Source organism: Leptospira ellinghausenii, from assembly GCF_003114815.1.
GTDB classification, from domain to species: Bacteria; Spirochaetota; Leptospiria; order Leptospirales; family Leptospiraceae; genus Leptospira_A; species Leptospira_A ellinghausenii.
The window spans coordinates 229,984-274,342 of record NZ_BFAZ01000005.1 but is presented as its reverse complement, the minus strand read 5'-3'; the positions used below and the strand labels follow the sequence as shown (position 1 = coordinate 274,342).

Annotated in this window: 39 protein-coding genes and 1 rRNA gene (1 of these 40 cut by a window edge); 22 read left to right on the top strand and 18 right to left on the bottom strand. The window is 36.9% G+C overall.

Annotated elements, in window-relative coordinates:
* The 3 genes from DI076_RS05315 to DI076_RS05305 all read left to right on the top strand — a co-directional run.
* Positions 1-75, top strand: a 23S ribosomal RNA gene (locus tag DI076_RS05315); the annotation flags it as partial.
* Between the two features lie 418 nt (positions 76-493).
* On the top strand, positions 494-676 hold the full coding sequence (locus DI076_RS20430; protein ID WP_108958928.1) for a DUF1554 domain-containing protein: 183 nt from the start codon (positions 494-496) through the stop codon (positions 674-676).
* A 213-nt stretch (positions 677-889) separates the two neighbouring features.
* A complete protein-coding gene (locus tag DI076_RS05305; protein ID WP_245918286.1) occupies positions 890-2,473 on the top strand; it encodes a 7TM diverse intracellular signaling domain-containing protein in 1,584 nt (527 codons plus the stop codon).
* 6 nt (positions 2,474-2,479) lie between these two features.
* Here the strand turns inward: DI076_RS05305 and DI076_RS05300 are convergent, their stop codons facing one another.
* The 4 genes from DI076_RS05300 to DI076_RS05285 all read right to left on the bottom strand — a co-directional run bounded on the left by DI076_RS05300 (position 2,480) and on the right by DI076_RS05285 (position 8,246).
* Positions 2,480-3,577: a LamG domain-containing protein gene (locus tag DI076_RS05300; protein WP_108958927.1), complete on the bottom strand. Its 1,098-nt coding sequence runs from the start codon at positions 3,575-3,577 to the stop codon at positions 2,480-2,482.
* Between the two features lie 395 nt (positions 3,578-3,972).
* Positions 3,973-4,326 carry a hypothetical protein gene (locus DI076_RS05295; protein WP_245918285.1) on the bottom strand — a complete coding sequence of 118 codons (354 nt, stop codon included), beginning with the start codon at positions 4,324-4,326 and terminating at the stop codon, positions 3,973-3,975.
* A gap of 45 nt (positions 4,327-4,371) precedes the next feature.
* Positions 4,372-6,891, bottom strand: a complete 2,520-nt coding sequence (locus DI076_RS05290; RefSeq protein ID WP_108958926.1) for an adenylate/guanylate cyclase domain-containing protein — start codon at positions 6,889-6,891, stop codon at positions 4,372-4,374.
* Positions 6,892-7,094: 203 nt separating this feature from the next.
* Positions 7,095-8,246, bottom strand: a complete 1,152-nt coding sequence (locus tag DI076_RS05285; protein ID WP_245918284.1) for a DJ-1/PfpI family protein — start codon at positions 8,244-8,246, stop codon at positions 7,095-7,097.
* Positions 8,247-8,296: 50 nt separating this feature from the next.
* Here DI076_RS05285 and DI076_RS05280 point away from each other — a divergent pair, with 50 nt between their 5' ends.
* Together DI076_RS05280 and DI076_RS05275 are read left to right on the top strand one after the other, a co-directional pair.
* Positions 8,297-9,508 (top strand): helix-turn-helix domain-containing protein, encoded by a 1,212-nt coding sequence (locus DI076_RS05280; protein ID WP_135358380.1) that lies wholly within the window; start codon positions 8,297-8,299, stop codon positions 9,506-9,508.
* A 75-nt stretch (positions 9,509-9,583) separates the two neighbouring features.
* Entirely contained in the window at positions 9,584-10,408 is an 825-nt protein-coding gene (locus DI076_RS05275; protein WP_108958923.1) for a hypothetical protein, read from the top strand.
* A gap of 58 nt (positions 10,409-10,466) precedes the next feature.
* Here DI076_RS05275 and DI076_RS05270 read toward each other — a convergent pair whose 3' ends face one another.
* Together DI076_RS05270 and DI076_RS05265 are read right to left on the bottom strand one after the other, a co-directional pair.
* Positions 10,467-11,342: a CPBP family intramembrane glutamic endopeptidase gene (locus DI076_RS05270; protein ID WP_167396508.1), complete on the bottom strand. Its 876-nt coding sequence runs from the start codon at positions 11,340-11,342 to the stop codon at positions 10,467-10,469.
* Positions 11,343-11,651: 309 nt separating this feature from the next.
* Positions 11,652-12,269: an NADPH-dependent F420 reductase gene (locus DI076_RS05265; RefSeq protein WP_108958921.1), complete on the bottom strand. Its 618-nt coding sequence runs from the start codon at positions 12,267-12,269 to the stop codon at positions 11,652-11,654.
* A gap of 137 nt (positions 12,270-12,406) precedes the next feature.
* Here DI076_RS05265 and DI076_RS05260 point away from each other — a divergent pair, with 137 nt between their 5' ends.
* Positions 12,407-12,796, top strand: coding sequence for a winged helix-turn-helix transcriptional regulator (locus DI076_RS05260; protein ID WP_108958920.1), 390 nt, complete (start codon positions 12,407-12,409; stop codon positions 12,794-12,796).
* Positions 12,797-12,847: 51 nt separating this feature from the next.
* Here the strand turns inward: DI076_RS05260 and DI076_RS05255 are convergent, their stop codons facing one another.
* Positions 12,848-13,675, bottom strand: coding sequence for a type 1 glutamine amidotransferase domain-containing protein (locus tag DI076_RS05255; RefSeq protein ID WP_108958919.1), 828 nt, complete (start codon positions 13,673-13,675; stop codon positions 12,848-12,850).
* Between the two features lie 267 nt (positions 13,676-13,942).
* Between DI076_RS05255 and DI076_RS05250 the strand changes: the two genes are divergently transcribed.
* On the top strand, positions 13,943-15,379 hold the full coding sequence (locus DI076_RS05250; RefSeq protein ID WP_108958952.1) for a RecQ family ATP-dependent DNA helicase: 1,437 nt from the start codon (positions 13,943-13,945) through the stop codon (positions 15,377-15,379).
* A 5-nt stretch (positions 15,380-15,384) separates the two neighbouring features.
* On the opposite strand, the gene DI076_RS05245 is transcribed toward DI076_RS05250, so the two are convergent.
* Positions 15,385-15,687, bottom strand: coding sequence for a hypothetical protein (locus DI076_RS05245; RefSeq protein ID WP_108958918.1), 303 nt, complete (start codon positions 15,685-15,687; stop codon positions 15,385-15,387).
* Between the two features lie 141 nt (positions 15,688-15,828).
* On the opposite strand from DI076_RS05245, the gene DI076_RS05240 reads away from it, so the two are divergent.
* Positions 15,829-16,329: a hypothetical protein gene (locus DI076_RS05240; RefSeq protein WP_174705023.1), complete on the top strand. Its 501-nt coding sequence runs from the start codon at positions 15,829-15,831 to the stop codon at positions 16,327-16,329.
* Between the two features lie 206 nt (positions 16,330-16,535).
* Positions 16,536-16,841, top strand: coding sequence for an LIC_10421 family protein (locus DI076_RS05235; RefSeq protein ID WP_108958917.1), 306 nt, complete (start codon positions 16,536-16,538; stop codon positions 16,839-16,841).
* 40 nt (positions 16,842-16,881) lie between these two features.
* Here DI076_RS05235 and DI076_RS05230 read toward each other — a convergent pair whose 3' ends face one another.
* The 4 genes from DI076_RS05230 to DI076_RS05215 form a co-directional block, all read right to left on the bottom strand.
* Positions 16,882-19,536 carry a phosphoenolpyruvate carboxylase gene (locus tag DI076_RS05230; protein ID WP_108958916.1) on the bottom strand — a complete coding sequence of 885 codons (2,655 nt, stop codon included), beginning with the start codon at positions 19,534-19,536 and terminating at the stop codon, positions 16,882-16,884.
* 54 nt (positions 19,537-19,590) lie between these two features.
* Positions 19,591-19,962 carry a high-potential iron-sulfur protein gene (locus DI076_RS05225; RefSeq protein ID WP_108958915.1) on the bottom strand — a complete coding sequence of 124 codons (372 nt, stop codon included), beginning with the start codon at positions 19,960-19,962 and terminating at the stop codon, positions 19,591-19,593.
* Between the two features lie 3 nt (positions 19,963-19,965).
* Entirely contained in the window at positions 19,966-22,191 is a 2,226-nt protein-coding gene (gene katG / locus DI076_RS05220; RefSeq protein ID WP_108958914.1) for a catalase/peroxidase HPI, read from the bottom strand.
* Between the two features lie 169 nt (positions 22,192-22,360).
* The gene (locus DI076_RS05215; protein ID WP_108958913.1) at positions 22,361-23,860 is read right to left on the bottom strand and encodes a cryptochrome/photolyase family protein; all 1,500 of its coding nucleotides are present in this window, start codon (positions 23,858-23,860) and stop codon (positions 22,361-22,363) included.
* 97 nt (positions 23,861-23,957) lie between these two features.
* Between DI076_RS05215 and DI076_RS05210 the strand changes: the two genes are divergently transcribed.
* The 3 genes from DI076_RS05210 to DI076_RS05200 all read left to right on the top strand — a co-directional run bounded on the left by DI076_RS05210 (position 23,958) and on the right by DI076_RS05200 (position 26,620).
* The gene (locus DI076_RS05210; RefSeq protein WP_108958912.1) at positions 23,958-25,346 is read left to right on the top strand and encodes an ethanolamine ammonia-lyase subunit EutB; all 1,389 of its coding nucleotides are present in this window, start codon (positions 23,958-23,960) and stop codon (positions 25,344-25,346) included.
* A gap of 2 nt (positions 25,347-25,348) precedes the next feature.
* Complete coding sequence (gene eutC / locus DI076_RS05205) at positions 25,349-26,143, top strand: ethanolamine ammonia-lyase subunit EutC (RefSeq protein ID WP_108958911.1); 795 nt, start codon at positions 25,349-25,351, stop codon at positions 26,141-26,143.
* A gap of 189 nt (positions 26,144-26,332) precedes the next feature.
* Positions 26,333-26,620, top strand: a complete 288-nt coding sequence (locus DI076_RS05200) for a cysteine-rich CWC family protein (RefSeq protein ID WP_245918283.1) — start codon at positions 26,333-26,335, stop codon at positions 26,618-26,620.
* A 16-nt stretch (positions 26,621-26,636) separates the two neighbouring features.
* Here the strand turns inward: DI076_RS05200 and DI076_RS05195 are convergent, their stop codons facing one another.
* The gene (locus tag DI076_RS05195; protein ID WP_108958910.1) at positions 26,637-27,674 is read right to left on the bottom strand and encodes a CE1 family esterase; all 1,038 of its coding nucleotides are present in this window, start codon (positions 27,672-27,674) and stop codon (positions 26,637-26,639) included.
* A 75-nt stretch (positions 27,675-27,749) separates the two neighbouring features.
* Positions 27,750-28,766, bottom strand: coding sequence for an LLM class flavin-dependent oxidoreductase (locus tag DI076_RS05190; RefSeq protein ID WP_245918282.1), 1,017 nt, complete (start codon positions 28,764-28,766; stop codon positions 27,750-27,752).
* Between the two features lie 215 nt (positions 28,767-28,981).
* On the opposite strand from DI076_RS05190, the gene DI076_RS05185 reads away from it, so the two are divergent.
* A complete protein-coding gene (locus DI076_RS05185) occupies positions 28,982-29,755 on the top strand; it encodes a helix-turn-helix domain-containing protein (protein ID WP_108958908.1) in 774 nt (257 codons plus the stop codon).
* Positions 29,756-29,809: 54 nt separating this feature from the next.
* Complete coding sequence (locus DI076_RS05180; RefSeq protein WP_108958949.1) at positions 29,810-30,637, top strand: Rossmann-fold NAD(P)-binding domain-containing protein; 828 nt, start codon at positions 29,810-29,812, stop codon at positions 30,635-30,637.
* 50 nt (positions 30,638-30,687) lie between these two features.
* Here the strand turns inward: DI076_RS05180 and DI076_RS05175 are convergent, their stop codons facing one another.
* Entirely contained in the window at positions 30,688-32,790 is a 2,103-nt protein-coding gene (locus DI076_RS05175) for a cellulase family glycosylhydrolase (RefSeq protein ID WP_108958907.1), read from the bottom strand.
* A gap of 304 nt (positions 32,791-33,094) precedes the next feature.
* Between DI076_RS05175 and DI076_RS05170 the strand changes: the two genes are divergently transcribed.
* Both DI076_RS05170 and DI076_RS05165 read left to right on the top strand, forming a co-directional pair.
* Positions 33,095-35,257, top strand: coding sequence for a neutral/alkaline ceramidase (locus DI076_RS05170; RefSeq protein WP_108958906.1), 2,163 nt, complete (start codon positions 33,095-33,097; stop codon positions 35,255-35,257).
* Positions 35,258-35,355: 98 nt separating this feature from the next.
* A complete protein-coding gene (locus DI076_RS05165) occupies positions 35,356-36,018 on the top strand; it encodes a TetR/AcrR family transcriptional regulator (protein ID WP_108958905.1) in 663 nt (220 codons plus the stop codon).
* On the opposite strand, the gene DI076_RS05160 is transcribed toward DI076_RS05165, so the two are convergent.
* On the bottom strand, positions 36,019-36,672 hold the full coding sequence (locus DI076_RS05160; RefSeq protein ID WP_108958948.1) for a TetR/AcrR family transcriptional regulator: 654 nt from the start codon (positions 36,670-36,672) through the stop codon (positions 36,019-36,021).
* Between the two features lie 126 nt (positions 36,673-36,798).
* On the opposite strand from DI076_RS05160, the gene DI076_RS05155 reads away from it, so the two are divergent.
* Positions 36,799-38,793 (top strand): oxidoreductase, encoded by a 1,995-nt coding sequence (locus tag DI076_RS05155; protein ID WP_108958904.1) that lies wholly within the window; start codon positions 36,799-36,801, stop codon positions 38,791-38,793.
* 10 nt (positions 38,794-38,803) lie between these two features.
* Positions 38,804-40,552 carry an acyl-CoA dehydrogenase family protein gene (locus DI076_RS05150; protein ID WP_108958903.1) on the top strand — a complete coding sequence of 583 codons (1,749 nt, stop codon included), beginning with the start codon at positions 38,804-38,806 and terminating at the stop codon, positions 40,550-40,552.
* Between the two features lie 19 nt (positions 40,553-40,571).
* Here DI076_RS05150 and DI076_RS20275 read toward each other — a convergent pair whose 3' ends face one another.
* On the bottom strand, positions 40,572-40,745 hold the full coding sequence (locus tag DI076_RS20275; RefSeq protein WP_245918281.1) for a hypothetical protein: 174 nt from the start codon (positions 40,743-40,745) through the stop codon (positions 40,572-40,574).
* Positions 40,746-41,080: 335 nt separating this feature from the next.
* On the opposite strand from DI076_RS20275, the gene DI076_RS05140 reads away from it, so the two are divergent.
* The 3 genes from DI076_RS05140 to DI076_RS05130 all read left to right on the top strand — a co-directional run bounded on the left by DI076_RS05140 (position 41,081) and on the right by DI076_RS05130 (position 42,874).
* Complete coding sequence (locus DI076_RS05140) at positions 41,081-41,410, top strand: EF-hand domain-containing protein (RefSeq protein WP_108958902.1); 330 nt, start codon at positions 41,081-41,083, stop codon at positions 41,408-41,410.
* A 245-nt stretch (positions 41,411-41,655) separates the two neighbouring features.
* Complete coding sequence (gene trhA, locus DI076_RS05135; protein ID WP_108958901.1) at positions 41,656-42,507, top strand: PAQR family membrane homeostasis protein TrhA; 852 nt, start codon at positions 41,656-41,658, stop codon at positions 42,505-42,507.
* Positions 42,508-42,586: 79 nt separating this feature from the next.
* Entirely contained in the window at positions 42,587-42,874 is a 288-nt protein-coding gene (locus DI076_RS05130) for a hypothetical protein (RefSeq protein ID WP_108958900.1), read from the top strand.
* A 52-nt stretch (positions 42,875-42,926) separates the two neighbouring features.
* Here the strand turns inward: DI076_RS05130 and DI076_RS05125 are convergent, their stop codons facing one another.
* On the bottom strand, positions 42,927-43,937 hold the full coding sequence (locus tag DI076_RS05125) for an NAD(P)-dependent alcohol dehydrogenase (protein WP_108958899.1): 1,011 nt from the start codon (positions 43,935-43,937) through the stop codon (positions 42,927-42,929).
* A 111-nt stretch (positions 43,938-44,048) separates the two neighbouring features.
* On the opposite strand from DI076_RS05125, the gene DI076_RS05120 reads away from it, so the two are divergent.
* On the top strand, positions 44,049-44,359 hold the 5' end (the start) of the coding sequence (locus tag DI076_RS05120) for a TetR/AcrR family transcriptional regulator C-terminal domain-containing protein (RefSeq protein WP_108958898.1). 352 nt of this gene lie beyond the right edge of the window; the window shows 311 of its 663 coding nt (coding positions 1-311); its start codon is at positions 44,049-44,051; its stop codon lies off the right edge, out of view.

The following is a 44,359-nucleotide window of genomic DNA, read 5'->3' as shown; positions in this document are numbered from 1 at the left end:
GGTTGATAGGTCACAGGTGTAAGTTCAGTAATGGATTCAGCCAAGTGATACTAATCGCTCGATCGGCTTGACCATATTACAATATACACGTGTTAACGTGTATGTATAGATTGTAGCGTTGTTTGTTAACTTACATGTCGTATATAAATGTTGGGAGAAGCCTTGCGTCGAAAGATGTGAGGCTTTTTTTATGTTTGGAAGTGTGTTTTGAAAAAGTCAGAAAACGTATGTATTTCCTACATAGGTAAGTCCTTCGACTTTTGCTAAGATTTTCATCCTAATCCAAACGGGAATCCCGATCCTAGGAACAGATTGCCCATTATTGGAAGCCAGTTGGCGCGAGAGGCGACTCTATTTTCGACCTGCAACAAAATTCAATCGGTTACCTATCAATGGACAAATCATTCTAAATTGAGATCCAAGTGATTGTGCCAACCAGTCTCTTGAGCATTAGTCTAAAGCCCCGAATGCCGACTTTCTTTCAGCCAATAAAATTGATTGGGTATTAAAACCTAATACAAATTATGTGAGATCTGATGGTGTGAGAAAGCTTATGACCACCAATGTAAATGGCCTCTTTGTATTTGGAACCTTGATAAATGGTTTGTCTGCAGGCTCTTCGGCTGGAATGAGTGGTATGTCTGGTCCCTGGACTGTTTTTGCTTGTCTGACCTAATCCAATTATAGTTTGAATTCTGGCTCTATAACAATCGCTCAATACATCCAATTGGATACTCTTTCTCTTTCTGCTGCTTCTTTAACTTGTGGAAAAACATTTTTGCTACATTGAATTGAACAATAGTGAATCTCCGCTATCTATAAGTGTATTTTTGCCCTTTCCACAAAAAGGCTTGTCAGACTCAAAGAACCAATAGGAACATCGTGTTCGATGAAAAACATTTCCTGCATATTAGTTTTGTTTTTTGTGATGGCAGGAACCTCCTGTGCACCAGAAGGATTAGGGAACCAAAATATAACCAATCATTTTGAATTTTTTCAAGACCCTTCTACAGAAATTTCTTTTGATCAAATTCAAAAATTACAAACTTGGAATCCAATTTCGAAAAACCAGCTCTCTTTTAATTTTACAAATGATGTCATATGGTTACGTGGCAAAACTACCGATAGTGTTTTTTCAAAGGATCGAATTCTTTCTTTAGATTGGAAAGCCCTTGATTCTGCAATTCTGTATTATCCAATAAAATCCAAAGAATTTCAAACCTATGAAACAGGAGACACAATCCCTAAGTCAAACTGGACATTATCGGAAGCACTTTACCCTAGTTTTCAAATTCCCAATCAAAAAGTTGGTGATTACTTCTACATCAAAATCAAATCAAAATCCTTGATTTCTTTTCCCATTCGTTCCATGGATGAAAGATCATTTAACAAATACAATATATTAGAGACTGCAATCACCTGGCTCATCTTAGGTGTTTGTGCCGTTATGTTTGTGATCGCTTTGTTTTATTTTTTTGCTTTTGGTCTCAGTGAATTTTTCTTTTATTCAGGTTATGTTGTTTGTACGGTGCTTTGGTACAATGGCCAATATGGAAATGCTTACGATGTATTTTGGTCAGAATCTCCTTGGTGGCAAAACAAAGCCATATTAGTATTTTCCACTCTGGGGATTCCCTTTTCCTTCCAGTTTGTGCGTATGTTTTTAAATACAAAAACATACAACCCACGAATTGATAAAATATTACTGTTCATTGGAATCTTAGCACTCATTTGTGTTCCAGCGATTTTGATATCTTATACAACCAAAATTTTTTCGAGAATAGCCACTTACGTATATCTTTTCTCCATTCCATTAATTCTTGGAACTGCGATAAAAAATTATTTCAAAGGGGAGAAAAGAATCCTATTCTTTCTGATCAGTTGGGGGTCCTACTTTATCGTTAGCTACAATACAATGTTTTATTTTTTAGGTATCTTACCTTATTCCACTCCCCTTCTTTATTCTGCTGTGTTTATTTTTCCTATCGATCTATTTTTTTTGTTGTTTAATCTATTACTAAAATATGAAAAACTGGAAGGGGAACGAAATGAAATTCTACACCGAATTGTAACCTTGAACAATGCACCAACGACTCGTTACGTAAAGTCAAAGTTAAACGCAGTAAACACAGAAGAGTCTCTTTCAAAATTAGAATCATGGATGAGAAAATCCAAACCTTATCTAGATGAAAAGTTGGATTTAGAAATTGCTTCGAGAGCAATAGGTCTCAATGTCCAACAAACTTCTGAATTACTCAATTCCAAACTGGGGATTAGTTTTCGCAGTTATCTAAATTCCTTTCGCATCACCGATGCCAAAAACTTCCTTATTGACAATCCAGAAATGTCTATCCTTTCCATTGCTTATGCAACAGGATTTGGTTCCAAAACTGCATTTAATGTGGAATTTAAAAAAGCCACTGGTCTCAGTCCTTTGCAATTCAAGCAGTCCAGTGTTTCCAAGAATTCATAACAACTGTTAAGGGCCAACTACAGGTAAACCTTGGTAGATTTGATTTACTGCTGTAGCACTGAGAGCCGAACCAAATACACGAAATCCATCAATGGCACCATGGTAATAATATCCGCCTCCCCAACTTCCAAAAGTAATTTTTTGTAAAATCGTGTCTACTAAACCGGAACCAGTCGTAGCTGGTGTACCCAAAAAGGTTCCATTGGTATAAAAGGAAGAATTTGTTCCGTCAAAAACAATACAAATATGTGTCCAGACACTTGCAGGTGGAGCAAAGGTTTGTTTCGCACTAAAGTTTGCTCGAGTAAAATATAACCCAGTCACTCCCGCAGTGTTTTGCAGTCCAAAGCCACAAGCATTACTAAAAAGTGTTCCGTAAGAAAATATCAATTCCTGCACTCCAGATCCGAGAAGTGCATCTGGTTTAAGCCAAATACAAATAGTTCTTGGAGATGTACCACTTGGCAACATACTATCCCCCCCAATTTGGGAAGTAATATCTGTATTATTGAGATGTATTGCCCCATTTGTGTCTCCTTCATATCCAGTGGTTGTGGAAAGAGTAGGTCCAGCTGTTAGAATTAATGGTTGGATGCCTGAATTCTCCAAAGATCCATCCGTAAATTTTAAATGAACGAAGGATCCAATTTCAATAGCGATTCTTAAACTTGTACTCAATTCTCCTGAACTCGTATTCAAAGTCACCGTATAATCAATGTAATTAGCCAAAATTGATGGAGTCCCACTAATTTCACAAGTTTGATTATTGATAGTAAGACCTGCTGGTAGAGTCGGTGATACCGTACATTTAGTAACCTCTTTACAATAATTTGTTTTTATAGAAACTGGGAAGTTTTGTCCCAAAAGGTATTCACTTTTAGGGTAAAAAAAAGAATTTCCACTGGTGCAAGGAAAACAGTCCTTACCTTTTAAGAGGCAAGCAAGAATTTGGGTTTCACTATACTCACGACTATAAACATCCGCTGCATTATTAAAATCGGAAGGTTTACAAGTAAATTGCAGGAATAGTAAGAGTATAAGAATATATCGAAAATGAAAAGTTTGGGAATCTAAATGTGAACAATTTATTGGTCTAATTTTCATCATAGATCAAAAGATAACAGATTGTTGCGGCTTAGTCGTTCCGATATATATTCTAGAACTTATTTATTCAGAGGATTTACCACCCAGGAAAGTCCTTTACCATTTGCTATGATATAACGTCCAAATGCAAAAGGAGATCCCGACCATAGGGACAGATTGCCAATTATAGGAAGCCAGTTGGCTCGAGTGGCGACTATATTTTAAGCAATAAATCAGATACGATGCCATATAATTATACAGTTTTTAAGCATCCTCGGTTGGATGCGGTAGCCAATTCCGACATTGATGAGTACAGGAGCGCAAAATGGGAATCAACTGCATTTAAATTATAAGTTTTTGTAACTCGTAAAACATGACATGAATGTCACAAGAAGAGGAGTCAGGAAGTCATTCTGCTACACAACCCTTATCCCATACTTTCGCAACACATCTACCATTTCCAAAAAGACTTCAGTTGATTGTTGTTTGAGAATTTTCATGAGTAACACTAACGCTCGTTCCTGGCTTGTGACTTCTTTGTAAGCGATAAAAAAGGCAATGAGATCAAGTGGATTCAATTTGTTGGTATTTGATTGCCATTTCGAATTCCATTCCTTGCCAAAGTTTGAACGATTCAAACGGAATTTTTCCTTTATAAATTGGAATAAAAAAGGGATCACTTCTTTTGCACGGAGGGATTTCCAAATTAACTTCAAGGTCAACCATTGGACACGGTTGTAAAATGGAATGGTAGACTTTTGGGAAGGCATAGTGTAAATGGGAATCTAATTTCAGTTGGTGACAATGAAAATAGATTAAGAGATCCTTTCTTTTTCCAGTTTTGATTTTAAAACTATTTTACTACCTTGTTTGATCTTTTGATATATGGACCAAAATAATTCATTGGGAACAAGGCCGTCTTTGGAAAACTTAGGTTTGATCTGTTTCAAAAGATACATATCTCGACGTTCTCCGTTTTTATCGACGATTTTTCCTCTGTGTTCACAATGAAATAGAAATCGTACTTTGTCATAGGTAGATTGTGAAATATTGATTTCCCCAACAATTCCTGAACTTTCCATACGTGAAGCCGTGTTGACACTACTGCCCCAAATGTCATACGCAAACTTAAAACGACCAACAACCCCAGCAATCACAGAACCTGTGTGAATTCCAATTCGTAGTTCCCAATAAGGTAAATTTAATTGGGTTTTGATCTCTTTCATTTGGTCCATAAAAGATCTGATCTCAAGTGCTGCAAGGCATGCGTCTATTGGGTTTGTGTAGTTTGAATCTGGCAATCCACCAGCACACATATAAGAGTCCCCAATGGTTTTGAGTTTTTCCAATTGGTTTCTTGATATGATTTCATCAAATTGGGTAAAACAAGCATCAAGTTCCGTGATGAGTTCGTTTGACTCCATGTTTTTTGCAACTTCAGTAAAGCCTCGAAAATCAGTGAAGAGGATGGTTGCTTCGTCAAAAGATTTTGGTTCGCAATAGCCATTAATTTTAATTTCTTCAGCGACGGATTTTGGAAGGATATTTAACAAAAGTTTTTCGGATTCTTCACCTGCAAGTTCTGCTTCTTTTTTAGCTTGTTCTAAGAGGATATAACTTCTATCTAACTCTTCTGCTAGTGGTCTTGCAAAAACATAAACCAGTAAATAGTTGAACAATACCAGTGGAAGAGTAACCAATGTTATATGGAAAAGGCTTTCTCCAAATGCTAGTTTTTCTAAAAACTTTGGCATTTGTAATAAACTGGCAAATAAGATAGAAAAGATTCCTAAATTGGCTAGTTTTTGACTGAACCGAATGGTTCTACCAGGTAATGAGAATGCCCCTAATTTTAATACAGCAAACCCAAGTAAGGTGGTTGGAATGAATAAATAATCAGAAATGGGTGGAATCACAAATCCATGGGATGGAAAAAATGCACTTAATAGAAATACTCCAGAGAGTAAAACGGAACCCAACGCAACTTTGGATTCCTTGGGAAGTATTTTCCAACGTTTACGGATTTCTCTACCGACAATGATAAATGCGAAAAATCCAGCGACACCCAGAAAGTAGGGAACTAAGGAACTTTTATGGATGATTCCATAATCGTAACGGTAGTAACCATTGTGTAAAAAAGGTGTGATGGATAAAAATGAACAAAGAATTGAAAGTAAATCGACAACAAGTAAAGACTTCGGTCTTTCACTTCCGATGGCTTTTAAAACAAAGCGTGATAAGATACTTGGTGCTAGGGAAAAAATTAAAAAACTAACCTGTGATATACGAAGTAAGATTAAATAATTGAGTTCGAGTTTAGTAGGGATGGATTGTAAGTTATAAAAAGCTGTGATGATGAGTGAAAATGCACAGAGTTGATTGATCTTGGCTTGCGGGTTACTCCCTGCTACAATGATTGCCATAAAAATGGCGACAAAAAAGGAAATGGTTGGAGGGAGAGCATGAGGAAACCAATTGTCATTCAAATAGGCACTGTGGCTTAAACCCAATGCCACTGTTCCACTCAGGACAATCAGTGAAAAAGAAACAACACCAAACAAAATGTAAAATAATCCGTTTCGATCAAACAGAAGTTCGTTTACATCGAGGAAATCGGATCGGAAAATTCCGTAAGCAATTAAGATCAGAGGGATAAAGATAAAAAAGGAACCAGGATAAACATTATACCCAAGTAAAACTGGCGCATTTGAGATCGTCATTAGAAACAATAAATTATAACCGATGAATAGCGATTTATGGATTCGTTTTAAAAGGATTTTCCATTGGAAAGTAAAAAATGGTAATACGAGTGCAAAGTATCCGACAAGAGGGATGATGCCAAACGGTTTTATATAATTTGTTGCTTTGGGATACTTGCCAAACTGGTAATCAAACCACTCGTTATGAAAACCGAGTCCCTGGAAAAGTCCCACATAACCAAATATAACACTGATCCAACATAGATAGGTATAATACAAAAATACTTTTTTTCGAGAGAGCGCATAACAAATGTAAAAATTAGAAGGTAAAATGAGAAGGATAAAGAGATAAAGCCAATTGTTTAATGCCAGCAAGAGTTCACGGTCCATGACCCAAGCTCTAAGAGAAAGTACAAGTCCAAGAATGCCATAACCAAAAAAGGAAATGGCTACATTGAGAGAAAGAACTCTGTCTTCACCACTGGTATGAAAAATCCTTCTAAAACTGAAGGCGCTTAAAAAGAACCCAACGACCAGGGATATAATCCCAGGAATTCCATATGGAAGTTGTAACCAAAAATAGGTCCAAGTGTCTCCAATGGATTCGATGTTAGGCAATTGGTAGGTATATTCCATCTATGAATCATCTTTTTGCCTGATGAAGTCTTTCGTAAAGAAATAATTGACAAATAGGGGTTAACTGTGGCAGAACTTACCGAAATCAAAGTTAAGGATAAATCCGTATACAAAAACAACTATTTGAAATCTTCATTCTCTAACTGGTGTAATAGGGTTAGATTGAGACTCATCAGATTGTTTTGTTCCAGTATTCGTAAACCTTATGGGATTGGAAATTCCATTTGAAGGGAAACAAATTCCATTGTTGTCTCTCCATACCTTTTTTGGATGATATCTAAGGTTTCCTTGAGTAAAGGAAACGATTTCCTATCATTTGGAATCGAAACCTTTACATTGATTCCATCATTCTGTGAATTGGTTCGATCTGGATAAATGGAAATACCAGACTTCAATTTAACTTGTTTTGTTTGTACTGCGATCGAACTCACTTTTGTTCGATAGGTACGTGCATATGCATCGGCTACCAACGCTAGTGAAACTTCATCCATTCCTTCATCAATTGGAATTCCGATGATTTCATGATTCCAGAAGGACAAATAGTTCTTTGTTGCAAGGAAATAATGATTCCAGTTGAATTCAAACCTATCACTATTATGATTTGGATCCCAAGATTCAACTCCGTATAATATAGCCGTTTCATTAGCTTTTTTCTTTCCAGCTAACGTATCGATTAATGCCAATGAAATTGGAATGGATGCAGTGACTCCTGAAGTAGTGATGATCCTATCGTCATGTACATACCTTTTGTTTTTAGTCCAATTTGTATTTGGAAAAGTTTTAATTAATTTATCCTTTGCATACCAATGTCCTGTTGCTTCCCTTTTATCCAACAATCCCGAATAAGCGAGTGTCCAAACTCCATCACAGATTCCAATGAATGTGGCACCCATTTCATTTTGTTTTTTTAACCAATTGATAATCGTTGGATTTTGTGAATTATGAAGAGCAGGAACAATTACGATGTCTGCTCCTTCTGGATGTTCTTTGTCAAAAATAGCAAAGGAAGTATCCACCTCTACCGCTAATGCTGGGAATAGTTGGACTTTCCCTCTCTCAGGTGCTAACGCATACAGTTCAGAAATATCTGCTCGTTTCAAAATCCCATAGGGGACTAGGAAATCAGTTAGCTCGGTAAACTCATTGTCACTTATGATGGTAATGACGGGTTTTTTGTGTTGGGATTTGATTGGAATCTGATTTAAATATTTTCTTTTTGACTCAAAGGGATTTGCAAGGAGGTGGGTGTAAAAGATTCCAAACATCAGTATACAAAATAGAGCTCTTATTGTATGAGATTGAAATAGTTTTGTTTTACGATTGTTGTATTGGTTTTTTAAAAGGATTCGGTTCATACAATTTAGTATCGCATTCAATCAAAATCCAGTCGTCCTTTTGGATACAGATGGACACAGAAATGAATGGAATTTTTAAAAAAAATAGACATTCGGAAAATGAAGGAGAAAAAGACTTTATGATATTAATTCCTTTTGCTGGTGCTATTGTATCATTCCTCCTTTTTTTATCCCACTGGCTCGAAACATACCAATTGAGAGGAATACAAAATAAAAAGAATAGAAATTCTTCTCAATTTTCTCTTAACAATTTTGCAAAATTAGAAACAAGTCTTCTTTATGATTATTCATCGGCGTTATTATTTTTAGCTGTGTCCTTGGTGCAGTTTCATATGGTTGCAGAATTTGCTAACAGCTTCTTATTGTTCCCTAAACTATTTGGGATTCACATCCCACTTTTATTACTCATTGGTCCACTCTGTTCCCTTTATTTTGATAAAATGAGTAACGGATCCCTTAATCATTCCGCTTTCGTTCATTTGGTTCCTTCACTTCTGTCATTTGGTTTCCTCTTTGTTCTTGGACCATCTAACGGAAGTGAAACTGTAGAAAGGGGACAATCGATATTTGCAGGACTCAATTCAGAAAATTGGGTATTGATTTCGATGGGACTCGGTGTGGTTTCGATTTTCTTTTATACTTCCCAAATCTTATACAAAATCGTTAAGTGGAGGATTTACTCCAAAGAGGATCTGAAAACCTCATTCCCACCATTTTTAAGATTAATCATTTATACAAATTCTATCACATTTTTGTTTTTAATAGCTCAAATCCTTTTTATGGAAATATTTTTTATCGCATGTAGTGGATTACTTGTGCTCTTGATTTATATTTTATTGCAGAGAACAAATCGTATAGAGATCATTCCAAATTTCGAAAAGGAAACGAGTGTTGCCCGATATAAGGAGAGCCGAACCAAGGGAATTGATATTCAATCTGTTCTAAAACGATTGGAATATTTGATGAAAACTGAACATCTATATACACTCGAAGAATTAACTTTAAAAACTTTGGCAAGTCGACTCGACTTAGACTCTCATCAATTGTCTGAAATTTTAAATTATCACCTAGGGATAGGATTTCGAAATTATGTAAATCAGTTTCGATTGGAAACAGCTGCAAAACTTTTGAAGGAGAATCCAAATATGACAATCATCAGTATTATTTATGCCTCTGGTTTTAATTCTAAATCAGCATTTCATACACTTTTCCAAAAAAAATTTGGAGTCCCTCCGCAGGTTTATCGCAAGAATTTTCTTTGATCCAAATCAAAATTGAATTGCAAAATTGTTCCTGTAGAAACAAATCATTACCGCTAACAAAGAGGAGTTCTCCTTATGGAAAAACGGTTTTTAAAATGGGCGGAAATACTTGATTTTTTAATTTTAATTGGATCGAGTTTAACATTGGTAGCTTGGATTTTTGGTGTTCCATTTTTTTACCGAACAGACGGACCCGTACTTTCTATTTTTACCTCCATTTCTCTTCTAGTCATTGTTAGTTTGCGATTAGCAACTCGGCATTTTCAACTTTGGCCTTTCACTGCAAATTTGGCATTTCTCATGATCGTTGGGGGAGGGAATATCTCTTCTATTCTGATGTTATTGTCTGCTCCTGCCGTACACATCAACCCTAAGTCAACGCTTGTTATGACTTCCATTTCCACTTCTATCGGACTCATTTTTTTTAGTTTTTATGAGATCCTTTTGTATTTAAGAAGAACTCCAAATCGATCTTGGATTTTGGATGATATACTGATCCATCTAGCGCTTGTTCCTGGAGGACTTAGTTTGATTGGTCATTTATTTCAAAATCCAAACTACTTAAGTATGTCGATCGATCCAAGAGTTGGGATTTCTTTATTGGAAATGGCTTTTATGGCCCTTCTTGCCCTCTCCACCGTACTTTCGAATCCAAATTTGTTTTTATGGAAATTTTTAAAATCAGGAACTTCGAACCAACTCATATTTACTGGTTTGTTTGTGAATCAATACATTGCACCGATCATTTATCTAATGTTAACGCATGAAACTTGGGATTCAGTAAATTTTGGACCAGAACTTTTTATCTTTTTTGGCGGTGTGATTGCAACTTTAGGATTTTTGATGTTCCAGGCAAAATTGGAAGAAAACAATTCATTACAAAAAAACGGAATCACCTGAATTAATTATCCCAATTCTGGTAAATTTCCTAGTGTGTATTGAGATTGTGAATATTCCACTAACCAGTTGGCATTTTGTCTTTTTGTAAAATTTGTTCAGAAATATATTTGAGCCCAAATAAAAACAAAAACATAAACATCCATGAAATGAGACCCGTAACGAGTCTCTCTCCACCGAATAACCAGTGATAGTTGTGAGGAATTGGAGAAATAAAGAATGATTGCATTTTGACAACGTACACCCAACCGGCATGAATCCCAATCGGTAAATAAAGAGATTTAGTATAAATCCAAGCATAAGACAATGCATATCCTACTAAAAACAATCCTATGAATTCTGGAATCAAGATGAGTATATCTTGCATTGGCCTGATAAAATGTGTGAATGAAAAAAACAAACTTGTAAAGATAACCGCCTTTTTCTCCCCCCATTCGACAACAAATGATTGAAGAAGATAACCTCTAAAGAATAGTTCTTCAACGAATCCAATACAAAATACAGAAAGTAAAAAATATAAAGAGATCAAATAGTCAAATGCAAAAAATTCTTTGGGTGCCCAATTGGATACACCAAAAATTACCTTAGTGGCTACTACAAAACTAAGTGATGCCATCCCAGCGAAAAATCCTAAAAATAAATCTTTTTTTCTTTTTGATATGTTTTCCAATCCGAGAGATCGAATCGGTTTTTTTTCTATCCTTTTGTGAAACCAAAGTAAAGAAATAAATAAGATTACTGTTGTTGTACGAGACAAGATTTTTGTATAGGAGAAGGGTTTCAATTCTACATGGGGATTGTTTTCAGCGATACTATTCTGAATTCCATATAAGAAGAAACTGATGATGAAACTAACGCTGATTACTAAAGCAAAAAAGTATGTGAATTTTTTTGAAGTTTGCATGGGATTCAAACGTAATGAGAAATAGATTCCCATTTTGTATAGCATTGTTTCGAATGAGAGGAAAAAAATAGGAAATTTTACTCAATTCCCGTTCGTATTCATTGCTAGTGCAACGACTGAATATTGTTCAGTTAGAAGAAACCAAACAAGGGTTTGTTTTTTATTGAGAAATAGAATTGAAGTGTGAGAAGTCAATGTTTCTGAATGAGGATCACATGACACTAGGGATATGTAGGGTTTTGTCCAATGGATAGTAGCGAAAACGCTCCCCAGATAGGTCAAACTTAATTAAAAGTAATCTTTGAAAAGCAAACGAAAGGAACTCCTTGGTGTTGTTGTATTTTAACGTTTGAGTAACTTAAATCCAATCTCTCTGCCTAATTTTTGAAACATCGCAAGGTTGATCCAAAAGAATGCAAATTCTTCCATCAGCGCAAATTTGTCATTCCCACCTACATCATAACAATTGGCAAATCCTAAATCGAATGTAAGTTGTTTTGCGATTTCTTTGCCTGTTTTGGAATCACCAGCCATAAACATATCGAGATTAGTATCACCGTATTTGGGATCTAACAAATTATTGGCACCTGTTGTATTAAAACATTTCACAATATCTTTGGATTGAGTGTTTTTTAGTATGGTCTCTGTGGTAGATGAGTCCAAATTAGAAGTATCTTTTGGGACTGTATTCATCGTGTCGATGATGATTTTTCCAGTTGTATCACCTAATGATTTTACAACATTGATTGTTTCTTTTGCTGGTGTACTAATCACAACCACATCAGATAGTTTGACAGCTTCTTCGATGGGACAAGCAGAAATATTGGAAAGAGAAAGAAGTTCTATCCCTTTAAAATTCTCTGGATTCCGAACTCCTAAAAAGATTTTATGTCCTTTTTTTGACCAACCTGTCGCCAAAGCTCCACCAACATTTCCTGTTCCTATGATTGCAATTTTCATTCACCAAACTCCTTTTTAGTCTATAAACGGAGTTATTTTAAGAATTTGCAATCCGATTTGAATGGATAATAAAAAGTTTTTGACTATATTGTCGGAATAAGTAATTAACTTACCATTCGGTAGGTAGAAGGAAAATTATGCCTGAATTTAAATACAAAGGAAAATTATACTACAATCCTGTAGAATTTGTTTTAGATTGGATAGGTGGTGCTTGGAAGATGCCCATCCTTTGGAGATTAAGAGAAAAGACGTTACGGTATAGTGAAATCAAAAAAACATTGAGCCATATTTCCGATAAAATGTTGGCTCAGTCACTACGTGAACTCGAAGAAAATGGTCTTGTTCATCGTAAAGTATATGCGGTTGTACCGCCCCGTACGGAATACTCTCTAACGGAGCTTGGTAAAAAAACAATCCCAATGATCATTTCCTTACGAGAGCTTGGTATTACGTTTATGAAAACTTCTGGAGCTTATACAGAAGATTTGGAATCATTTCCAAACGCAAAAACATCAAAGAAAAAATAGACGATTGACTACTTCTTTAATCTTTAAAAGAAGTAGTCTTTATGAAATGGATCATTCATTTAGGAGTTCAATGAGGAGTTTTGCTGCTGCTTCTCCTGAATTTTGTTGTTGCCCTGTTATCAAAAAACCATCTCTGATCGCATAAGAAGAGAAAGCTGGTGCGACTTTGAAAGTTGTGTTTTTTATTTTTTTTGCTTCTGTTTGGATCCGATACGGTTGGATTTTTTGACCCACTGCTTTGTCGGCATAGTCCTCTTCTTCATCAGAAAAGCCTGTCCAAGTTTTTCCATCTACCAAGAGTTCACCATTTGATTTTTTTGTTTCTAAAAGAATCGTAGTGGAGTGACAAACGGCAACAGCAGGTTTATCGTTTTCATAAAATCGAACAAATAATTTTTGTAATATTTCATTTCCTTTGTATGTAAACATTGGGCCTTGTCCTCCAACAAGGAAAATCGCTGCATAATCATCTGCATTTATAGCAGAGAGTTTTTTTGTATTGAATAAAGAATCTTTGAATTCTTTTTTTTGTAAGTAACCAAGTGAAATTACATCATGTGAAGAATAACCACTCGGATCTGATGGGTTGGAATAGGAATCCATTTCTACTTTTCCTCCTTCTGTGGAGGCAAGTTCAACAGAGTATCCAGATTCGATAAATACTCTCATTGGGTGTGTGAGTTCCGATGCCCAAAACCCAATGGGCCAACCAGTTTGATTGGAAACACTTGGACTACTGAGTACCATTAGGATTTTTCCTTTTGTTTGTTGTCCATGTGGGTGTACATAGGACTTAATTTCTACGACTCCTGTATGTTTGCCACAAGTAAGTATGGTAAACATGAGGATGACTAAAACGGAGGGCATGATTCGATTCATATAAGTTTCCTTAAAAGTTTCATTCGTTATTTCATTTTTCCAATCGAATCGTCAAACGGAAACTCAAGGATTGTTTAAGGTTTTGAATGTATGGTAGTTAAGGTAAGTATATTACTATTTAGTAATTAGGTTTATAGGTTTTGGTTTTTGTAACTTGTGAATCAGGTTCCCCATCCATTTTGCAAATAAAATTCAAAGGGAAATAAATCGAATGAAAAAATGATCTCAATGGAAAGAACGAAATTAGATTGTGGTGAAAGGGTAATTATGAAAACGGACTTACTGTTTGATACTTTTGGAATTAAGGAATTTCGAGGGAATCAGGAATTGATCATAAAACACGTAATCGGTGGCAAAAATGCCTTGGTCATAATGCCAACGGGAATGGGAAAATCTATTTGTTTCCAATTTCCTGCATTGGTTTTGCAAGGAACTTGTATTGTGATCTCACCTCTCATTGCCTTAATGAAGGACCAAGTGGATTCATTGTTGCAAAAAGGAATCTCTGCCACTTATATCAATTCTAGTTTAAACCGGACAGAAAGGACAAAACGGTATGAAGAGCTTAGAGCTGGTAAGTTGAAAATTTTGTACGTGTCCCCTGAAAGATTCCAAAAGAAAGAATTTTTAGAAGCTTTGTCCAAGTTACAAATTTCGCTACTGGCAATAGATGAAGCACATTGTATTAGCCAATGGGGTCATGACTTCCGTCCTGATTATACCAAATTTAAGTGGTTCCGCGAGATTTTAAAATTTCCGCCAACAATTGCTCTAACTGCGACTGCCTCGAGTCGTGTACAAAATGATATCATAAACCAAATGGGACTAAAATCCCAGGAAATTCAGGTTTTTAATGATGGATTGTTTCGACCAAATTTGCACTTATCTGTTACCGAGTGTATTGATGTAGAAACTAAATACAAACACTTGTTAGAAGAGTTAAAGTCCAAAAAAGGGGTTTCCATTTTATACTTTAGCCTCATCCAAGAATTAGAAAATTTTAGTCGATGGTTAGATACCAAACGATTCCCTCATTTGGTGTACCATGGGAAACGATCCAACCAAGATCGAAGTGTAACACTCACAAAATTTTTACAATCAGATTCTGCTGTGTTACTCGCTACCAACGCATTTGGAATGGGTGTTGATAAACAAAATGTCAGAAATGTTTTCCATGTACAAATTCCTGGAAGTATCGAAGCCTATTACCAGGAAATTGGAAGGGCAGGGAGAGATGCAAAACCTTCTGAATGCAAACTGTTTTATACAGAAGACGATTTGGCGATCCAAATGGATTTTATAGATTGGCAAAATCCAGATGTATCCTACTTAAAAAAACTCTATCTGTTGTTATCCCAAAAACAAAATCAATTATCCGCCCTTGATTACGAGACAATCCAATCCTTTATGACTTATAAAAATAAGTCAGACCACAGAGTACAAACCGCTATCAATTTATTATCTCGTGTGGGTCTTGTGTCTGGTGATTTAGAACAAGGGACCTTACAACTGGAAAATGAATGGGACGATGCTCTATTTTCAAAAGAAGAATTGGAGGCCAAAAAAATGGAAGGTGGAAAACGGCTCTACCAAATGCTCCAATACACGAAAACAAATGATTGTAGAAGGAAGTTTATCCACCAGTATTTTGATTCCCCTTTTACTTCTTGTGGGAATTGTGATTTGTGTCTAAAGAGCGACTAACATATTTAAGCTGCCTTAAATTGATCAAAGTCAAACTCACTTGGTCTGTAATAATATCTAGCTTTTTCCCTAGAAAGAGTTTGAACGGAAGTGGTTACATAATTTTCTTTTGTCATTCCGTTTGGAATCAATCGAAACAAATCTCTAAATTTACGAGTTGGTGGAACATTAAATTCCCAGCAGATTTCTTCCTCAATGGCAAGTAAACTTTCAAGATAGTCTTCCGTTTCCCCAATAGCAATCGTCCTATTTTCCATTTGCTTAGAAACATCAAAGTATTCTTCTAAAAGTGATTCTACGTATTCCATAATTGACCTCTTCTTGAAGTCTTATCCTACTGTAAACCTAGGACAAAATAGATGGGAATGAAAAAAAATCGAAAAAAAAGATAGAATTTTAAACTCTCACATGCAGGATTTTTATGAAATTTCTTGGGACTAGGTGCGTTTATGCAAACCAATCGTTCATTCATTTATGGGATTCTGTTTTTTTCTGTTTTGTTTTCTGCATGTTCCTCGCCTCCTACTCAAAGCACAGATTCTCCCGCTCTTGAAAAAGAGAAGGTAATCGAACGGAATTGGACTGTGACTCCGATGTGTTGCCAACTCTCTGCAGAGTTTTTAGGAGTAGTGGTACTCGATCAAATTTGTGTGAGTGAATCAGAAACAAAATTAAAACTCCATACAAAAGATTGGAAACGAGTTTGTGTTCTTAAGGAAGGAATGGTTTTTCGTGATGAGTTGGGAACCAATTATCCATTTATAAAATCGGAAGGAGTAGATCTATGCCCTAAACGGACAAAATTGAAAGACACACCATTTTATTTAGTATTTACGGGTATGGATTCCCAATCAAAGTCTTTTGATTTGATTGAAGATAAAAATGCAAAATTTGCACACAAACCATGGGTGTTTGAAGGAGTGGATTTGTCTCATTGTAATTGGAAATAAACAAGCGTTTTGCGAGTAAATTTAGTATCATAAGCGATTGTAATTGAGTTGCCATGGGTGTTTGCTCCATATTCGAATAGCTTGCTTAACGCTTGGGCAACCGATAGTTGCTTGGTTTTGGTTTCTTTCTCTTGAATCCTTTCAGTTTTTTAATTTTTTTTTACTAGTTTAAATCTCTCTTTTTGTCTAAAATCTGGAGATTAAATATGATCAAAAAACTATCTATATTCATTTTAGCATTGGTATCCACATCCCTTTTTGCATTGGAAGATATTGAAAAGGTACTCGTTCAAAAAGCCAACACTCCGGAAGAAAAGAAAGTAGTTAAGTCCTACCTATTGAAAGTAGCCAAAGAACACAAAGATCTTGCTGCAAAATACCGTGGTTTGGCGAAAGCGCAAAAAGGTGGCAAGGCAATCTACCAAGACAATCGTAAGGCAGAGATGATTGACTTGGCTGAAAAATTCGAATCAGACGCAAAAGTCTACGAAGAAGAAGCAGGAAAATTATAAATTATTTATTACGCTTCTTACTGAATGTAAGAAGCGTAATTTAACCTGTGGTTCTCAAACCACTTGCAATTGCATTCACAGTGACAAGCAAATCCTGTAACATTTCTTCTGTTTGGTTATTTCTCCAATTTCTTAACCAGTCAATTTGTTTTTCATGTAAGATGGTCAGTCCTGGTTCTCTTAAACTAAGAGTCTCCATAAGAGATGGTCTTACATATTGAATTTCTTTCCCCCTTAATTGAGAAAGAACATCCATTGTTTTTTTGTATTCTTCATTGATGAGAGAAAGTATCTGCTTTCTAGTCTTTGAATCTTCCACTAAATCTGCATAGAGGGTGTAAATGTTAGGTGAAGATGAATAAATCCCTGTTTCGATATTTTTGATCACGTAATTCAGGAAATGCCATTCCCTAATTTCTTCTTTTATGATGTGGAAATCTTCTTTGTTGTTTTGGCTTAATTCATACAGTGCTGAGCCAACACCAAACCAATTGGGCAAATGGAATCGTGATTGGCTCCAACTAAAAACCCAAGGGATGGCTCTTAAATCTTGGAATGTACGTTGTCCCGTTCTGCGACTTGGCCTTGATCCAATTTTTGAATTCTCGATGACATCAATTGGGGTCGCTTGTGAGAAGAAAGTTAAAAATCCTTCCGTATGTAATAAGTTTGTATAAGTTTTCTTCGTTTTGTGCGATAAGGATTCCAAGATTGGATAAGCAGGATGTTTCTTTTTTTCATTCCACTTGTGACGAATCGTTACTTTTGTTGTGGTAGCAAGAAATAGTTCTAAGTTATAAATGGCTGTGATTTTATTTGCATATTGTTGGCTAATCGATTCACCTTGAACAGTGACGCGTATTTTTCCATTCAATGTACCATGAGGTAGGGCATCTAAAAACTTATGTGTTTTCCCACCTCCTCTTGAAATACTACCTCCGCGGCCATGAAAGAATTTGAGTTTTACTTTGTGTTGGTTGGCAATTTCGGTTAATTTTGTTTCCGTTGCATACAAATTCCATTGGCTAGCAAAAATCCCACCGTCTTTATTGGAGTCGCTATAGCCGAGCATGATTTGTAGGGATTGGTTGGCAAAAGAGTTTTTGACAATGTCTTGTTTGAGGTAAGCATCTAAAATTTCTGGTGATCGTTCTAGGTCTTCAATGGTTTCAAAAAGTGGAACCACTTGAAAGGGAGAAAAAAATCCTTTCTCTTCATGAAATTCTAAAAGATTGGCTTCTTTTAGGAATAAATACACTAATAGTAAGTCTGATATATTTTGCGTCATACTGACGATAAAGCTTCCAATTCCACTGATCCCCAATTCAGAGATACAAGATCGAAGGGATCGGTAAGTATTTAAGATGTTAGATGCTTCTTTCCCTGGGTCTACCTCTGGCAATAAAAAGGGTCTTTGGGATTGAAGTTCCGAAAGGATGAAGCGAATTTTTTTTTCTTCCGTCCACTCACGATAGTTCCATTCATAGGTCCCACTTGCTTTTAAGATTTGTTCAATAGCAATGGAATGGTAATGGGAGTTTTGTCTAATGTCAGTTTTTGCCAGGTGAAACCCTATCGATAAGGCAAGTCGTTCCAAAGGGAAAACACAATGATTTGCAATTTTTCGGGCTCCAATTGAATTGAGTGATTCTCTTAAAAAAATCAGGTGTCCTAAATATTCTTCAATGCTAATATTCTTCTTTTTTATTTTTTCGGCAAGGAGGCTGCAGTATTGTCTCCAAGGCTCATTTGGATTTCGTTTTTTTACATCGAGAGAAATTTCTTGGTGTTCTATATGCCATGATTCTAATCGATCTAAAAATTCTTTTGGTGGAGATTGGATTCGATCTGATAAAGATAAAAATTGAGTCAGTTCAACACATTTGTTTTTATGAATCTCTCGAGCATACTGACAGAATAATGTTAATGTTTCTTTTGTGATTTCGCTTGTTACAAATGGGTGACCGTCTCTATCTCCTCCAATCCAATTTCCGAATCGAATGATTGGGAGTGATTTGGGATCAGATAGGTCTTCATGACTCCCGCCGGAATGTTTCCATGCTTGAAAAAATCTTTGGTCTAATTCATGTAACACATTGGGGAAGACATTTTTTAAATAGTGTTCAATGTTTTTTCTTTCACTAGTGATGTCGGGTTTTTGAAGTAAAATTTCTCCAGTTCGCCAAAGTCTTTCGAGTTGGACTTTGATTTCTTGTCGTATCGTTTCTCTTTCTAGATCGGTCCAGATTGTGTTCTCTTTTTTTACGAGAAGTAAATATAAATCTCTGTGAATTTCCAATACACTAGCTCGTTTTGCTTCCGTTGGATGGGCAGTGAGAACAGGTTCACATTCAATTTCTTTTAAAATAGGAAGGATGTCGTCGTGGGATAATCCATATTCTTTGGCTTTGGTAAGAGACTGTCCCCATAATCCAGAAAGTTTTGTAAAACCATCTCCTGTTTCTTGTTTTCTTCTGTATTGAGCTGCGGCATTTTCTTCCACCATATTGAGAAGTTGGAAACAAAGGCTTATAAGTTCTGGTGTTTTTTGGGGAAGATTTTTTCCGTTTACGATAGGAGATAGGGACGGGTACTTCGGGAGGTAAGGGATTAAATCTTGTTGTCCAATCTCTTCTAAAACTTCTTTTAAACATTCTAAAAGATATTGATAGTCTAATTGTATTTTTTGATCCACGAAACGTTAGGTCTCCTCACCTTTCGTTGAATCAAAAAATAGATCAAATTCGAATCAAGATTTTTTTGACCAGGCCGAGCACCAACCTTTTGTTGATACAACACCATTTGTCAATATAGAACACTTTCCCCAACCTTCATTGAGTTTTGTAAATTGGGCACATTGGAGGCAAACTTGGTTTTTGGCTTGTGGTTGTTTCCTTTCAGGATACAAATTAAAATCAGTATACTTTGCATCTTGGTGAAAACCTAACGCCTGTGCAGTGGGATCGTTTTCGAGTATTGGTTTTAGGCCATCAGGTGGATCCGAAATTTTTTCTTCGATTGTTCCTTTTGCAATTAAATTCCACTCTCCCCCTAAAAGGAAGAGAGTGGACGCAAGAACAATGGAACGATTTAGAAATTGTTTGCGTGTGAACGGTTTCATGTTTTATTTCACATCAAATCGATCTGACATCATCACTTTGTTCCATGCGGAAACAAAATCTTTCACAAACTTTTCTTTGGCATCATCGGAGGCATATACTTCTGCAACAGCACGAAGTTCTGAGTGAGAACCGAAAATCAAATCAACTGACGTTGCAGTCCATCGTTTTGATCCTGTTTTGCGATCGAGACCTTCATACAGTCCTTCTGTTTGTTCTGACTTTTGCCATTTGGTAGACATGTCGAGTAAGTTCACAAAAAAATCATTAGTCAAAACTCCTGGTTTTGATGTTAGAATTCCATGTTTTGATTTACCAGCATTTGCATCTAATGCACGCATTCCACCAAGTAAAACAGTCATCTCAGGGATTGAAAGTGACAACATGTTTGCTTTGTCGACTAACATCTCAGTTGGTGACATGTAGTTGCCTGGTCCGTAATAGTTTCTAAAAGCATCTGCTTTTGGTTCTAATACAGAGAAGGAATACTCATCGGTTTGTTCTAAACTGGCATCTGTTCTACCTGGAGTAAATGGGACAGAAACTTTTACTCCTGCTTTTTTTGCGGCTTCTTCAATCGCAACATTTCCAGCAAGAACGATGAGGTCAGCAAGAGAGATTTTACTTCCTGACTTGTTAAAGTCCTCTTGGATTTGTTCTAGTTTGTTTAGAACTTTTGATAACTCTTCTGGATCATTGACCACCCAATTCTTTTGAGGTGTTAGGCGGATTCTCGCACCATTGGCACCACCTCGCATGTCCGTACTGCGGAAAGTCGATGCTGACGCCCATGCTGTTCTGACAAGTTGTGGAATTGAAAGTCCAGACTTCAGGATTTTTCCTTTAAGGCTTTCGATTTCCTTTACAGTTACCAATTTATGAGAAACACTAGGAACAGGGTCTTGCCAAATTAATGCTTCTTTTGGAAGGTCTTTTCCTATGTAACGGGTGAGGGGACCCATATCTCTGTGAGTTAATTTGAACCATGCTTTTGCAAACGCGAGTTCAAATTCTTTTGGGTTTTCTTGGAATCGTTTTGCGATCACCTTATAACTTGGATCAAATTTTAGTGCCAAGTCGGTTGTAAACATGATAGGAGCGTGACGTAATGATTTGTCATGAGCATCTGGAACCATATTGGCACCTGCTCCATCTTTTGGAATCCATTGGATGGCACCAGCCGGACTTTTTGTTTGTACCCACTCAAATCCAAACAAGTTGTTTAGGTATTGAGTAGTCCACTTTGTTGGATTTGCTGTCCATGCTCCTTCGAGACCACTGGTAATTGTGTCTTCTGCATTTCCTTTTTTATAATTATTTTTCCAACCAAACCCTTGTTCTTCGATTCCAGCAGCTGCTGGTTCTTTTCCAACATGTTTGGATGGATCTGCTTTACCATGAGCTTTTCCGAATGTGTGTCCACCTGCAATCAGTGCAACAGTTTCTTCGTCATTCATTGCCATTCGGCCAAATGTTTCACGAATGTCTTTAGCGGCTGCTAGTGGGTCGGGATTTCCATTAGGTCCTTCTGGATTGACATAGATAAGTCCCATTTGAACGGCAGCGAGTGGGTTTTTTAATTCGCGATTGCCTTTGTATCTTTGGTCTTCCAAGAATTTTTTCTCAGGTCCCCAATACACTAGGTCTGCTTCCCAATCGTCAGTCCTTCCACCAGCAAATCCATAGGTTTTGAATCCCATTGATTCCAATGCAACATTGCCAGTTAAAACCATCAGGTCGGCCCAAGAAATTTTGTTACCATATTTTTTCTTGATCGGCCATAACAACCTTCTTGCCTTGTCGAGGTTTGCATTATCAGGCCAACTATTGAGTGGTTCAAAACGTTGTTGTCCTCCACCAGCACCACCACGCCCATCGGAGATGCGATAGGTTCCCGCACTATGCCAAGCCATACGAATGAAGAATGGGCCATAATGTCCATAATCAGCTGGCCACCAATCTTGGGACGTGGTCATAACGGTTTTGATTTCTTGTTTTAAGGTTTGGATGTCCAATTCCTTAAATGCTTTGGCGTAATTGTACTGCCTACCCAAAGGATTCGATTCTGCGCTATGTTGGCGCAGTGGTGCCAAGTCCAAGCGTTCTGGCCACCAAAATTGGTTGGATGTATTTTGGCGGTCCATCCCTTGGGTCTCTTTGGTGTCCGCGGCTCCGATTGGGCCAAGGAACAACACAAGGAGAGCGATTGTGAAACGTCTGAAATTTCTCATACTGACCTTCTCTTTCTAGATTTAGTATAGAATTAGATTTAATCTAATTGATATGGCAAGCAAAATATTTTAGATTCGTTCTAAATTTATACAAAAACTAACCTCTTTTGGCTCCAGGGAGAACCTGATGGGTTTGGATCCAGTTTCGAATTCTTAATACTTTTCAGATTTACGACACTAAAGTGAGTTTCTCTTTCCAGACTTTGGCAGTTTGGAAGAGTTTTTCCTTCCTGTCATTTTGCATCCGGTGTAAATTTCCAACAAGGACAGCAGTTCTAGGGTTTTTGGTAAACTCGAATTGGTGGGTTTCGATAAACGACCAATACAATCCATCCACGGCTTGTTCCCATTCACCTTTGGGGAACTGTCCCATTTTTTGGTAGTAGTTGGATCCACATATGTATGGTTTGGTGGCAAAAATTCCGCCATCACTAAATAGGGCCATCCCATAGACATTGGGTCCCATCACCCAATCAGACGAATCAATGAACATTTCCATGAACCAACGATACGCTTCCTTTGGATTGATTTCGAATAACACCATTAATGATCCAAGTACCATCAATCTTTCTATGTGGTGAGCGTATCCATATTGATTGCACTTCCTTATAACAAAATCGAGAGGTGGTATGCCAGTAGTACCATCAAACCAATGTTTTGTGAACTTTCGATTGTGAACAAAATGGTTTTTTGATTCTTGTATCTCCCCAAAATTTTGATCGATTCCCCTAATGAATTCTCGCCAACCGATGATTTGTCGTAGGAAACCTTCCAACGATTCAATCGGGATTTTATTTTTTTTTGCGTGATCCAATGTAACTTCGACAACTTCTTTAGGAGTTAATAAACCAATATTTAAAAATGGTGTGAGTACCGAATGTTGTAAGAAGGGAAAGGTTTGTGAAAACGCATCTTCATAAGGACCAAATAAATCCAATCTTTCTTTTAGAAATTGATCTAACCAATGTTTGGCACCCTTACGAGACGTTGGTAACCAAAAATTTTCAGTGTTTCCTGGATGGTTTGGAAAATGTGTTTCAACCAAATGGAAAACTTCCTTCTCTTTCGTTGTAAAATTGATCTGGGGTAAAGTTGGAGCATGGTAAGATTTGGGAAGTTTTTTCCGATTTTCTGTATCAAAACTCCATTTCCCACCTATAGGTTCTTTTTTATCATTCACTAACACATGTAATGTTTTTCTTTGTGATTCATAAAAAGTCTTCATGAATGGTTTTTTATGTGTTAATAAATAGGCTTCAAAATCTTTGCGTTTTGTCAGAAACATAGGAGAGCTATGTTCGATCCCTTTTACGTTTGTCGTTTTGAGTAACGTAAGAATTCTTTTTTCAAAAAAACGGTCTTCGATTTCAAAATAGTGTAATTCATCAATGGATTCTTTTAAAAGAAAATTCGACAGTTGCACTTCATAGGAATCGGAATTTACATCCAAAGGTTCGTAGTGAACCAAAAAACCTAAACCTTTTAGTTCTTCTGCATAGGCTCTCATTGCTAAAAAGAAAAATAAAATTTTATGTTTATGAAAATGGTAGTATGTACATAATTCTTGGTCTTCTCTTAGGAAGACCAGATATTCCGAACGTTTCTCGCGGGGAATGAGAGTTGAAAGATCAAAAAGCTGGTTACCAAGGATGAGGAGAGCTTTTTTCATACATTGTCTATTTTTTAGACAAAACTGTTTGTAAAAATGAGAATCGAAGTATGGGAAAAGTTCTATTCTTAAAGGAAAAATCAGGTATAGTAATAGGGTGAGTTACCAAATCATCATTGGAAAAAAAACATATCAGTTCCGTGACTTAAAAGAAGTTTTGGCAAAAGCAACCCCCCTTCGTTCTGGAGATTTTTTAAGCGGAGTTGCCGCAGAAAACCAAGAAGAGAGAATCGCGGCCCAAATGGTATTAGCAGATATTTACTTATCTGATTTTTTAAACATCGAATTAATTCCAGCAAACAAGGATGAGGTGACAAGACTCATTTTAGAATCACATGATCCTTCTGCTTTTAAGATGATTTCCCATTTAACTGTAGGAGGATTTCGGGATTTTTTACTATCGGAAACAACAGATCTGCCTGTTTTAGAATCCATTCGTATGGGTCTCACTCCAGAAATGGTTGCTGCTGTTTCGAAACTCATGTCCAATCAGGATTTAATTTTAGTCAGTCAAAAAATCAAAATTATCACAAAGTTTCGAAATACAATAGGATTACCTGGAAGGTTGTCGGTTCGTTTGCAACCTAACCATCCCACAGATGACCCGAAAGGGATTGCTGCCAGTATCTTAGATGGATTGTTACTTGGAAGTGGAGATGCTGTGATCGGAATTAATCCTGCCACAGACCATGTCCCAACTTGTATTTCATTATTAGAAATGTTAGATGCAATCATTCAAACATATTCCATCCCAACTCAATCTTGTATCCTCACCCATGTAACCACCTCAATGCAAGTGATGCAAAAAGGAGCACCACTAGACTTAGTATTCCAATCCATCGGCGGAACAGAAGATTTGAATCAGAGTTTTGGTATCAATCTTTCTCTATTAGCAGAAGCAAGAGATATGGCATTGTCTTTAAAGAGAGGATCCATTGGAAATAACGTAATGTATTTTGAAACAGGGCAAGGGAGTGCGCTTTCAGCAGGGGCGCATCATGGCATTGACCAACAAACTTTAGAAGTGAGAGCATATGCCGTTGCCAGAAAATTTTCTCCCTTACTTGTGAATACTGTCGTTGGTTTTATCGGCCCTGAGTATTTATACAATGGAAAACAAATCATTCGTGCAGGTTTGGAAGATCATTTTTGTGGAAAACTAATGGGTTTACCCATGGGAGTTGACATTTGTTATACGAATCACGCTGATGCAGACCAAGATGATATGGATACCTTATTAACTCTCCTAGGGGTGGCAGGGTGTAATTTTATCATGGGAATACCTGGTGCTGACGATGTAATGTTATCATACCAAAGTACTTCATTTCATGATGCATTGTATCTAAGACAAGTATTGGGATTAAAACCGGCACCTGAATTTGAACAATGGTTGGTTCAAAAAGGAATTTTTTCAAATGGGAAACAGTTTTTACCAGTTGAGAATCAAATGGTCTCCTTGTTTGAAAAAGGAATGAGGTTGGATTAATTATGTCAAATTTAGATCGATGGAAACAATTCACACAAGCAAGGATTGGACTTGGAAGATTTGGTGCTTCTATTTCCACCAAAGACATGTTAAAGTTTAGGATGGACCATGCGAAGGCAAAAGATGCAGTTGTACAAGAACCTTCTTGGGATCCAATTTTTGATAAATTGAAGTCAATCTCAAAGTTATATGGAATCCAACACCAATTTGTCAAAAGCCGAGTAACCTCTAAACAAGAGTATTTATTAAGGCCTGATTTGGGCAGAAGGCTTTCGGAAGAATCAATACTCAAATTGGATTCAATGGAGAAGGGTTATGATTTGGGAATTGTTTGTGTGGATGGTTTGTCTGCGAAAGCAATCGATGAAAACTTACTTCTATTTTTAGAAGGATTCCTTTCGAAAATTGAATTTTTGCATCTTAAACTTGCACCTTTAGTAGTGGCACAATGGGGTAGAGTTGCGATCGGAGATGAAATTTCCGAAATTTTACAATCCAAAATTTGTTTAGTGATCATTGGAGAAAGGCCTGGTCTTAGTTCCTCCGATAGCCTTGGACTTTATCTTACGTATGAACCAAAAATAGGAAAAACGGATGAAACAAGAAATTGTATTTCCAATGTCAGACCACTTGGATTTCCGCTACCGTTAGCCTGCGATAAAACAATTTACTTAATCCAGGAAAGTATTTCCCAAAAACGCTCTGGTGTTTTACTCAAAGACCAAATGCCAAAACCAAAACAGTCGATTGACATGAAAGAGGATCTTTCTAAACTGAAATCATTCCGGGAGGAATGAGGTGAAACTCCTCAACTGACGGTGCAACCGTGAATTTGAATTCGTTGATCGGATTCAAAAAAGTCGGATCTTCCCACAAATGAATCGCCCGTAAACGTTCATTGGTTCCTTGTTCATATTAGGGTCCCGGACAAATTCGCCGGATCACCCAATTCGATTGTGTGATTCTAAATCTATAGGAGTCACCATTTGAAAGAACCAAAACCAAACAAAAATCCAATACAAGATTCAACATACAATTCCCAGGGGTCAGTGATCAAACATGAGGAAAAAATTTGCCCCAACTGTTTGCGAATTTTTGAATGTAAGGTTGGTTCCATTCAATTGTGCCAGTGTACGAAAGTTCAATTGACAAAGGAAGAAACTGAATATTTGGCAACTCAGTATACAGATTGTTTGTGTTTCCAATGTATGGAGACATTGGCATTCGAATACAGAATGAACCAGAAGTTAGTTCAATTGCCTTGGAAATTATGAGTCTAGAAAATGAATGTTACTGATTGGGATGGGATTTGAAAAAATCCCACATCACATCATTGGCAATGATCGCTTTTGTTGGTGATTCACCACCTAACAGAAGAGAAGGTTTTTTCCCACCTGGCCAAGAATGCCCACCATCTTCCGTCACACAAAGTTTCACTGTCACACCTTCTTTGCATTCATGATACTCTTCACATGTGACATCTTTATTTTGTAACACAATTTTTGGTGTGGGATGACAACCGTTCAATTGTACCCATTTGGATACAGTTTTCGGAACAGAAACAAAATCCGTAATGAGTGTTCTGTCAGTGAAGCTGGAACCTGCTCCACCATAAAATAATACTTTATCATCATTTTTAGCATGTATATGAAAAATGGAAATTGGTTTGGAAGGTTTGCAATCCACTGTATTATCAGTTCCTGCCACAGCAGTGATCCCAGAAAATTGATTTGCCATTGAACATGCAATTTGGTAGGACATCATTGCCCCATTTGACATTCCAGTAGAATAAATTCTTTTTTTGTCAATGTTCATTTTTTCTGTTAGGTGGCCAAGGATAACCTTTACAAATCCAAGATCATCTATATTCGCCTTTTTTGCTTCTCCACAACAATTGCCTGCATTCCAAGTCGCAATTTTTCCCGATTTGTATACACTGTATCCATTCGGAAATACAACGATGTGTCCTAACTCTTCTGATTTAGAAATTTGGTGGTAATACTCTTCCTTTGATTGGATTTCCATATCACCTCCACCACCGTGGAAAACAAATAAAAGTGGGACAGTTTTAACTTGATTGTAACTTTTTGGAACGTGGATTTTATAATAACGAAGGATCTCTTGGTGTATGGTCGAAAACACATAGTCACCTGGGGTTGTAATGGGCCTGGTGAAATCAGTTATCGCGTTCGGAGCAGGTAATTCACTGATTTTTTTCTGGAACTTTTCTTTGAGGGTTGAACGTATGAAACCTCGCTCGCAAGAATCCATGGTGAAAACACAAAGTGAAATGAAAATCAATGAATAGGATAGTTTTCGAAATGGCATATATTTCTCCCTGGCGAACTTAGAGTAACTCTCCCTGATTGTATAGGATACTATAGAATGGGAAAGGTACCAAAACTAATTTTTCACAGCTCTCGCGGTAGAGGGATCAAAAATTTGTTCTTGGACTTCCATCAGGATCTCAAACGAACGGATTCTTTTATCTATGTCGAAAACAGAGGATACTACAATCAATTCATCAGCTTGGATCTCATCTTGGATTTTGTTTATTTTCTGGACAATTGTCTCTTTCGATCCTACCGCTGAAACGGATAACATTTGTTTTGCCATTTGTTTCTCTTGTTCAGACCAAAAATCATCCATTGATAGAACAGGAGGTGGAAAAGGAGCACGTTTATTTCTGAGTATACCGAGAAATGACTGTTCGACACTTGTGAATAGATAATTCGCTTCTTCGTCAGTGTCGGCTGCCACAACATTCATTGCAATCATGGCATAGGGGGATTGTAAGTATTGCGATGGACGAAATTGTTTTTTATAGATTGTAACGGCATCTTTTAAATAGGTAGGAGCAAAATGAGATGCAAATGCAAATGGTAAACCAAGTAGTGCCGCAAGTTGAGCTCCAAATAAACTAGAACCCAAAATCCAAACAGGAACATTGGTTCCATAACCTGGGATTGCATTTACCATTCCATCTTTTCTGTCAGAAGACAAATATTCTAAAAGTTCTTTGACATCTTCAGGGAAATGTTGAGATGCCATAGGGTCTCTACGTAATGCGCGTAAGGTGAGTTGGTCTGTCCCTGGAGCTCTGCCCAACCCTAAATCAATCCGGTTCGGATATAAACTTTCTAATGTTCCAAATTGTTCAGCAATCACGAGTGGGGAGTGGTTTGGTAACATGATGCCCCCAGCTCCTACACGAATGGATTTTGTTTGTTCCGCTAAATGACCGATGACAACTGATGTTGCAGCACTAGCAATGGAAGGGAAATTATGATGTTCTGCGATCCATATTCGATGATAACCAAATGTTTCTACTGCCTTTGCCACACGCACACTATTTTGAATTGCTTCTTTAGTTGTCTGGCCTTGGTTGATAAAAACTAAATCTAAGATTGAAAGTTTCACGTATGATATCATATTCCCAGAAAGAGTTATTTTCTGTAAATGTAGAAAATTTTGAAAAATAGATTCATTAGAAAAACCAAATACGCTCGTTATGTGAGGTGACTTTGTTTTTTTATGGAAAATAAAATAAAAAAAATCGAATGGATCTTGAATTTCGTCTAATCAATTCTTAAGAAAATCAAGAAAGTAAACCTGTCAACAATTCCAAAAGATTCATGTCTCGTCCAAATCCAAAAATTCCAAAAGATTTACAATACATAGCAAAAGATATTTTTATTTTTGAATCAATGACTTCCAAAAAAGAAGTATTACCTTTTTTTGCTGATGGTTTTCCAGGACTTGTTTTTTTTCATTCAAATGCTCCTGTAAAAGTCATTGTTGGTAAAATTTCCAAAATTATGGATCCTGTATTCATATACGGCCAAACATTGGAACCAATTCAGATTGAAATAGAAGGCCCATATTTTTTTGTGATGGTCCAACTGTTCCCAAGTTTTGTCGAGGCATCTTTTGGAAATCCCATTGCAGAACTAACGAATTCCTGTTGGACAATCCAAAAATCGGAATGGATAAATGAATCAAAATTTCATAAGGCAATACAACAACATTCAACTACCTTGGCAGAAGAAGCAATTTTAGAATATCTTCAAAAAAGGTCGAAAGGTTTTTTGCCTGATTTGATTTTACATTCTTGTTTACAAACAATCATCGATACTAACGGGAATTGTGAAATATTTAAGATCGCGAGTGATTTTAAAATGTCGGAACGTACCATGCAACGGAAATTCCAAAATTTCGTTGGACTCACTCCCAAACAATTCGCAACAATCATTCGTTTCCAAACTAGTTTGTTTGAAATGAGTGCAGGTAAAAAATCAAAGTTAACTGATATCGCATATAATATTGGGTATGCCGATCAATCTCATTTTATCAGACAGTTTAAATCATTTACAAAAGAAAAACCATTTCAATTTAGAGAAAAAAAATGATGCAGTGTCGGGTTTATCCAATTTTTAAAATGATTTTTTTTGTATGCTATGGTGATGAAACCATTAAATATAATATTAGGTTCCAGTGGAAAAACTGGAAGTAGAATCGTAAAGAAACTTAACCAATTGGATATTCCGATTCGGTTGGGATCAAGAAAATCCAATCCTTCCTTTGATTGGGAAAAAACTGAATCTTGGGAAACACTGATAAAAGGTGTAGATCATATTTACATTTCCTACCAACTCGATTTGGCGGTTCCAACATCAATACATCATATACAAACATTAGTTGATCTTGCTATAAAATGTAAGGTCAAACGTCTTGTACTACTGTCAGGTAGAGGTGAACCTGAGGCAATCACTTGCGAGAAGTTAGTGCAAGGATCTGGATTGGAATGGACAATCTTACGTTCGAGTTGGTTTTTTCAAAATTTCAGTGAAGGTATGTTTTTGGATGCAATTTTACAGAGAAAAATCATTTTTCCGAAAATCAAAATTAAGGAACCATTTATTGATTTAGATGATCTAACAGATCTAACTGTCGACTCTCTCGTAAATCAAAAACATGTTGGAAAACTTTATGAATTAACTGGACCAACTCTTTATAGTTTTGAGGAAACATTTAGGTTCATTGCAAATGAAATCAAGGAGTCGATTCCTTTTGAGGAAATTCCGCTTCAGGATTATATTTCAATGTTAGGTGATTTTGGATTGTCCAAGGAAACGATTTGGCTCATCCAATATTTGTTTGAAACTGTGTTAGATGGTAGAAACGAATTTATCCGAAATGACTTTGAAACCGCGATGGGAAGAAAACCAAAAGATTTCAAATATTATGTAAAAGAACCAGCAAAATCAGGAGTTTGGAATTCCAAATTTTGAGATAAAAAAAAGAAGGGAATGGTGATCGTCCATTCCCTTCTTTAAAGAAATCATTCGTTTGGGTAACCACCGTAAGTCATCTTACCGATGAGGTAAATCGGGCTTTTTCCTTCTACTAGAATCCTTTGGTTTAACTTTGATTGGAGTTCTTGTAAGGTAGCAGTTGGATATGTTGTGTTTTCTTTGTTCACAACGAGTGCATAATGATAGGAAGAAGATTGGTTTTCATCTAAGTCCAAATCATCCCAAAGGTATAAAACATTTCCAGCTCCTATTTCCCGTTTTGGATCAGCCGTGATCACAACTTCGTTTGGCTGGTTTGTTGGAACATTTGGTATTGCACCTGTGTATAATTTTTTTTCAGTCATCACGATGACTTTAGAAGGATCAAAATGTGGTGGTAGATAAAATTCGGAAGGTGCATCGGAATTCCGTCCTCTCCAAATGACGATCAAAAATCGTTTGTCTCCAAATTGTTTGGCTTCATTGTTACCTGGTTTGATTGCTGCCCAAGAAAACATTTTATTCCAAGTATCAAACCCAATTGCATTGTAATGACTGGTGATTAAACGGCCTTGTGATTTACGAACATAAGCTCTTGAGATGACAAATGGATCTACATTCAAACTGGTTCCATAATTTCCAACCACAGAGAAGTCTTCATCATTCCATGCATCCTTGGTTGTAACAAGTTTGTTAGGATTTCCATTTTTGTATTCAGCATGGTGGTCATAATAATAATCCCAATGCCACTGAGTACCTGAAACAACTGGATTGTAAAAATCGGCAAATCTGGTTTTTGTCGATTGTTCTTTGTCGGAAATTTCCATAGCTTGGTATACCGCATTGATCATACGAGGAGTGTCTTTGGCACCAGTTCCTTTTAACCACATGCCAAATTCACTGAGAAACATAGGTATTTTTAAAAACCTTGCTTCTGTTCTAATTTCATCTAAGTATTTAAAATATGTGGCATTGTCGATTCCGGTTAAATCTGTTCCCATCCTCCCTGCATCATAAAAATGTGAATTGAAGACAAACCCTTGTCCGGGAGGAGCATTTAAATGTCCCCCTCCAGTAGCAGGTGCAATCGCAGAACCAATGTTTGTATTCCAAAACACAAGCGGTTCCGCAAAAACCCATTTGTTTGCCCAACCATTTTGATTGAGGATGGTTCTAATTTTTTGGTACATGGGCCAAAGTTTTTCATTATCCCAGCGTTTTGGGGTTAAACCTTCCATTCCGCCATCCACTGGTTCATTCAATGGATCTAGTCCTATGACGTAAGAAAACTCTTCTGGTGATAATTGATTTTTGATATAAGAAACTGTTTTTTCAATTTGCCAAAGGTATTCCGTTTGCATATAACGAACACCTGATGATGTATTTACGGGAGCATTGTTCCAAAAATTTCTAAAGGCTCTTCTGATTGCTTCGTTTGTTAAATTATTTTGACTCCAACTAGCGCATACAATACCACAGTATTCCTTTGGATAATTTCCATTTTTAGTAATCCATAAAGGTGCACCATTTCCCGTATGCCAGGAGTTCTGATTGAATAAGTGTCTTGAGAACAAATCTTGGTGGTAATCGAGTAGAACGTAAATATTTTTCGAAGTTACTTTCTTGATTTGAGAAATCACTTCATCCAAATATGAATAATCAATTTTATCTACATCTGGATGAACACCTTCCCATGCAATTGTGTATCGAATGATATTAGAACCAGTTGTCTTCGTCAATCCATTCAAAGCAAATTCAATATCATTTGTATTCTGAAACGGTTTGAATCCATGTTCGACTAATTTAACGTTACCAGATACATTAAACCCTCGGAATGTTGTTTCGCGGCCAAGTCCATCAATCCAAATCGCATCCGTTTTATTTTCAAATGATTTATTGGAAACAAATAACTCACGAGTTTCTGCGGAATTGAGATAATTTAAATCATGGTTCAAATTTGTAGATTCTGTTATGGACTTATCACTACCCAAAATCTGAGCACCAAAGTTTGTTTCCGTTTGGGATGTTTGAACAAATGGAAGTAGGAGTTTGGGTCCTTCGCTCGTTGGAGCACATAACAAACATAAGGTTGTTACTAGACAGCTTACAATTTGTCTCCAATTATAGTTTCGTTTGATTTGTTGGTCCATACTTTCCTCTCTGTATCTCTTTGTGATTCGGTGACAGTTCCTTCATAATAGCCGACACGTGTCGAGTAAAAAAATGACATAGAAATACCATAACTTGAAGGGAAAGTTCCTGGAGGACTCGTATAAAGCCACGGAAAGGGGGATTTCTGAACATTGGTCAAATAAAACCCGACTATTGTCGATTATTTTCTTGCCATATTTTTAACATCGTTTAGACTTAATCCCCAGATTTGACCCAAGGGTTCCTTTGGCAGATAGAAGCGAAAAAATGTATGATTGAGAAATTTAGATTCGGAGAGAGTATATGAAATCCCAAATAAGTCCCTTGGTTCGCGTGAGTGTATCCATCGTGTCCTTTCTTTTTGTATTGGCTTGTTCAGACAAAAAGCCGTCCCAGTCCGCCATACTTGGTTTAGTTGGAACCGACCAATTGGAACAATCGAATGGTATGAATTCGGAACTTAATTCTGGTTCTGGCTTCAGTCGTTCTGTAGCTCCAAGTCTCGGTTCTTCACCTTACTTAGTTGGTGTTGGAATATCTGATATTACTGGTCCTGCCGCAGAAGTTGGTATGATGGGATTTGCAGAGACTGCACAAAAGACGGAAGGGATTTATATGCGTCTCTGGTCAAGAGCATACATCATTGGCGATGCTTCCAAACGTGTTGTGTTTGTCAGTGCTGATTTAGGAATGATTTTCCAATCCATCAAACAAGCAGTAAGTAAAAAAATTGCGACTGATGGGGAACTTGCACCATATTATTCAGAAGCCAATGTTTTATTATCTGCGACTCACACTCATAGTGGGCCAGGTGGTTATTCTCATTATTTTTTATACAATGCCACAACTGCAGGTTTCATTAAAGAAAACTTTGATGTGATCGTAAATGGAATTTACCGATCAATCAAATTAGCACATCAGAATTTAGTTCCAGGAAATGTTTATATCAACCAAGGAGAACTCACTGATGCGAGTAAAAACCGATCTATTGAAGCATATGATAAAAATCCTGCTAGTGAACGTAATTTTTATTCATCCAATGTCGACCAAACAATGACACTATTAAAATTAGTGGCTTCTGATGGAAGAGAACTTGGGATGGTAAACTGGTTTGCTGTTCATCCAACAAATGTTGGACCCTCTAATAAACTCATCGGTGGAGACAATAAAGGATTGGCTTCCTATTTGTTTGAGAAAACAAAGGGAACTAACTATTCTGCAAACCAAACCTTTGTCGCTGCCTTTGCTCAGTCAAACGCGGGTGATGTAACTCCAAATTTATGGGGACCTGCTGATGGTGTGAATGATTATGTTAGGCAGAATATCATTGCAGATAAACAATACCAAAAAGCTGTCAGTTTATACCAATCTGCAAATACTCAATTGACTGGATCCGTTGATTTTCGTCATACATATGTTAACTTTTCTAATCTCTATGTTAGTAGCGTAGGAACCACAACTTGTCCTGCCGGTATGGGTGCATCTTTTTCTGCTGGTAGTGTTGAAGACAATGCTGTCTCAGTTGATTTTTTTGATGAAGGAACTACTGTAGATTCTTTAGATTGGAATACAAATACTGCTGATGCATTCAAAGCGAGTTTTCTTGGAGGGGCACTCGGAGTATTATGGCCAACTTCAGTGAGTGAATCATATAAGTTATGTCATGCGGAAAAACCAGTACTCATTCCAACGGGTGTAGCAAGTTTTGATGGAAATCCTTGGACACCACCTGTCATTCCGATTCAAATTGTCAAAATTGGAAATTTATCGATTTTAGCAATACCTGCAGAGGTCTCAACGATGGCTGGGAGAAGAATCCGTTCTCTTGTAAAAAATATAATGCAAAACGATTATACGGTCATTTCAGCACTAGCCAATTCATACACTTCCTACCTCACGACAAGAGAAGAATATTCTTCCCAACAGTATGAAGGTGCATCTACTCAATTTGGACCACACACACTAAAAGCTTATGAACAAGAATTCGGAAAATTGGCATCCGCTTTACGAAATGGCGTATCTGTTCCTAGTGGTCCAACCCCAGCAGATCTGACAAATAACCAAGCTACATTCCAAACTGGAGTTGTATTTGATGATGTTCCCTTATTTAAAAGTTTTGGAAATGTGATAACACAACCGTCTCCTAGTTATGCAAGTGGAGCTAAAGTAACAGCTGTTTTCTGGGGTGCTCATCCAAAAAACAATATGTTAATTGGAAGTAGCTTTGTTGACATTGAACGACAAAACGGTTCAACATGGACAGTGGTTGCCCGAGATAACGATCCATCTACCACTTATAGATGGCAACGAGATGGAATCGCATATTCGAAAATTACAACATCCTGGGATTCTACTTCGTATCCAAAAGGAACTTACCGCATTCGCCATCGTGGACACTGGAAATCGGGTTGGACTGGTGCCATCAGTGCCTACCAAGGAGTGACAAACAATTTTACGATCCAATAGGAATATCTGAACAATCACCTCGCCTGGCCCAGGGATGGGTCAGGATTTTTTCTTCGCAACGGGATTGACTAGGTGAGATTCCGAGAGATGATCGTACTATGGATAAATTGGTAGACGCATCCCTCTCTCCTGACCTTGCTTCAAGGCCGTTTAAATTCACAAGTAAACAGGGAAGGAACCGACGTACCCAATTGTTATCAATTGCTTTTGAACTTTTAAAAGAAAAAAAACCAGAAGAGATTAGTTTTGCGGATATTTGCAAAAAAGCCAAAATTCCGAGACCTTCCGCTTACCATTTTTTCCCTAATGTTGAGGCAATTTTCCATGGAATCCGATTGTTACATTCAGAAGGTATGGTTGAAAAACTCACTGCCTTAAAAAAGGAAACTTTCAAAACATGGAAAGAATACATTGAAAGATCCATTGATGTGGCCATAGAAGTAACAAATTCCGAGATCGCCTTCCCTCGGTTAATTTATGGGTATCGAATGAGTAATCCTGATATGAGATTAGTTGGCCAGGAATTAGATATAAAATTAGCAAATCTCACCAAACAAGGTTTAATTGAAAGATTCCATTTACCAAATTTAGATACCCTAGACCAAATATTTGGGGTTGCTATTTCGATTCCCGATTCTTTGTTAAAACTCTCTTATCGGACCTACGGAGACTTTACTCCTTGGATGGTAGCAGAAGCAAAAAAAGCCACAATATCCTACTTATTAAACTATTTTCCTGAAGTTTGTGAACCAAGAAAATAACTAAGTTTTCATACCATTATATGCATATTCAGTAACAGTTTGGATAAACTTTTCCATCTCGTTTATATCATTTTTCATTTGTAATCGACCTTCCAAGAACAACATAGCAATGCCGTGGATCATCGCCCAGGAAGCTAAGGTTTTTTCTCTAGTTTGTCCTTTTTCTAAATGACCTAAGTTTTGTCCCATTTTGATGATTTCGTGTAATTGGCGATAGGTTCTTCTTGAGACAGAAGACAAAGTGGGATTGAGGTTAGATTCAACTCCCATACCACCAAACATAATCCTTGCGAATTGACGATTATTCATGATGAACTGAAAATAAGTCCAACCAAGTGATCGGTAACGACCTTTGAAGTCTTTTTCTGTTTTTTCTAATTCCTTTTGATAGGATTCAAAGTATTTTTGAAAACCAATCTCTGCGATTGCAGAAAATAAAGCATGTTTGTTTTCGAAATGATGGTAACTTGCTACGTGGCTGACACCTGCTTTTGCAGCAACCTTTCGTAAGGAAATTTCTTCCAGAGAAGTAGTTTCTAATAATTCGACACCCGCTTGGATCAGCGCCTCGCGAACATTAACGCTGTTCATTTTGTTCGGACGTCCAACTCGTGAGATTGTTTTGGCTTTCCCTTTTCGTTTATTTGCTACCATTTTTTGCCATTTTGGATTGTTTTCCATCTCTTGACTACTAGATATTTACCGTTGGTAATTTATTGCTTGTTTTTGAATTCAAATATATTACCGATGGTAAATTAATTCGATTTCAGAGGAAGTTTTATGAATACAGCCTTTACACCGATCCAACTTGGAAATGTGACAGTACCCAATCGATTTTTAATGGGTTCTATGCACCTAGGAGTGGAAGGAGAGACTGGGGTTGCCCATCGAATGGCTACATTTTATGGCAAACGATTTGAAGGTGGAGTCGGAATGATTGTCACTGGTGGGATCAGTGTCAATGAAGAAGGGAAGGGATCAAAATCATTTTTTCAATTTTTAGACCCAGTTCACGCAAATGAACTCAAATTACTCAATGAAGCCCTGAAAGGAAAAGGGGTAATGTGTGCGCAGTTATTTCATGCTGGTAGATACGCATTTGACCGAAACTGTGTTGCTCCATCTGCCATAAGAGCACCAATCAATCGTTATGTGCCAAGAGCGCTAACAGAAGATGAATGTTGGAAAACAATCGAAGATTTTGGACGTTCTGCAAAAATTGCCCACGAAGTTGGATTTGGTGCCGTGGAAATTATGGGGAGTGAAGGTTATTTACTAAATCAATTTTTTTCACCAGTGACAAATCATCGTGATGATTATTTTGGTGGTGATGCCAATCGCCGAATGAATTTTTCGATCGAAGTATTACGTGTTGTCAAAAAAAATCTTCCAGAAGGATTTCCCATTATATTCCGAATGTCTGGCATTGATTTGATACCAGGGAATCCTAGTTTTGAAGAAGTGATAGGATTATCAAATGCCTTACGTGATGAAAATGTGACAGCTCTAAATATTGGAATTGGATGGCATGAATCTAGAATCCCTACCATAAGCCAACTTGTACCGAGAGGAGCATGGGTTCCCATCGCACGTCGCATCAAAGAACACACTCCGGGAGTACCGATCATTGCTTCCAATCGTGTAAACGATGCATCCACGATTGAAAAAGTATTTTCCGAACAAAGTGTAGATATGATTTCAATGGCAAGGCCGTTTTTAGCTGATCCAAAAATTGTTCAAAAGTTATCTAACGGAAATTCTGCAAGAATCAATACTTGTGTTGCTTGTAACCAAGCATGCCTCGACCATGCGTTCCAAGAAAAACATGTTTCTTGTATCGTGAATCCTGTGGCAATGAATGAAGATAAGTATAACTTCAAAAAAACTACACATCCCAAAAATGTTTTAGTGATTGGGACAGGACCTGCTGGTTTGGAAGCAGCAAGAGTCGCAAAAGAATTAGGCCATGATGTTAGCATCTTTGAAAAAAGAAACCAAATTGGAGGTCAGTTCCAATTGGCATCACATATACCAGGAAAGTCAGAATTTAAAGAAACCATTCGTTATTTCAAAAATGAACTGAATGCGATTGGTGTAAAAATTCATTTAAACACCGAAGCAACAATCGAAAACATCAAAGCAAAAAACTCTGATGTGGTTATCTTTGCAAGTGGAGTAATCCCACGTGAATTCCATTTAAAAGGATTAGAATTATTGCCGCATGGAAGTTATGCAGATTACTTAACAGGTAAATTTGTTCCTGGAAAAGCGGTCGCTGTGATTGGTGGCGGAGGAATTGGAGTAGACGTTGCTCATCGTTTAACAGAAGAAAATGATCCAACGCTTGAATCGTACAATCAAAAATACAATATAAATTCATTTACGAATGCTGTAATCCAAACTGCAAAAGCGAAACGCAAGGTAGGAGTTTTTCGTAGGAATGGAAAACATGGCGCAGGTTTAGGACCTACCACGTTTTGGGCTCTAAAACAAGAGTTAGAATCAGAAGGAGTTGAGTTTTTCCAAGGATTAACATATAAGGAAGTTACAAAAGATGGACTTGTTGTTGTATTTAAAAGTGGAGAAGAGTTTTTATATCCTTGTGATTCGATCGTCTTATGTGTTGGCCAGGAAAAAGAAGATTCATTGTATGAACAATACGTAAAACAATCTCAAAACCAAAAAATCATTTTAATCGGTGGAGCAAAGGATGCAAAAAACATCGATGCAAAACGAGCATTTTTCGAAGGACTAGAAGCAGCATATAACATTTAAGGAAACAAATATGATCGCAAATAACTATTTTTCAGATGATAAAGACCTACAATTAATTTATAACCAACTCATTGATTGGGAATCAATCGTAAAAGAAACAGAAGGTGAAGGTTTTATTGATCACAAAGTTTATACTGAAACCAAAAATAATCGATACGAAATGGCGCCTTCTTCATTTGAAGAAGCTATGGAATTATATACTTCAAGTTTGGATGCAATGGGAGATTTTTTTGGCAAAGATGTCTCACAAAAATCTCAAATTATGGATCGGAACGAATTAAAGTATGAAAATGGAAAAGTAATTTTCCCAAAGGAAACTGTCGAAATTTATGAAAAATTTCGAAGTACGGGTCTTATGGGTTATTCACTTCCAAGAGAAGCTGGTGGATTGAATTTCCCCGCTACTGTAGGTGCATTTTATGCGATGATTATGGCTCGTGCGGATGTTGCTTTTTGTATGACAACCACACTTTTAAATTTAGCACAAATTGTATCTAGATTTGGAACCGAAGAACAAATCGAAACATATGCCACGAAGGCAGCAACGGGTGAGTGTTTATTCGCAATGTCACTCACAGAGCCAGATTTTGGGTCTGATTTAAATAGTGTCAGGACAATAGCAGTTAAACAAGAAGATGGAAGTTATCGTTTAACAGGTACAAAACGATTTATTTCGCAAGGATGTGGTCTTGGTGAGTATCCAGCACTTCTTTTGACACTTGCAAGAACGGGAAAACCTGATGGTGGTGCTCGTGGACTTTCTGTTTTTTTAGTCAAAAGTTCTGACATCTCCGTTGCTGGTATCGAGAAAAAGATGGGCCTTCACGGTTCACCAACGTGCGAGATTGTTTATGATAATAGTTACGGAGAAATTTTGGGAGAAGAAGGTTTAGGTCTCACTCGATATACCGCTGGAATGACAAATTTTATGAGACTTGTTAGTGCCTCTGGTGGTTGTGGTGGAGGAGCTGCTGCTTATTATGAGTCCCTGAAGTATGCAAATGAAAGGAACCAATTTGGAAAACCAATTTATGAGATTCCCGCTGTATATGAGATGGTGCATAAAATCAAACGTGAAACGAATGCTATGCGACTTCTGACACTTGAGACTGCTCGTGTGATTGATATGTACCAACACCATCAGATCCGCTTAGAAAAACAAGGAAAACCAGATCGTGACATCAGAAAGGATGAAAAAGTTAAATACTGGTCTACACTTGCTTCTATTTTGACTCCTATCGCAAAATATTATAGTTCGGAAGAAGGCCATAAAAATACTAGTATCGCGGTACAGGTATTTGGTGGTGCTGGTTATACGGAAGACTATGATATTTCCAGAATGTTTCGTGATTCAAGGATCAATACCATTTACGAAGGTACTTCCCAAATCCATGTGCGAATCGCAACAGGTGCAATCCTTGCAGGAATGGCAGGTGATGGAAATTTTAGAAAGTATCTCAATTCCCTTAAAGCAGAGATTGTATCCCCATCTACTTTTTTATTAGAACAGGAACGTGTATTGGAAGAATCAATTCGAGTGATGCGAAACATCCAAGAAGAAGTAAAAAAGGAAACAGTTGCAGAAAACTTGATGATTCAAATGGCAAGATACCTTTGTAGTTTGTTATATGAAAAATCAATTTCAAAAATAAAGGAATTAGATACCAAAGAAATTTGGCAAAAAGATTGCCGTGCTTATGTAATTGATAGTGCAGCTACGGCCCAGTCTTGCCTGTACCGAATCCAATACTTTGATTGATCCAATCGATTGAATCAATTCACTTAACGGTGGTTAAAATCTTTTCGATAGTCTCCAATATCCTTTGGATGGTGGTCGGATCTCCATAACCACCTGCGGTTGTAACAATGACCATATCGAAACTAGGGAAGGCGAAAATGAGTTGCCCGCCATTCCCAAGTGCAACTGACCAAGGAATTTTTTTCTCTGCCAAAATGGTTTCTCCAAGCCACCATTGGTATCCATATCATACAAAAGCACTGGAACATCCACTTCATCGATTATTTTTTTATCGATCGCAATGCCAAAAAGCAAAGAAACTACGGATTTGCTAACAGACCTTACATCATGTAACGTATTTGCATCAAAATAAGTTTCTCCGTCGAAAGGGAACCTTGTGCCATAGCGTTTTTTAAAAAGCATAAACAAACGAATGTCGTTAGGAAATCACAAAAATAGAATCATTTTAAAAAATGAAATATCATAAAATATTCATGAAGGTGTTGACTTGTTCCAGAAATGGCTTAACAATTCGGCAGAGGTTTTTCTATGAAAAAAATTCTAAGCTTATTTGTTTGTTTCACTTTCCTTCTGACAGGTTCCGTATTTGCCCATGACCATGATGGCAAAGGGAAACATCTTATGGCTGGCGAACATTTTAAAAAGATGGACACCAATGATGATAAAAAAGTGTCAAAAGAAGAATGGCAAAAATTCCATGATGGTTTTTTCCAAGAATTGGACAAAGATGGTGACGGTTCAGTTTCTCTAGAAGAATTAAAAGAGAAACGTATGGACCAAAAAGAGAAAATGAAGGATAAAGCCAAAGAAAAGAAAAAACAAGGGAAAGAAAAAGACCAAACCAAAGATTCAGAGTGATTTAAACCTTTTAAGTGGAGGATCGTTTTTTGTTTCCTATTGTATTTTCCAATTGGGAAACAATGAGTGAAACGGTTCTCCATTGGAACGAATAGTAAATACCATTTGTTCTACAGTTTTGAAATTCGGAAAGATTCGCATTTGCAAAAGAAAACCAATTAGTTCCCATTCCATCATTTTTTTGAAACCATTCTTTCGATTGACCTTCTTATAAAATAAGAGTGTGATACAAGCAGTCAAAACGAATGAAAGCCAAAAAAGCGAAAGCAAAACAGAAACCTTCTCCTAAAAAACAAAAATCTACATCCAAAAAACTTTCGAATCAAAAAACTATTTCCATTTCGAATGTGAATTCGAAAAAAAATAGAACCAATCCTCCGCCCATTTCTGAAACTAAATCTGCAAGTGAGGAAAACCTGCATTCCATGAAAGAACTGATTGATTCGGTTCATGAATATTCCATCGGCCATGAAATCGCAAATGCAGTGACTCATGGAATTGGAGGGGGCTTAAGCATTGCTGGTCTTTCTTTGTTATTAACCATGGCGGTCTTGTATGGAGATATTTGGCATGTTGTAAGTTCTGCTATTTATGGAGCAACACTGATCATTTTATACTTAGCTTCTACTCTTTATCACGGTATATACCATACAGCTACAAAAAAAGTATTTAAAGTGATCGATCACGCATCCATTTATTTGTTAATCGCAGGCACTTATACTCCATTTACCCTTGTTAGTTTACGTGAAAATTCTGAATGGGGATGGGTATTATTTGGTGTGATTTGGATCCTTGCACTCATTGGGGTTATTTTATTATTGTTATTCCCTGGTAAGTATAGTGGCCTTCGTGTGGCTGTTTATATCATAATGGGTTGGCTTGCCATCTTCGTGATGAAAGATATCCGAACTGCCATAGGAGTAGGAGGAATGTCTTGGTTAGTCGCCGGTGGACTTAGTTATACGTTTGGTGTGATTTTTTATCTATGGGACCGTCTGCCAATGAATCACGCGATTTGGCATCTCTTCGTTCTTTCCGGGAGCATTTGCCATTTTTTTGCGATTTTATTTTATGTGATTCCAACAGTACCAAAATAAAAATTTGGATTGTCAAAATATTTCGAATGCTTAAAATTTCCCTTCTTCTCTACCATACGGTGGATAAGTAGGAGAATATATGAGAACATTGGTCACGTTTAGTTTTGCCTTGATGGTATTGTTTTCATCAACGGCAATCTTCGCTGAGGATTGTTTTTTGTGCGGGAATGGAAGCACAAATGGTTGCCAACAATGCCGTGGAAAAGACCGCAAAGCTTGTGAAGACAAAGGATGCAAAATCTCAGGAACTGCTTCTTGTTCTACTGCAGCAAATGTAAAGGTATGTAAATCCGATCGAGTTTATACCGATTTGACATTCGGTGGAAATAAAAAACAGGTAAACCAAACACAAGCAAAGATCAATTGATTTAGCTGTAATCCTACCTAAATTGAATTAGGTGGGATTACAAATTTCAAGTTCAGCCTTTTGTAACATCAATCACAACATTCCCCTTTTTATGACCTGCTTCTACATAGTGGTGAGCCACTACCATTTCTTCTAAAGGATAATGCCGATCAATGTAGGTTTTGTATTTGCCAAGATTGGCAAGGGAAACAAGGAAATTTAAATTTTCTAATGTTTCTTTTATAGGTCCAAAGTGAATTTTTTTTCTTTTGAAAAGGGAGAGACAAAATGCATCCCACATTTGACGAAACGTAGCTCCTACTAAAACTAAATTACCACCTTCCTTTAAATGTTTTAAATTTTTATCAATCGTTGTTTTACCAACACATTCAAATACAATATCATATTTGTTAGTATCAGGTAGTGAAAAAAATTGATCATAATCAATGGATTCGTCCGCCCCTAAAGATTTTACGAGTGGTATATTTTCTTTACTGCAAACAGTAGTTACAATTGCCCCAAAATGTTTTGCAATTTGAATTGCAGATGTTCCCACAGCACTTGATGCACCGTAAATAAGGATTGTTTGTTTGGTATGTACATTACATTTTTGAAGGAAATCAATAGCAGTGAGACCACCAAAAGAAAGAGATGCTCCTTCTGCAAAACTGATTCCTGAATTAAATTTTGTGATCGTGGATTTTTCAGATACACAAATATATTCAGCATACGTTCCCATATTCATTCCTGGTGAACCAAGGACTTTATCTCCAATCTGAAATTTTGTAACCTTTTTGCCGACAGCTTCAACGATTCCGGAATAACTAATGCCTAATACGACAGATCTAGGTTTGAAGATTCCGAAAAACAAACGCACTAGTTTTGGGTCTGGTTTTCGGAGTCTCCAGTCAGCAGAATTGACTGAAGTATTCACAATCCGGATTAAAACTTGATTTTCTTTTGGTATTGGGATTTCCCATTCTTCTAGTTTTAATACTTCTGGTGGTCCATATTTTCTATTTGTGATGACTCTCAATGGGAAAACTCCTTCCGATAAAAATAACTTACAGTGTAAGTCTGTCAAGAAAATATATTCCCAATGAATCAATGAAAATTTTAATAAGTAGTGGATTTTATGATAAAGGTAGATTAAAATTTGTTATCTAAACTGAAATGAAAAAGGGAGATCAGTGGTTTGGCTTTCCAAAAAAAGATTCAAAAACCGAAGAAGTCACTTTCGAAAGAACTTTTGATTGAGACATCAATCTCATTTGCTGACAAAAAAGGGATCAATTCCTTATCCATGAGAAATTTAGCAACTCTGTTAGGTGTTGAAGCCATGTCTTTGTACAATCATATTCAAAACAAGGATGAGTTGTTGGACGGGATGGTTGAGAATTGTGTAAAACATTTCGCCTTTCCAAAAGTAGGTGGCAATTGGCGAAGGGAAATGAAAAAACGTGCAAATTCTGTGCGAAAAATCCTCCTTTTACATCCATGGTTGAC

What these genes read in the sequence shown, in the direction of transcription:
- DI076_RS05245 (WP_108958918.1), bottom strand. Translation starts at nt 15,687, where the DNA reads ATGGAATACGTAGAATCACTTTTAGAAGAATACTTTGATGTTTCTAAG.
- eutC (WP_108958911.1), top strand. Translation starts at nt 25,349, where the DNA reads ATGTCAAATTTAGATCGATGGAAACAATTCACACAAGCAAGGATTGGA.
- DI076_RS05300 (WP_108958927.1), bottom strand. Translation starts at nt 3,577, where the DNA reads ATGAAAATTAGACCAATAAATTGTTCACATTTAGATTCCCAAACTTTT.
- DI076_RS05305 (WP_245918286.1), top strand. Translation starts at nt 890, where the DNA reads ATGAAAAACATTTCCTGCATATTAGTTTTGTTTTTTGTGATGGCAGGA.
- DI076_RS05185 (WP_108958908.1), top strand. Translation starts at nt 28,982, where the DNA reads ATGTCTCGTCCAAATCCAAAAATTCCAAAAGATTTACAATACATAGCA.
- DI076_RS05150 (WP_108958903.1), top strand. Translation starts at nt 38,804, where the DNA reads ATGATCGCAAATAACTATTTTTCAGATGATAAAGACCTACAATTAATT.
- DI076_RS05235 (WP_108958917.1), top strand. Translation starts at nt 16,536, where the DNA reads ATGATCAAAAAACTATCTATATTCATTTTAGCATTGGTATCCACATCC.
- DI076_RS05275 (WP_108958923.1), top strand. Translation starts at nt 9,584, where the DNA reads ATGGAAAAACGGTTTTTAAAATGGGCGGAAATACTTGATTTTTTAATT.
- DI076_RS05290 (WP_108958926.1), bottom strand. Translation starts at nt 6,891, where the DNA reads ATGGAATATACCTACCAATTGCCTAACATCGAATCCATTGGAGACACT.
- DI076_RS05165 (WP_108958905.1), top strand. Translation starts at nt 35,356, where the DNA reads ATGGATAAATTGGTAGACGCATCCCTCTCTCCTGACCTTGCTTCAAGG.
- DI076_RS05255 (WP_108958919.1), bottom strand. Translation starts at nt 13,675, where the DNA reads ATGAATCGAATCATGCCCTCCGTTTTAGTCATCCTCATGTTTACCATA.
- katG (WP_108958914.1), bottom strand. Translation starts at nt 22,191, where the DNA reads ATGAGAAATTTCAGACGTTTCACAATCGCTCTCCTTGTGTTGTTCCTT.
- DI076_RS05225 (WP_108958915.1), bottom strand. Translation starts at nt 19,962, where the DNA reads ATGAAACCGTTCACACGCAAACAATTTCTAAATCGTTCCATTGTTCTT.
- DI076_RS05180 (WP_108958949.1), top strand. Translation starts at nt 29,810, where the DNA reads ATGAAACCATTAAATATAATATTAGGTTCCAGTGGAAAAACTGGAAGT.
- DI076_RS05270 (WP_167396508.1), bottom strand. Translation starts at nt 11,342, where the DNA reads ATGGGAATCTATTTCTCATTACGTTTGAATCCCATGCAAACTTCAAAA.
- DI076_RS05240 (WP_174705023.1), top strand. Translation starts at nt 15,829, where the DNA reads ATGCAAACCAATCGTTCATTCATTTATGGGATTCTGTTTTTTTCTGTT.
- DI076_RS05265 (WP_108958921.1), bottom strand. Translation starts at nt 12,269, where the DNA reads ATGAAAATTGCAATCATAGGAACAGGAAATGTTGGTGGAGCTTTGGCG.
- DI076_RS05160 (WP_108958948.1), bottom strand. Translation starts at nt 36,672, where the DNA reads ATGGTAGCAAATAAACGAAAAGGGAAAGCCAAAACAATCTCACGAGTT.
- DI076_RS05285 (WP_245918284.1), bottom strand. Translation starts at nt 8,246, where the DNA reads ATGAACCGAATCCTTTTAAAAAACCAATACAACAATCGTAAAACAAAA.
- trhA (WP_108958901.1), top strand. Translation starts at nt 41,656, where the DNA reads ATGAAAGCCAAAAAAGCGAAAGCAAAACAGAAACCTTCTCCTAAAAAA.
- DI076_RS05215 (WP_108958913.1), bottom strand. Translation starts at nt 23,860, where the DNA reads ATGAAAAAAGCTCTCCTCATCCTTGGTAACCAGCTTTTTGATCTTTCA.
- DI076_RS05175 (WP_108958907.1), bottom strand. Translation starts at nt 32,790, where the DNA reads ATGGACCAACAAATCAAACGAAACTATAATTGGAGACAAATTGTAAGC.
- DI076_RS05155 (WP_108958904.1), top strand. Translation starts at nt 36,799, where the DNA reads ATGAATACAGCCTTTACACCGATCCAACTTGGAAATGTGACAGTACCC.
- DI076_RS05170 (WP_108958906.1), top strand. Translation starts at nt 33,095, where the DNA reads ATGAAATCCCAAATAAGTCCCTTGGTTCGCGTGAGTGTATCCATCGTG.
- DI076_RS05280 (WP_135358380.1), top strand. Translation starts at nt 8,297, where the DNA reads ATGGACACAGAAATGAATGGAATTTTTAAAAAAAATAGACATTCGGAA.
- DI076_RS05295 (WP_245918285.1), bottom strand. Translation starts at nt 4,326, where the DNA reads ATGCCTTCCCAAAAGTCTACCATTCCATTTTACAACCGTGTCCAATGG.
- DI076_RS05260 (WP_108958920.1), top strand. Translation starts at nt 12,407, where the DNA reads ATGCCTGAATTTAAATACAAAGGAAAATTATACTACAATCCTGTAGAA.
- DI076_RS05250 (WP_108958952.1), top strand. Translation starts at nt 13,943, where the DNA reads ATGAAAACGGACTTACTGTTTGATACTTTTGGAATTAAGGAATTTCGA.
- DI076_RS05195 (WP_108958910.1), bottom strand. Translation starts at nt 27,674, where the DNA reads ATGCCATTTCGAAAACTATCCTATTCATTGATTTTCATTTCACTTTGT.
- DI076_RS05140 (WP_108958902.1), top strand. Translation starts at nt 41,081, where the DNA reads ATGAAAAAAATTCTAAGCTTATTTGTTTGTTTCACTTTCCTTCTGACA.
- DI076_RS05130 (WP_108958900.1), top strand. Translation starts at nt 42,587, where the DNA reads ATGAGAACATTGGTCACGTTTAGTTTTGCCTTGATGGTATTGTTTTCA.